This window comes from Candidatus Accumulibacter sp. ACC005 (assembly GCF_907163215.1).
GTDB classification, from domain to species: Bacteria; Pseudomonadota; Gammaproteobacteria; order Burkholderiales; family Rhodocyclaceae; genus Accumulibacter; species Accumulibacter regalis.
On record NZ_CAJQUB010000004.1, the window covers coordinates 397,979 to 454,891 of the forward strand.

General features: G+C 64.6%; 47 protein-coding genes and 2 pseudogenes (2 of these 49 only partly in view). 21 read left to right on the plus strand and 28 right to left on the minus strand.

What is annotated here, in order from left to right:
* The 7 genes from QZ613_RS04755 to QZ613_RS04785 all read right to left on the minus strand — a co-directional run.
* On the minus strand, positions 1 to 494 hold the start of the coding sequence (locus QZ613_RS04755; protein WP_043565465.1) for an NAD(P)-binding protein. It extends 1,129 nt beyond the left edge of the window; 494 of the gene's 1,623 nt are visible here — the first part of the coding sequence; it begins with the start codon at positions 492 to 494; the stop codon falls past the left edge of the window.
* Complete coding sequence (locus tag QZ613_RS04760) at positions 494 to 1,507, minus strand: thiamine pyrophosphate-dependent enzyme (RefSeq protein ID WP_043565467.1); 1,014 nt, start codon at positions 1,505 to 1,507, stop codon at positions 494 to 496. Before QZ613_RS04760 ends, QZ613_RS04755 begins: the two co-directional genes overlap by 1 nt.
* An 11-nt stretch (positions 1,508 to 1,518) precedes the next feature.
* Positions 1,519 to 2,772 (minus strand): pyruvate ferredoxin oxidoreductase, encoded by a 1,254-nt coding sequence (gene porA / locus QZ613_RS04765; protein ID WP_043565468.1) that lies wholly within the window; start codon positions 2,770 to 2,772, stop codon positions 1,519 to 1,521.
* Complete coding sequence (locus tag QZ613_RS04770) at positions 2,765 to 3,361, minus strand: 2-oxoacid:acceptor oxidoreductase family protein (protein ID WP_043565513.1); 597 nt, start codon at positions 3,359 to 3,361, stop codon at positions 2,765 to 2,767. Before QZ613_RS04770 ends, porA begins: the two co-directional genes overlap by 8 nt.
* A 287-nt stretch (positions 3,362 to 3,648) precedes the next feature.
* Positions 3,649 to 4,728, minus strand: a complete 1,080-nt coding sequence (locus tag QZ613_RS04775) for a MaoC family dehydratase (RefSeq protein WP_043565469.1) — start codon at positions 4,726 to 4,728, stop codon at positions 3,649 to 3,651.
* 33 nt (positions 4,729 to 4,761) lie between these two features.
* Positions 4,762 to 5,805: a CoA ester lyase gene (locus QZ613_RS04780; RefSeq protein WP_043565470.1), complete on the minus strand. Its 1,044-nt coding sequence runs from the start codon at positions 5,803 to 5,805 to the stop codon at positions 4,762 to 4,764.
* Positions 5,806 to 5,870: 65 nt separating this feature from the next.
* A complete protein-coding gene (locus QZ613_RS04785) occupies positions 5,871 to 7,091 on the minus strand; it encodes a 2-methylfumaryl-CoA isomerase (RefSeq protein ID WP_291864441.1) in 1,221 nt (406 codons plus the stop codon).
* Positions 7,092 to 7,432: 341 nt separating this feature from the next.
* Here QZ613_RS04785 and QZ613_RS04790 point away from each other — a divergent pair, with 341 nt between their 5' ends.
* The 10 genes and pseudogenes from QZ613_RS04790 (at position 7,433) to QZ613_RS04835 (ending at position 20,004) form a co-directional block, all read left to right on the plus strand.
* A complete protein-coding gene (locus tag QZ613_RS04790) occupies positions 7,433 to 8,287 on the plus strand; it encodes an acyl-CoA dehydrogenase (protein ID WP_043565474.1) in 855 nt (284 codons plus the stop codon).
* Between the two features lie 680 nt (positions 8,288 to 8,967).
* Positions 8,968 to 10,410, plus strand: coding sequence for a phosphoenolpyruvate kinase (locus QZ613_RS04795; protein WP_291864438.1), 1,443 nt, complete (start codon positions 8,968 to 8,970; stop codon positions 10,408 to 10,410).
* Positions 10,411 to 10,451: 41 nt separating this feature from the next.
* Entirely contained in the window at positions 10,452 to 12,125 is a 1,674-nt protein-coding gene (locus QZ613_RS04800; RefSeq protein WP_291981657.1) for an acyl-CoA dehydrogenase family protein, read from the plus strand.
* A gap of 51 nt (positions 12,126 to 12,176) precedes the next feature.
* Complete coding sequence (locus QZ613_RS04805; protein ID WP_043565514.1) at positions 12,177 to 13,355, plus strand: MaoC family dehydratase; 1,179 nt, start codon at positions 12,177 to 12,179, stop codon at positions 13,353 to 13,355.
* A 2-nt stretch (positions 13,356 to 13,357) separates the two neighbouring features.
* Positions 13,358 to 15,376, plus strand: a complete 2,019-nt coding sequence (locus QZ613_RS04810; RefSeq protein WP_291981660.1) for a protein meaA — start codon at positions 13,358 to 13,360, stop codon at positions 15,374 to 15,376.
* A gap of 7 nt (positions 15,377 to 15,383) precedes the next feature.
* Positions 15,384 to 16,382, plus strand: coding sequence for a methylmalonyl Co-A mutase-associated GTPase MeaB (locus QZ613_RS04815; RefSeq protein ID WP_291981662.1), 999 nt, complete (start codon positions 15,384 to 15,386; stop codon positions 16,380 to 16,382).
* 32 nt (positions 16,383 to 16,414) lie between these two features.
* A pseudogene (gene ccrA, locus QZ613_RS04820) lies at positions 16,415 to 17,647 on the plus strand (crotonyl-CoA carboxylase/reductase); the annotation flags it as partial.
* Positions 17,648 to 17,806: 159 nt separating this feature from the next.
* Positions 17,807 to 18,169 (plus strand): CBS domain-containing protein, encoded by a 363-nt coding sequence (locus QZ613_RS04825; protein WP_291864514.1) that lies wholly within the window; start codon positions 17,807 to 17,809, stop codon positions 18,167 to 18,169.
* Between the two features lie 166 nt (positions 18,170 to 18,335).
* Complete coding sequence (locus QZ613_RS04830) at positions 18,336 to 19,313, plus strand: NADPH:quinone oxidoreductase family protein (protein WP_291981664.1); 978 nt, start codon at positions 18,336 to 18,338, stop codon at positions 19,311 to 19,313.
* A gap of 241 nt (positions 19,314 to 19,554) precedes the next feature.
* Positions 19,555 to 20,004 carry a MaoC family dehydratase gene (locus tag QZ613_RS04835; protein WP_043565482.1) on the plus strand — a complete coding sequence of 150 codons (450 nt, stop codon included), beginning with the start codon at positions 19,555 to 19,557 and terminating at the stop codon, positions 20,002 to 20,004.
* A gap of 57 nt (positions 20,005 to 20,061) precedes the next feature.
* Here the strand turns inward: QZ613_RS04835 and QZ613_RS04840 are convergent, their stop codons facing one another.
* A complete protein-coding gene (locus tag QZ613_RS04840) occupies positions 20,062 to 20,874 on the minus strand; it encodes a ferredoxin--NADP reductase (protein WP_043565483.1) in 813 nt (270 codons plus the stop codon).
* Between the two features lie 288 nt (positions 20,875 to 21,162).
* Here QZ613_RS04840 and QZ613_RS04845 point away from each other — a divergent pair, with 288 nt between their 5' ends.
* A complete protein-coding gene (locus QZ613_RS04845; protein ID WP_291981667.1) occupies positions 21,163 to 22,764 on the plus strand; it encodes a hypothetical protein in 1,602 nt (533 codons plus the stop codon).
* Here QZ613_RS04845 and QZ613_RS04850 read toward each other — a convergent pair.
* The 6 genes from QZ613_RS04850 to QZ613_RS04875 form a co-directional block, all read right to left on the minus strand.
* Positions 22,736 to 22,993, minus strand: a complete 258-nt coding sequence (locus QZ613_RS04850) for a MoaD/ThiS family protein (RefSeq protein ID WP_043565487.1) — start codon at positions 22,991 to 22,993, stop codon at positions 22,736 to 22,738. The two genes, QZ613_RS04845 and QZ613_RS04850, sit on opposite strands and share 29 nt — an antisense overlap.
* A 12-nt stretch (positions 22,994 to 23,005) precedes the next feature.
* Entirely contained in the window at positions 23,006 to 24,205 is a 1,200-nt protein-coding gene (locus QZ613_RS04855; RefSeq protein ID WP_291864418.1) for a glycosyl hydrolase, read from the minus strand.
* Between the two features lie 47 nt (positions 24,206 to 24,252).
* Complete coding sequence (locus QZ613_RS04860) at positions 24,253 to 28,422, minus strand: hypothetical protein (protein ID WP_291981669.1); 4,170 nt, start codon at positions 28,420 to 28,422, stop codon at positions 24,253 to 24,255.
* 23 nt (positions 28,423 to 28,445) lie between these two features.
* A complete protein-coding gene (locus tag QZ613_RS04865) occupies positions 28,446 to 29,405 on the minus strand; it encodes a MoxR family ATPase (protein ID WP_291981671.1) in 960 nt (319 codons plus the stop codon).
* Between the two features lie 28 nt (positions 29,406 to 29,433).
* Complete coding sequence (locus QZ613_RS04870) at positions 29,434 to 30,696, minus strand: toll/interleukin-1 receptor domain-containing protein (protein ID WP_043564678.1); 1,263 nt, start codon at positions 30,694 to 30,696, stop codon at positions 29,434 to 29,436.
* Between the two features lie 400 nt (positions 30,697 to 31,096).
* Positions 31,097 to 31,849, minus strand: a complete 753-nt coding sequence (locus QZ613_RS04875; RefSeq protein ID WP_291981674.1) for a sulfite exporter TauE/SafE family protein — start codon at positions 31,847 to 31,849, stop codon at positions 31,097 to 31,099.
* A 262-nt stretch (positions 31,850 to 32,111) separates the two neighbouring features.
* Here QZ613_RS04875 and QZ613_RS04880 point away from each other — a divergent pair, with 262 nt between their 5' ends.
* Positions 32,112 to 33,827, plus strand: coding sequence for a TIGR00341 family protein (locus tag QZ613_RS04880; protein WP_291981676.1), 1,716 nt, complete (start codon positions 32,112 to 32,114; stop codon positions 33,825 to 33,827).
* Between the two features lie 2 nt (positions 33,828 to 33,829).
* Positions 33,830 to 34,765, plus strand: coding sequence for a mechanosensitive ion channel domain-containing protein (locus tag QZ613_RS04885; protein ID WP_043564674.1), 936 nt, complete (start codon positions 33,830 to 33,832; stop codon positions 34,763 to 34,765).
* A 91-nt stretch (positions 34,766 to 34,856) separates the two neighbouring features.
* Here QZ613_RS04885 and QZ613_RS04890 read toward each other — a convergent pair whose 3' ends face one another.
* From QZ613_RS04890 to QZ613_RS04900, 3 genes are all read right to left on the minus strand, one after another.
* Positions 34,857 to 36,878 carry an ATP-dependent helicase gene (locus QZ613_RS04890; protein ID WP_291864511.1) on the minus strand — a complete coding sequence of 674 codons (2,022 nt, stop codon included), beginning with the start codon at positions 36,876 to 36,878 and terminating at the stop codon, positions 34,857 to 34,859.
* A gap of 201 nt (positions 36,879 to 37,079) precedes the next feature.
* Positions 37,080 to 38,240: a HupE/UreJ family protein gene (locus QZ613_RS04895; RefSeq protein WP_291864402.1), complete on the minus strand. Its 1,161-nt coding sequence runs from the start codon at positions 38,238 to 38,240 to the stop codon at positions 37,080 to 37,082.
* Positions 38,237 to 39,469, minus strand: coding sequence for a hypothetical protein (locus tag QZ613_RS04900; protein ID WP_291981678.1), 1,233 nt, complete (start codon positions 39,467 to 39,469; stop codon positions 38,237 to 38,239). Before QZ613_RS04900 ends, QZ613_RS04895 begins: the two co-directional genes overlap by 4 nt.
* Positions 39,470 to 39,537: 68 nt before the next feature.
* On the opposite strand from QZ613_RS04900, the gene QZ613_RS04905 reads away from it, so the two are divergent.
* Complete coding sequence (locus tag QZ613_RS04905; RefSeq protein WP_043564670.1) at positions 39,538 to 39,753, plus strand: hypothetical protein; 216 nt, start codon at positions 39,538 to 39,540, stop codon at positions 39,751 to 39,753.
* A 90-nt stretch (positions 39,754 to 39,843) separates the two neighbouring features.
* Here the strand turns inward: QZ613_RS04905 and QZ613_RS04910 are convergent, their stop codons facing one another.
* The 9 genes from QZ613_RS04910 to QZ613_RS04950 form a co-directional block, all read right to left on the minus strand.
* Positions 39,844 to 40,644 carry a F0F1 ATP synthase subunit gamma gene (locus QZ613_RS04910; protein ID WP_291864397.1) on the minus strand — a complete coding sequence of 267 codons (801 nt, stop codon included), beginning with the start codon at positions 40,642 to 40,644 and terminating at the stop codon, positions 39,844 to 39,846.
* Entirely contained in the window at positions 40,641 to 42,101 is a 1,461-nt protein-coding gene (locus tag QZ613_RS04915) for a F0F1 ATP synthase subunit alpha (protein ID WP_043564665.1), read from the minus strand. The genes QZ613_RS04910 and QZ613_RS04915 overlap by 4 nt, the downstream gene beginning before the upstream one ends.
* Positions 42,088 to 42,837, minus strand: coding sequence for a F0F1 ATP synthase subunit delta (locus tag QZ613_RS04920; RefSeq protein WP_043564663.1), 750 nt, complete (start codon positions 42,835 to 42,837; stop codon positions 42,088 to 42,090). The genes QZ613_RS04915 and QZ613_RS04920 overlap by 14 nt, the downstream gene beginning before the upstream one ends.
* Before the next feature lie 9 nt (positions 42,838 to 42,846).
* Positions 42,847 to 43,113 carry an ATP synthase F0 subunit C gene (gene atpE, locus QZ613_RS04925; RefSeq protein ID WP_043564659.1) on the minus strand — a complete coding sequence of 89 codons (267 nt, stop codon included), beginning with the start codon at positions 43,111 to 43,113 and terminating at the stop codon, positions 42,847 to 42,849.
* Positions 43,110 to 43,844, minus strand: a complete 735-nt coding sequence (locus QZ613_RS04930) for a F0F1 ATP synthase subunit A (RefSeq protein ID WP_043564657.1) — start codon at positions 43,842 to 43,844, stop codon at positions 43,110 to 43,112. Before QZ613_RS04930 ends, atpE begins: the two co-directional genes overlap by 4 nt.
* On the minus strand, positions 43,841 to 44,116 hold the full coding sequence (locus tag QZ613_RS04935; RefSeq protein WP_291864388.1) for an AtpZ/AtpI family protein: 276 nt from the start codon (positions 44,114 to 44,116) through the stop codon (positions 43,841 to 43,843). The genes QZ613_RS04930 and QZ613_RS04935 overlap by 4 nt, the downstream gene beginning before the upstream one ends.
* The gene (locus QZ613_RS04940; protein ID WP_043564654.1) at positions 44,113 to 44,529 is read right to left on the minus strand and encodes a F0F1 ATP synthase subunit epsilon; all 417 of its coding nucleotides are present in this window, start codon (positions 44,527 to 44,529) and stop codon (positions 44,113 to 44,115) included. Before QZ613_RS04940 ends, QZ613_RS04935 begins: the two co-directional genes overlap by 4 nt.
* A complete protein-coding gene (gene atpD, locus QZ613_RS04945; RefSeq protein WP_291864384.1) occupies positions 44,526 to 45,890 on the minus strand; it encodes a F0F1 ATP synthase subunit beta in 1,365 nt (454 codons plus the stop codon). The genes QZ613_RS04940 and atpD overlap by 4 nt, the downstream gene beginning before the upstream one ends.
* A gap of 96 nt (positions 45,891 to 45,986) precedes the next feature.
* On the minus strand, positions 45,987 to 46,220 hold the full coding sequence (locus tag QZ613_RS04950; protein WP_043564699.1) for a thioredoxin family protein: 234 nt from the start codon (positions 46,218 to 46,220) through the stop codon (positions 45,987 to 45,989).
* A 735-nt stretch (positions 46,221 to 46,955) separates the two neighbouring features.
* Between QZ613_RS04950 and QZ613_RS04955 the strand changes: the two genes are divergently transcribed.
* The 5 genes and pseudogenes from QZ613_RS04955 (at position 46,956) to QZ613_RS04975 (ending at position 52,382) form a co-directional block, all read left to right on the plus strand.
* Complete coding sequence (locus QZ613_RS04955; RefSeq protein ID WP_291981680.1) at positions 46,956 to 50,084, plus strand: hypothetical protein; 3,129 nt, start codon at positions 46,956 to 46,958, stop codon at positions 50,082 to 50,084.
* Positions 50,080 to 50,280 (plus strand): annotated as a pseudogene (locus tag QZ613_RS04960) (type II toxin-antitoxin system PemK/MazF family toxin); the annotation flags it as partial. The gene QZ613_RS04955 and the pseudogene QZ613_RS04960, both read left to right, overlap by 5 nt.
* Positions 50,281 to 50,365: 85 nt before the next feature.
* A complete protein-coding gene (locus QZ613_RS04965; RefSeq protein WP_043564651.1) occupies positions 50,366 to 50,827 on the plus strand; it encodes a PaaI family thioesterase in 462 nt (153 codons plus the stop codon).
* On the plus strand, positions 50,824 to 51,258 hold the full coding sequence (locus QZ613_RS04970; protein ID WP_043564649.1) for a PaaI family thioesterase: 435 nt from the start codon (positions 50,824 to 50,826) through the stop codon (positions 51,256 to 51,258). Before QZ613_RS04965 ends, QZ613_RS04970 begins: the two co-directional genes overlap by 4 nt.
* Positions 51,259 to 51,305: 47 nt before the next feature.
* Positions 51,306 to 52,382: a tartrate dehydrogenase gene (locus tag QZ613_RS04975; protein WP_043564648.1), complete on the plus strand. Its 1,077-nt coding sequence runs from the start codon at positions 51,306 to 51,308 to the stop codon at positions 52,380 to 52,382.
* 110 nt (positions 52,383 to 52,492) lie between these two features.
* On the opposite strand, the gene QZ613_RS04980 is transcribed toward QZ613_RS04975, so the two are convergent.
* Positions 52,493 to 53,410, minus strand: a complete 918-nt coding sequence (locus QZ613_RS04980) for a LysR family transcriptional regulator ArgP (protein ID WP_043564645.1) — start codon at positions 53,408 to 53,410, stop codon at positions 52,493 to 52,495.
* 107 nt (positions 53,411 to 53,517) lie between these two features.
* Here QZ613_RS04980 and QZ613_RS04985 point away from each other — a divergent pair, with 107 nt between their 5' ends.
* Positions 53,518 to 54,117 (plus strand): LysE/ArgO family amino acid transporter, encoded by a 600-nt coding sequence (locus tag QZ613_RS04985; protein WP_291981683.1) that lies wholly within the window; start codon positions 53,518 to 53,520, stop codon positions 54,115 to 54,117.
* A 134-nt stretch (positions 54,118 to 54,251) separates the two neighbouring features.
* Here the strand turns inward: QZ613_RS04985 and QZ613_RS04990 are convergent, their stop codons facing one another.
* On the minus strand, positions 54,252 to 54,623 hold the full coding sequence (locus QZ613_RS04990; RefSeq protein ID WP_043564641.1) for a hypothetical protein: 372 nt from the start codon (positions 54,621 to 54,623) through the stop codon (positions 54,252 to 54,254).
* A gap of 650 nt (positions 54,624 to 55,273) precedes the next feature.
* On the opposite strand from QZ613_RS04990, the gene QZ613_RS04995 reads away from it, so the two are divergent.
* Positions 55,274 to 56,913 carry the 5' portion of a nitrite reductase gene (locus QZ613_RS04995; protein ID WP_291981685.1) on the plus strand. It continues 100 nt past the right edge of the window, so only the first 1,640 of its 1,740 coding nucleotides appear in the window; its start codon is at positions 55,274 to 55,276; the stop codon falls past the right edge of the window.

The following is a 56,913-nucleotide window of genomic DNA, read 5'->3' on the forward strand; positions in this document are numbered from 1 at the left end:
AAGCGCATCATGCCGCCGAGCAGCGGACCCGCCTCATACACCGTGACGCTGTGGCCGAGGCGGCGCAGGTGGTACGCCGCCGACATGCCGGACGGACCAGCGCCGACGACGAGCACGTTCTTGCCCGATTCGCTGGCCGGTGCGGTGAGCTTCCAGCCGAGCTTGAGCGCCTCGTCACCAAGGAAATGCTCGACCGAATTGATCCCCACCGCCTCGTCGATCTGGCCGCGGTTGCACGCCCCTTCGCAGGTGTGGTAGCAGACGCGGCCCATGATCGCCGGAAACGGGTTATCGCGGGTCAGGTGCCGCCAGGCGCTTTCGTAGTCGCCAGACTCGGCATGAAACAGCCAGCCCTGGATGTCTTCGCCGGCGGGGCATTGCTTGTTGCACGGCGGCAGGCGGTCAATATAGACCGGCCGCGAAGTACGCCACGAGCCGGTGTGGTTGGCCAGCGAGGAGCCGGGGTCTAGGGTAATGGCAAAGGGTTTGTCCATCAGTTCGCCTCCTGGTCGAGCAGTCCGTATTTGCGAATATTTTTGTCTGCCGCCGCTTGCAGGCGGGCGATCGTTTCCACTGCCGGCTTCTTGCCGAAGAGGTGCGCGTAGCGCTTCTGCCGTTTGAGGTAGGCCTCGACGGGCTGTTTCCGGCGAATCTTCAGCACGTCGGTGACTTCACCGTTCTCCGCCTCGAAAACCGGGAAAATGCCGGTTTCCTTGGCCAGGCGCGCAAGCAGGATGGTGTCTTCCGAAGCCGCACCCCAGCCCAGCGGACAGGGGACGAGAATGTGGATGTAGCGGGCGCCGCGCATGCCCATGGCCTTGGTCACCTTGTACTCCAGGTCGCGGAGGTCGGCGACCGTGGCCGTCGCGACGTAAGGAATCTCGTGTGCCATGGCGATTGCCGGGACGAACTTGCCCTGGCCGAACTGGTTGCCCGGTTCCGGGCCAACCGGCATGGTTGTCGCCGTGCGGGCTGCCGGTGGCGTTGCCGAACTGCGCTGCACGCCGGTGTTCATGTAGCCGCCGTTGTCATAACAAATATACAGAACGTCGTCATTGCGCTCGAACATCCCGGAGAGGCAGCCGAAACCGATGTCGGTGGTGCCACCGTCGCCCCCCTGGGCGACGACGCGGACGTCACCCATCTGGCCTTTTTGTCGTTTTACCTTGATCGCTGCGGCAATGCCGGTGGCGACCGCTGCGGTATTACCGAACAGTGAGTGTATCCAGGGGATTTGCCACGAGGTCTCAGGGTAGGGGGTTGAGAAAACCTCGAGGCAACCGGTCGCGTTGGCCGCAATCAAACGGCCGCGAGCAGCGTTCATGGCGGCGTCGATGGCGTAGCGTGCGCCGAGCGCTTCACCGCAACCCTGGCAGGCGCGGTGCCCGGAGTTCAGCGAGTTGGTACGTTGAATGTTGGCCTGGACACTGCGTTCCGATGGTTCCAGGAGGCGATTGCCGACGGTGAAGGTGCCGGTCTGGTAAAAATGGACGGGTTGAAAGCTCATCTTGGTTCTCCTCAGCCAATGCGCGCGGCAACGACGCCGACGTCGCGCAGCATGCTTTCCGCTGCCGGACCCGAACGTCGCGTCGTGCGCTCGCGTTCGAGTTGCTTGTTGATCACGTCCCAGTCGAGGTCGAGGAAGGTGAGGCGCTCAAGCTCGCCGCGGACGGCCTTGGCAAACAACGCGTGCAGTGACTTCATGGTGATCGCCCGCCCGCCGAGTCCGGCGACGACCGTGTGTCCTTCGAGCTGCAGCCCGGACATCGCCATGCGCACATCGGTGGACACGACGCCGCCAATGCCAACCGCCAGGCTCTTTTCGAGCACCACGACGCGCTTGGCGTTCTGCAGTGCGGCGCGAACGTTCTCGAGCGGGAAAGGACGGTAGGAAGTAATTCCCAGGACGCCGATCTTCTCGCCAGCCTGGCGCATCTCGTCGACGACGTCCTTGATCGTGCCCAGGATCGAACCCATCGCCACGACGATGGTTTCCGCATCGTCGGTGAGATAGGAATGCGTCAAACCACCGGAATCGCGACCGAATATCGCCTTGAACTCCTTGGTCAAGCGCGGGATCAGCTCGAGAGCCTGCATCTGCTTGGCGTGTGCCAGGTAGCGCACTTCGGAAAACGCTTCCGGGCCGACCATCGCCCCGATCGATACTGGATCGGTCGGGTCAAGGACCTGACGCGGTTCGTACGGCGGCAGGAAGCTGTCGACCTGTTCCTGCGTCGGCACGTCTACCCGCTCGTACGCGTGCGTGAGAATGAAGCCGTCCATGCATACCATCACTGGCAGGCTGACTTCCTCAGCCAGCTTGAACGCCAGAATGTGCAGGTCGAGTGCCTCCTGGTTGGTTTCGGCGAAAAGCTGGATCCAGCCGCTGTCTCTTTGCGAGAGCGCGTCCGTGTGGTCGTTCCAGATGTTGATTGGCGCTCCGATGGCCCGGTTGGCGACGGTCATCACGATCGGCAGGCCGAGGCCGGAAGCGTTATAGACCGCTTCGCACATGAACAGGATGCCCTGCGAAGCGGTGGCCGTATAGGTGCGCGCACCGGTCGCCGACGAGCCAATGGCGACGCTCATTGCGGCAAACTCGGATTCGACGTTGATGTACTCGCAGTTACTGATCTCGCCGCCTTTGACCATTTCGCCGAGACCTTCGACGATGTGTGTCTGGGGTGAAATCGGATAGGCGCAAATGACCTCGGGGCGGCAAAGACCGACCGCTTCGGCAACGGCGTGTGAACCTTCAGTCTGCTTAAGCATGTGCGGCCTCCTGGTGACTTGCGCCGGCAATCTCGTCAGCGACGAAGCGATAGGCTTCGCTCGCGGCAGCGATGTTGTTGCTGGCTATCTTCTCCGAAAACTTGGCATTGATGGCCTTGATCACCGACTCCAGGCGGATGATTCCCGAGGCTGCAGCGAATCCGGCAAGCAAGGGGACATTGGGCATTGGGCGGCCGACATGCTTTCGACTGAGATCGGTGGCGGGGACCGTGAGCAGCCGTTCTGCCGGCCAGTCGCGGACAAAATCGCCAAGGCCGAGTTCGTCGAAGCTGCGACTGGTGTTGATCAGGATGTAGCCGTCCTTCTTCAGGCCCGAAAAGACATCGACCTGGAAGAGCAGCGTCGGATCCTGAATGATCAGGGCGTCGGGCTCCATGATCGGCTCACGCAGCCGGATCTCCTGGTCGGCGATGCGGCAGAAGGCGACGACGGGGGCGCCGGTGCGCTCCGATCCGAAACTGGGGAAGGCCTGCGCGTGGCGTCCTTCCTCAAAGGCAGCAATCGACAACATTTCCGCAGCGGTAACCACGCCCTGGCCACCGCGACCATGTATTCGGACTTGGAACATGTTTTCTCCAGTGTTGAACTTTCGGTTGTACATCGGTGTCGTTTTTCAGCTTGCGCAGCATAGCTCAGTTCGAGTTCATTGAAAACAACGCCCCGGTCTCGATCACTGGCCTTCCGTGATCGTCCCGGAGGAGCGTGGAATCCACTGCTGACAGCCGGGATCACATTCTCTTTCGTCTGCCGCAGCGCGCTCTGGCGCCGGTGATCCAGCCATGCTGCATGCGTTTTTGGTGTTGCCGATGCTGGCGGCGATGGCACCGGCTTTCTGGAGCGAGTTCACCCCGCAGATTACTCCGGTGGTGGGCTCTTTCCCGGTCTTTTCGGCATCAGGACCGTATAGTCGAAGTCAAGGAGTACGCTCGGATCGTAGCTGCCGTCGGCCCCACGGTACGGGAAGTCAGCACAGTTGCGGTCCTTGGTGGCCACCGTCCGCAAACGGAGTGCGCCAAGGTCGTGGCGGCCAGGCAAGGACATCTGTTCGATGATTTCCGACCACGCGTACACCGTATCGCCTGCGAATGCCGGCGATACGTGCCTGCCGGCGTTGATCGCCACGACGCTGAAGGCATTGGCCAGACCGTTGAAGGACAGTGCGCGCGCCAAGCCGATAATGTAGCCGCCGTAGACGATTCGGCGTCCGAAGCGCCCACTCTTTTCCGCATGCTGGTTGAAGTGTACCCGCGCAGTATTCTGGTATAAGCGGGTGGCCATCATGTGCTCGCTTTCTTCGATGGTCATCCCGTCCACGTGATCGATTCTCTCGCCGACCCGGTAGTCGTCCCATAGATCGGTGCTGCCCGAGAGGGTGGTGTCATAGCCTTCCACTCTGATCCCAGCGGGAATGACCAGGTCGCTCGCGGCAACGGCCTCGTGCAGCGCGGGAACTACGGTTTCGGGCGCCGGCGACGCCGGATCGCGCTTGCGAACCATTACCCAGCGGCAGTAATCGAGCGCTATCTGCCCGCGCTGGTTGACACCGCACGAGCGCACGTAGACGATGCCCGTTTTTCCGTCGCTGTTTTCCTTGAGCCCGATCACCGTCGAATCCGCGGTGAGCGTGTCGCCCGGATAGACGCGGTGGCCAAAGCGCCCGGCGGCGTAGCCGAGGTTGGCGATGGCATTGAGCGAAATGTCAGGCACCGTCTTGCCGAAGACGATGTTGAAGGCCAGCAGGTTATCCACTGGTGCGCGCGGGAACGAGAGGCTGTGGGCGAAGGTATCCGCCGAGGTCAGCGCAAAGCGCGAGCCGGTCAGCGCGGTGTACAGCGCCACATCGCCCTCGGTGATCGTTCGCGGCGTCGCATGGGCGATCGTCTGGCCGACGCGAAAGTCCTCGAAAAAGTTACCCCATTTGGTTTTCTCGCTCATTGCCGCTTCTCCCCGCGGTTCTGGATCGCTGCGCTATAGTCCATAGGCTGCCGCCAGGTCCGGATCACGTCGGGCCACCAGTCTGGCCAGGTCGACAATCACCCGCGCCTGTTTCCAGGTCGCGTCGTCCTGCATCTTGCCGTCTATGGTCGCCACGCCACTGCCGTCGGGCATCGCTTCGAGGATGCGTTTGGCGAACAGGACTTCCTTGACATCGGGGCTGAAGACGCGTTTGGCAATGGCGATCTGGTTCGGTGCCAGCGACCAGGCCCCGGAGCAGCCCATCAGGAAAGCATTGCGGAACTGCGCCTCGCAGGCGGCTTCGTCCTTGAGGTCGCCGAAGGGACCATAGAAGGAGTGCAGGCCGTGCGCCACAGCCGCGTCAACCATGCGCGCAACCGTGTAATGCCACAGATCCTGCTGGAAGAAGGCACGCTGCGTCTGGCCTTCTTCGGGATCCGCGAGAACCCCGTAACCGGGGTGCCCGCCGCCGACGCGGGTGGTCTTCATGCCCCGCGAAGCCGCCAGATCGGCCGGGCCGAGGCTCAGGCCGTGCATGCGCGGACTGGCGCCGCAGATCGCCTCGACGTTGGTCACCCCCTGCGCGGTTTCGAGCAGCGCGTGCAGCAGAATCGGCTTGCCGATCGCGTACTTAGCCTCGAGCAGGGCAACGTACTGATCGACGAAGTGGATATCCCACGGTCCCTCCACTTTCGGAATCATGATCACGTCGAGCTTGTTGCCGACGTGCTTGATGATCTCGCTGAGGTCGTCAAGAACCCACGGACTGTTCAGGGCGTTGATGCGCACCCACATCCCGGTGTCACCAAAGTCGTTGTCTTGCAGCAGCTCGATGAAGCCGGCGCGGGCGGCGTCCTTTGACTCGATCGGAATGGCGTCCTCGAGGTTGCCGCACATCACGTCACACTTGCGCGCCGTCTCCGGTGCCTTGGCACGGATTTTTTCAATATGCGGGGGAAAGAAATGGATCATTCGCTCCGGCCGTACCGGCAATTCACGCAGAGGTTGTGGCGCACCAATGGCGAGCGGCTTGTAGAAATGGACGGGGAGCTTCATGGCATTTTTCCTGGTAATCATTTGTTTGGCATACAAGAGCCGTCAGCGTCTTGCTGGCGAAAGCTTCAGGCCGGTCCGGCGACCACGCCGGCGTCATGGAGGCGGCCAACTTCCGCTTCGCTCATGCCGAGAACTTCGAGCAGAATCTGGTCCGTATGCTGGCCCAGAACCGGCGCCGGCGCCGCCGGCAGGCGGGGCGAGGCAGTAAAGTCGAGCGGCGTTGTGGGCATCAGGTAGGTGCCGACGCCGGGCTGCTCGGTCATCGTAAACATAGGATTGTCGATCGAGCAATCGGGATCGTTGGCCAAGGCCTCGCGCACGCTGCGATAGGGGCCCCAGGTCACGCGGTGTGCATCGAGGATCGCCGCCGTTTCGGCCAGCGTGCGTGCCTGGCACCATGCTTCGATCAATGCAGCGATCTGCTGGCGGGCGCGAAAGCGATTGCCTTCGTCGGCGAGGTCGAGGCCGAGGCGGATGCCGAGCGCGTCGAGCGGTTCCTTCAGGCCGGTCGCTTTGACCAGGCAGCGCCACTGCCTGCCGGTCAGCCCGACGATCATCAGGCGCTTGCCGTCCAGGGTCTCGAAGTCGCGACCAAAAGCGCCGTACAGATAGTTGCCCTGTTTGGGTCGATCGGTGTCGTTGACCATCACCTCGGCGATCATTCCGATGTTGCCGACCATCGCCAGCGCGACGTCCTTCAGCGCCAGGCGTACCAACTGTCCCTCGCCGGTCAGGCGCCGGTGCCGTTCAGCGGCGAGCATGCCGATTGCAATCATCTGGCCGCTGATGAAATCCCACGCCGGAAAGACATGGTTGACCACCTCCGGGGAATTGGTCGGCCCGGTCATGAACGGCAGGCCGACCTGCGGGTTTACCGTGTAATCGACTTCGGAACTGCCGTCGCGCCGACCGGTCAGGTTGACCATGATCAGGTCCTGACGATGCGCTTTCAGCGCCGCGTAGCTCAGCCAGCCCTCGGCCGGGAAGTTGGTGCTGAACAGGCCGGCGTTGTCGCCGGGCGCGCAGATCAGCTGGGTCAGCAAGGCCTGTCCCCGGGGGTTGCGCAGATTTACCGCGATCGAACGCTTGCCCTTGTTCATGCCGGCCCAGAAAAGGCTCTGCTGCCCGTCACGGCTGAGTGGCCAGCGACCGTAATCGAGGCCCCCTCCGATGGGGTCGAAGCGAATGACGTCGGCGCCGAGTTGGGCCAGCGTCATGCCGCCTAGCGGCGCCGCGACGAAAGCGGATCCTTCGATGACCCGCAAGCCCTTGAGAATTCCGTCCATTCTGGTCAGCTATCCTGTTTGCGTCGCGTGCGACCGCAAACGAATGCGCCCGCTGCCCCACCGCTCGCCGACCGCAGTGCTTCCTTGATCGTCGACACGTCTCTCCCTACCATGCCCACTCCTCCCGACAGCAGAGCCAGAAAGCGACTCGATCCCTGCATCGCGGGTCATCCCCTTGTCAACGCAGAGCGCACAGTATATGGGAAAAGGGGCGTCCGGGCGCACAGATGCGACATTGTTGGCGGTGCCGTGCGAGCATCGTGCACCGGCTTGAGTTTGGCGGGGCGCTATGCTGTACTTGGCGGACGCCCGCGCGCGAAGCGCTCAACAGGATGAAATCAATGACGGATGCGGCAGCAGACTACTCGGCCTGGATCGGTCGCCGGGAAATAAGCGACGATGAACTGGCTCTGGCGCCGGCTTTGGCAGCGGCGGCGACGCTGGACGACACGCTGACGCATTTTGAGAAAGGCAGCCCGTTGCCGCCGCTGTGGCACTGGTTCTACTTCCTCCCGCGGGCGCCGCAGGCGCAGCTCGACGTCGATGGGCATCCGCAGCGTGGCGGCTTCATGCCGCCGATCCCCTATCCGCGCCGCATGTTCGCCGGTGCCCGGCTGCGTTTCCACCGGCCGCTGCTGATCGGTCAGCCGGCGCGGCGCGAGGCGCTGATTCGCGATATTCGACAGAAATCGGGACGTTCCGGATCGCTGGCCTTCGTTTCGCTGCTCTGCAGCTTCTATCAGGATGGCGTGTTGTGCATCGAGGAGGAGCAGGACATCGTTTATCGCGAGCCGGGCCCGGCGGTCGCTCGCCCGCGAGTGATCGACTGGCCGCCCGTGGACAACGCGACATGGTCGCGCATTGTGACGCCCGACCCGACGCTGCTGTTCCGCTTCTCGGCGCTGACTTTCAACGCCCATCGCATTCACTACGACCGGCCGTACGCGGTCGACGAGGAGGGCTATCCGGGGCTGGTGGTGCATGGCCCCCTGACTGCCGTCTTGCTGATGGAGCTGCTGCGCAAGAATGCACCACGACCGGTAGCCAGCTTCAGCTTCCGCGGCCTGGCGCCGCTGTTTGATCTGGCCCCCTTTCGCCTGCTGTGCTCCGGCAACGACGGCCGGATGTCTCTTGAGGCGCTGGCGCCCGACGGGGTGGCGGCAATGAGCGCCAGCGCGGATCTCATGCCGGCGTAGTTTCACCGTCATCTGCTCTGCACCCCAGGGAGCGGCAGCGGCCCATGAAGTTGCCGCCGTTCCGTTGCGTGGGCGGGTTACGGGCGCTTTCCGCTGATAATCAGAAGTCATCAAATTTGTTCGTATTATCGCGAACGGCCATGCCCGACAAAAAGCGATTAATAAGCAAATAACGACAGCGTGTCGCGTGCACAGCCGATGCCACGTCTGAAAGAAGTCATCGCGTCGTCGCAGGCCCGTGTTCGTAGGGGGCGGCGATCGGGAATCCACGGTTGCGACCTCGAGCAGTCGCGGTTTGTAGCGATTACTTCCGGGCGTCGTGGCTTGGAATAGGCGCTTGCACGTATTTATCGTAAGTACATTTTGTGCAAGGTGAGTAGTCGAGTGCGCTGCAGGGGCGGAATCACATGTGAATATCGTTGCAGCCGCAGAGAGCCGCCCACGCTCGGCCGGCACCGGGGTTGGCGCAGCGACAAGGCGTTGTGGTCGCCAATTGGCGCCGTTTCGGCTCTTTTGTCTTTAAACTTCTATAAGACTAAAGATATTGCTCTGCCGTCGTTCAGCGTGTTGCCTTGTGCCACAATCGCCGATAGAATCATTATCAGCAACGGGGAGTAATTGATCACTACAACCGCATAATGCTGTTGGATGTGTATTGTGCGCAATTAGGGAGGATAAGCATGAAACTCAGCCTCACCCATGACGAAATGGCTGCCTATTGTGGCGAGTTGCGCGCTTCAAATCAGGCGTTCGAGTCCCATTATCCGGCAGATTCCTTCGACCGGCAGCCGGTGCACACGGTTTATGGCGGGGCCAATTTGCTCAAGGCCGGGTTTGCCGCGAAGTTGGGTGAGGTGGCGCTCAAGACTCTGGAAACCTATGCGCCCAGCTACAGTGTTTTCGCTCGCGCGCTCGGTCTGCCGCGCGCCGATACCCTGCCAACGAACGCCATGGAACTGGCCAGTCTGACGCGGGCGCTGGAAGCGAATCCCGACCAGGTGCGCGAGACCAAGCAAGCGGCCTGGCTGGCTTTTACGGTTTACAAGCGGGTGGTGAAGAAGTTGCAGACTGAGCCGGTTGAGGACAACCGCATTGATTTCGAGGATGGCTACGGCAATCGCCCGGACGATGAAGAGGATGGCCATGCCGCCTCGGCGGCAGACGAGGTGGCGAAAGGGATGCGCGAGGGCCTGCTGCCACCGTTCATTGGTATTCGCGTGAAGACCTTTTCGGAAGAGTGCAAGCAACGCTCGATTCGCACCCTGGACATTTTCCTGACTCGCCTCGCCGAGCAGACGGGGGGCAAACTGCCGCCGAACTTCATCGTCACGCTGCCCAAGGTCACGACGCCCGGCCAGGTGTCGACCTGCGCGAGGATTCTCGAGAATCTCGAAGCCCGGCTGGGTTTTCCCAAAGAGTCGCTGAAGATGGAGATCATGATCGAAACGACGCAGGCGATCATCAATCACCAGGGCGAAAACACGGTGCCGCTACTGGTGGCCGCCGCAGGTAGCCGCTGCCGCTCGGCGATTTTCGGGACTTACGATTACACGGCGTCGTGCAACATCACCGCCGCACACCAGAACCACACCCATCCGGCCTGCGATTTTGCCCGCCATGTGATGCAGGTCAGCCTGGCCGGAACCGGCATCACGATCAGCGACGGCGCGACCACCAGTATGCCGATCGGGCCCCACAAGGCAGCCAAGGACGCGCTGCTGAGCGCCCAGCAGATGGACGAGAACCGCGTCGTCGTGCATGGCGCGTGGAAGCTTCATTACGACAACATCATGCATTCGCTGCGGCACGGCTACTATCAGGGATGGGACTTGAATCCCGGCCAGTTGCCGGTGCGCTACGCGGCGATGGACACCTTCTTCCTCAGCAGCCTGCAGGATGCCTCGGCGCGCCTGAACGCTTTTCTGAACAAGGCTGCACAGGCGACACTGGTGGGCAACACCTTTGACGATGCGGCGACGGGTCAGGGCCTGCTGAACTTTTTCCTGCGCGGAATGGCGTGCGGAGCGATCACCGAACAGGAAGTCCTGGCAACGGGAATTACGCTCGACGAGTTGCGCTCCCGGTCGTTTGTGCAGATTGTTAATAACCGGACCAGCAAGTAAGGGTTGCAAGATCCGATCGCGTACGAAGAAAGGGATGAGCCATGACTGATGTCAACAGCGGGACGCAGGAAGCCGTTCAGCATCTGCAGGCAGCTGATGCACTGATCGAGAAATCGCTGCGCTGGATGAAGCAGCAATGCGCCGGTGGAAAGGGGGTCTCGAACGAGAAACTCGATGCCCATCAGATGGCCAGCTTCGACCTTGCGTGGTGCGCCGCAGAATCGACCGCCGCGCGCTTTGCCGCGGAATATGCCGACAAGGTTGCCGCGGCGGCGACGGGCGACGGCCCCTGCGTGGAACAGCGCATGGCCCTGGCCTTTTGTGCCGAGGCCTTGCAGAATATCCACAATCGTTTCTGGGCACGACCGCAGAGTTTCGGGGTGAACGCGGCCGACCTGGCCGCTTTCGCGTCAACCGCACTCGCCGGGTTTTGCCAGACGCAGCTGGATGCCGACAATCTCGCTGCTTTGGGCAGGGAGGTCGTGGCCCTGGATGGCGATAGCGGCGCCTATATGCTCGGCGACGACGCCCTGATGATGCAGGACGCCTTTCGCAAGCTGGCCAGCAACGTGGTCATGCCCCTAGCCGAGGACATTCATCGCCACGACCGCATCATCCCGCAGGAAATCCTCGATCCGCTGACCGAAATGGGCTGCTTCGGGCTGTCGATCCCCGAGCGCTACGGTGGCATCCAGAGCGACGATCATGAAGACAACATGGGCATGATCGTGGTCACCGAGGAGCTTTCACGCGGCTCGCTCGGCGCAGCGGGCAGCCTGATCACCCGTCCGGAAATCCTCAGTCGCGCGCTGCAGAAGGGGGGGACGGAAGAGCAGCGGCAGAAATGGTTGCCCCGGGTGGCGATGGGCGACCCCTTGTGCGCCATCGCCGTCACCGAACCGGATACCGGTTCGGACGTCGCGGCGATGCGCCTCAAGGCAAGCAAGTGTGAGGGTGGCTGGCTGCTCGATGGCGTCAAGACCTGGTGCACCATGGCCGGGAAGGCGGGCGTCCTCCTGGTTCTGGCCCGCTCCAACCCCGATCGCTCGCTTGGTCACAAAGGCCTGAGCATGTTCCTGGTCGAAAAGGACTCGTATGACGGCCATGATTTCGAGTATCGCCAGGCACAGGGTGGCGTACTGACCGGCCGGGCCATTTCGACCATCGGCTATCGCGGCATGCATTCCTACGAGGTCTTCTTCGACAGTGTCTTCGTCCCGGACGAAAACCTGGTCGGCGGGCCGGCCGGTGAAGGGAAAGGCTTCTACTTCACGATGGCCGGATTTGCCGGCGGGCGCATTCAGACGGCCGCACGGGCCATCGGTGTGATGCAGGCCGCTTTCGAACGCGCTGTTTCCTATGCTGGCGAGCGCAAGGCATTCGGCAAACCTATCGGCGAGTATCAACTGACGCTGGTCAAGCTGGCGCGCATGGCGACTCTGCTGACCGTTTCCCGCCAATTCACCTACGCCGTCGGGCGTTTGATGGACCAGGGTTCGGGACAGATGGAAGCGAGCATGGTGAAGCTCTTTACCTGCCGGACTGCGGAATGGCTGACCCGCGAAGCGGTGCAGATTCACGGTGGCATGGGTTATGCCGAGGAGTCGCCGGTCAGCCGTTACTTCCTGGATGCCCGTGTGCTGTCGATTTTCGAGGGCGCCGAAGAAACGCTGGCGCTCAAGGTCATCGCCCGCTCGCTGATCGAAGCGGTGTAGTTCCGTCCACTTTCAGACTGCACGTAGTCACGCCAAAAGGAAGATCCCATGATGCAAGCGATTCGCTTTCGTGCGCAGGCAGAACTGGCTGGAAAAGTGAAAGTGAACCTGCAGCAAGTGCGCTATCCCCACTACGGCCGCTATCTGGAGGAGTTCGTACCGGGGCAGGTGTTTGTTCACCCGCGTGCCTTCACCTTCTTTCCTGCCCAGATGGAGGCCTTTGCCCGCACCTACATGCAGTGCAATCCCCTGTATCTCAACGACCAGTACGCCCGCTCCAGCGGCTTCGCCGGCCTGCTGGCTTCGCCGCAGATGGTGTTCAACGTCGTGCTCTCGCTAGGCGTGCAGAACGATTCGGAAAAGGCGATGGCCAATCTCGGCTATTACGATGCCCAGTACCTGCGGCCGGTCTATCCGATGGATACGATTCGCTCGCTGACCAAGGTCATCGAGCGCAAGGAGCGTGGCGCCGGCAAGCCGGGCATCGTTACCATCCGAACGCTGGGCATCAATCAGGACGACCAGGTCGTTCTGCAGTACGAGCGCAAGATCATGGTCGCCGGCCAGGGCGATCGTCCGCCGACGACGCCATTGCCGAAGGCGACGGCGATGGCGGCCTTCCCGTGGGTCGACGAGGCCGAGGTCGCCCTGCCGGATTTCCCGGAGTCGTTCGCTTCCGGCCTGACCGGCCCCAACTCCTACTTCGAGGACTTCGCCGTCGGCGAGATCATTGTCCATGCCAATGGCCGAACCATCACCGATGAACATCTATCGCTGACCTACGCGGTGGGCAATACGCATCCGCTGCACTTCGATCGCGTCTTCAGTTCCGGCCTCTCCGGAAAAATGAGCGGTGATCCGATCGTCTATGGCGGTCTGGTCTTCGCCTGGCTGGAAGGCCTGGCCAGTCGCGATGTCAGCGAGAACAGCGTTTGGGAGCTGGGTTTTACCGAGGGTTACCACACTCAGCCGTGCATCGGCGGTGATACCGTCGCCGCCCTGTCGCGCGTATTGGCTGCCGAAGATGCGCCGGGCGGGCTGGGCAGCAAGCTCGGTATCGTCACCTTTCAGTTGATCGGCGTCAAGAACCTCAGCGCCGCCAACGCCTTGGCCGAATACGGCGAGGACCTGTTCGGCAAGGAAAACGACAAGAAGGCGATGGACAAGGAGAAGATCGATGCGAAGATTTTTGAGATCGAGAGACGTCTCCTGATCAGGAAAAGGGGTTAGTCATGGATTCTCGCCAAACGAAACGCGATCGCCCCTGGTTGATGCGCACCTATAGTGGACACAGCTCGGCCAGGGCGTCGAACGCGCTCTATCGAACCAATCTGGCGAAAGGCCAGACCGGACTGTCGGTGGCCTTCGATCTGCCGACACAGACCGGCTACGACGCCGACAATCCGCTGGCGCGAGGCGAAGTCGGCAAGGTCGGGGTGCCGATCTCGCATATCGAGGACATGGATCAGCTGTTCGACCAGATCCCGCTCGATCAGATGAACACGGCGATGACCATCAATGCCACGGCGCCATGGCTGTTGTCGTTGTATATCGGCCTGGCGCAACGACGGGGGATCGATCCCGGGCAGCTGAGCGGCACGACCCAGAACGACATCATCAAGGAATATCTGTCGCGCGGCACCTACATCTATCCGCCGGGTCCGTCGATGCGGTTGATCGCCGACACCATCACCTACACCATCAAGCACGTGCCCAAGTGGAATCCGACCAATATCTGCAGTTACCACTTGCAGGAGGCGGGGGCAACACCGGTCCAGGAGCTGGCCTATGCGTTGTGCGCGGCGATGGCGGTTCTGGACCGGGTCCAGGCGTCGGGAGAAATCAAGACGGACGAGTTTTCGCAGGTCGTCGAGCGCATCTCGTTCTTTGTCAACGCCGGTATCCGCTTCGTCGAGGAGTGCTGCAAGCTGCGCGCATTCGGCGAGATGTGGGACGAATTGACGCTGGGTCGCTACAGGGTCGACGATCCGAAGCTGCGCCGATTCCGCTACGGCGTGCAGGTGAACTCGCTGGGGCTTACCGAGCCGCAGCCGGAAAACAATGTGCAGAGAATCGTTCTGGAAATGCTGGCGGTGGTTCTTTCCAAAGGCGCGCGGGCGCGCGCAATCCAGCTTCCCGCCTGGAACGAGGCGATGGGCCTGCCGCGCCCCTGGGATCAGCAATGGGCGCTGCGCATGCAACAGGTGATGGCTTTCGAAACCGACCTTCTCGAGTACGAGGATATTCTCGACGGCTCGCCGGTGATTGCCGCCAAGGTCAAGCAACTGGTTGAGGGCGCCAGAAAGGAGATCGCCAATGTCGAAGCGCAGGGCGGGATCATTGCCGCGATCGAATCGGGCTACGTCAAGCGCGAACTGGTCGCCAGCCATATGCAGCGCTTGCGCGCCATCGAGTCGGGCGAACTGAAAATCATCGGCGTCAACTGCTTCCAGGAAAGCGCCGAATCGCCGCTGACTCTGGGCAGCGACGGTGGCATCATGAAGACCGATCCGTCCGCCGAGCGCGAGCAGATCGAACGGCTGCAGGCGCATCGGAAAAATCGCAACGACGCCGACGTACAGGCCGCCTTGCAGGGGCTCAGCGACGCCGCCAAGAGCGGTGAAAATATCATGCCCAGTTCGATTCGCTGCGCCATGGCGGGGGTCAGTACCGGCGAATGGGGCGATTCGCTGCGTGCCGTGTTCGGCGAGTTCAGGCCGCCGACGGGTATCGATATTGCCATCGACAACCGCGCCGTACTCGGCAAGAAGGATGAGGTCACCGAGTTGCGCGCCAGAGTCGCCAGTACCGGTGCGGCCGTGGGCCGTCCCTTGAAGCTATTGGTCGGCAAACCCGGGCTCGACGGACACTCCAACGGCGCCGAACAGGTTGCCGTCAAGGCCAGGGACGTCGGCTTCGAGGTGGTCTACGACGGCATACGGCTGACGCCGCAGGAGATCGCTCAGGCGGCCGAGGAGGAGGGCGTACATATGGTCGGCCTGTCGATTCTTTCGGGAAGTCATATGGAACTGGTGACTTCGGTTCTCGAGGAGCTGCGCGCGCGCGACCTGGCGACCGTTCCGGTGATCGCCGGTGGGATCATCCCGCTGGAGGACGCCAAGAAACTCGCCGCGCAGGGCGTCAGCGCCGTCTATACGCCCAAGGATTTCAATCTCAATACGATCATGGCCGACATGGTCGACGTGATCCGCGAAGCCAACGGTCTGGCGCGGCTGGGTCCGCTGCCCTGACCAGCAGATGACCCCGGCAGCGCTTCCCGATCCCGAACAGTTGGCTTTACGCATCCTGCGCCGGGAGCGTGCGGCGGTGGCCCGAGGCTTGAATCTGCTCGACAACAAGTTGGCGGAAGCGCGCCAGTGCTCGGTACGCTTGCTGGCAGCGCTTTCCGGCGAGCATTCGCTGAATGGGGGCCATCTTATCGGTATCACCGGCCCGCCGGGCGCCGGCAAGTCGTCACTTGTCTCGGCGATGATTCGCGAATGGCGTCGCGCGGGCAGGACGGTCGGAGTGCTTGCCGTCGACCCGTCGAGTCGGCCCGAGTTGGGTGGCGGCGCCTTGCTTGGCGATCGAATTCGGATCAAGAACGCGGCGCACGACGAGGGCCTGTTCATTCGCTCGCTGGCCAATCGCAACCAGTTGGGTGGCGTGGCGACCGAGGTCTGGCCGATGAGCTGGTTGATGCTGGCCGCGTTCGATATCGTCGTCGTCGAGACGGTTGGCGTTGGGCAAACGGAAATCGATATTGCCGAGATCGGCGATACCGTCTGTTATGTGGCGCAGCCGGCCTCGGGGGATACGATCCAGTATCTGAAGTCGGGAATCATCGAGATTCCGGATATTTTCGCCGTCAATAAGTCCGACCTTGGCGCTGCGGCGTACAAGACGGCCGGCGAAATTGGCCGCAGCGCTTCCCGGCAGGATCGCCGGGACGATTGGGATTATCCCGTGTGCCTGGTGAGCGCGACGATGAATACGGGGATCACCGAGCTGCATGGGAATTTTGATAGACACCGAAGCTTTCTCGCGCATGCGGGCCTGCTGCAAAAGTTGCGCACCCGCCACCAGAGCGCCTGGGTAGTGCGTGTGTTGAAAGAGGAATTCGGGACTTTTGGCGTCGAGCTTATCGGTGGCTATGCTGAAATCGGCAAGCGCCTGGAGGCGCAGTATGGCAATCAATTCGAAGAATGCGAGCGAATGCGGCAGCAGATTATTTCCAGATTCAAGTCGTCAGATTGATCAAGTAGTTCAACCAACGAAGGAGCATCCTGATGAGCAAGAAACTCTATGAAATAGGTGATATGCCTCCCCTGGGCGAAGTTCCGGAACAAATGCACGCCTGGCTGATTCGCGCCGAGCGCTTTGGCCAGCCAACGGCGGCGTTTCAGAAGGAAGTGGTGACGACGCCGTCGATTGCCGACGATGAGGTTCTCGTTTACGTGATGGCGGCAGGAATCAACTACAACAACGTCTGGGCGGGAATGGGAGTTCCCGTCAATGTGATCGGCGCTCGCAACAAGGCTGGCGAAACGGAGGACTTCCACATTGGCGGCAGTGATGCATCCGGAATCGTCTACGCGGTGGGAAAGGACGTGACCAACGTCAAGGTGGGCGACGAGGTGGTCATGCATTGCGGCATCTATGACCGCAACTGCCCGTGGGTCAAGAAAGGCGGCGATCCGATGTACTCGCCTTCCTTCAAGATCTGGGGTTACGAGACCAATTGGGGCAGCTTTGCCCAATTCACGAAAGTGCAGGCGCAGCAGTGCATGCCCAAGCCAAAGCACATGAACTGGGAAGAGGCCGCTGCCTATACCCTGGTCGCGGCAACTGCCTGGCGGATGCTGCACGGCTGGGAAAGCAGTTCAGTCAAGAAGGGCGACGTGGCCTTGATCTGGGGTGGCGCGGGAGGCCTGGGCTCGATGGCCATTCAGATCGCCAAGGCGGTCGGCGCGACTTCGGTGGCCATCGTCTCGGGCGAGGACAAGTTCGACTACTGCACGAAGTTGGGCGCCAAAGGCTGCATCAACCGCAATGACTTCGATCACTGGGGCATGCTGCCGCACTGGAAGGACAGCGCCGGCTACGCCAAGTGGCTGAAGGGAGTGCGCGGCTTCGGCGCGAAGATCTGGGAAGTGCTGGGTGAGAAGAGGGCGCCGAACATCGTCTTCGAGCATCCCGGCGAAACGACCATTCCGACGTCGATTTTCGTTTGTGAAACCGGTGGCATGGTGGTGGTCTGCGCCGGTACCACTGGTTACAATGCGACGGTCGATTTGCGCTATCTGTGGATGCGGCAGAAGCGTTTGCAGGGTTCGCACTTCGCCAATACCGTGCAGTGCAACGAGATGAACGAGTTGGCACTGAGCGGGCAACTTGATCCCTGTATGTCGCGGGCGTTCACCTATGAAGAACTGCCGATTGCCCATCAGCTGATGGCCGACAACAAACACCCGCACGGCAACATGTCGGTGCTCGTCGGTGCCGCCGAGTTCGGTCTCGGGGCCAGCGGCAAGCCGGCAGTGGCGATGGTCCATCCGACGCTGCCCAAGGGCGACGTGCACACCTCGCCGGCGCCTTACCCGATGTCCACCCCGCTGCCTGGCATTGCCGAGGGCGAGCCGATCACCATTGCCGACGACGGCAGCAAGGTTCGCGACTTGATGCATCGTGGCATTATTTCCTGCGCGCCGGACGAGACTGTCGGAGCGGTGGCCAAGATCATGGTCGGCAACGAGATTCATGCGGTGGTGGTCATGGATGCGCAGGGCGCTGCCGTCGGCGTCGTGTCGCAGACGGATATGGTGCTCGCGCGGCAGGGCCGGACTCCGGACCAGGCACGCTCGCTGCGGGCCAGCGAAGTCATGACTCCGGGTTGCGCGACCTGCGATGCCGATATGCTCCTGAGCGACGCTGTCAGCCTGATGACCGGCCGGCGCATGCATCGTCTGGTGGTCACCGAGAAGGGTCAGCCGGTCGGGGTCATTTCGATGACCGACGTGGTGCGCAAGATCATCGGCGACTAGTGGATGGTCGGTCGTCAGTAGTCAGCAGCCACGGCTGGGCGCCAGCTCGATCCACCCCGGCGCCTGGCCTCGTCTCTCCCTGCCCAGGCAGGGAAATCGGCAAAGACCCTTCTCGTCCCTGGCGACGGGGAGGGGCTTTTCCCTGCAACGACGGAGGGGTTCCAACGTGCGAGCCATCGTCTGCCATGAACTGACCGGTCCTGCCTCCTTGCGCCTTGAGGAGCTTGCCGAACCTCGCCCCGGTCCTGGTCAGGTGCGCATCGGCGTGCGCGCCTGCGGCGTGAATTTTGCAGATAGCCTGATTACCCGCGGCCAGTATCAGAAGCAGCCACAACTTCCCTTCAGTCCGGGCTTTGAAGTATCCGGCGAGGTGCTGGAATTGGCCGCTGGTGTGGAAGGTGTCGCCCGTGGCGATCGGGTCCTGGCCATGACGCCGTGTGGCGGTTACGCCGAGGAGGTCGTCGCCGATGCGAACCGCTGCCTGCAGATCCCCGCGGAAATGTCCTGGGAGCATGCGGCGGCATTCCCGGTGGTGTTTGGCACGTCGCATATCGCCTTGTGGCATCGGGCACGCCTGCAGTCCGGCGAGACTCTGGTGGTGCATGGCGCTTCGGGCGGCGTTGGCTTGACCGCCGTCGCCATTGGCAAGCAATTGGGCGCGACGGTCATTGCCACCGCCAGCAGCCCGGAAAAACTCGCGCTGGCCGCTGCGCACGGCGCCGATCATCTGCTTGATTCCAGCTGCGAGGATGTTCGCGAGCGGATCAGGGAACTGACGGCCGGTCGCGGTGCAGACGTGGTCTACGATCCGGTCGGCGGAGAGCTATTTACCGCCTCGCTGCGCAGCATGGCCTTCGAAGGACGCATCCTGGTCATCGGCTTTGCCGGTGGCAGCGTGCCGCAGATTCCCGCAAATCACCTGCTCGTCAAGAATGTGGATGTGATGGGCGTCAACTGGCCGGCTTATGCCGAGCTCAATCCGCGGGTGATGACCGAGAGTCTTCAGACGCTTGTTCGCTGGTATGTCGAAGGCGCCATCAAGCCGCATGTCTCGGCAAGCTATCCGCTGGAAGAGGCGCTTGCGGCGCTCGATCAGGTGGTGACCAGAAAATCGACGGGCAAAGTCGTTATCACGACCGCGTGAGCTGCGCCGCCCTTCGCGGAAGTCACAATCCTCGAGAGATATGACGATGGAGGCTGCGGTTTGACCAAGGTTCGCGTATCAAGGATACTCGTTTTCGTGTCATCAATATTCCTCTTCCTCGCCGCATTCCCGTCCGAGCTGTCGGGAATGCGCGAAGAAACTCACTGGCGCGGGCGATAGCAAGCGCCATTTTCCCTGGGCACGGCGTCACCGTGCTGATAATCACCCTGAAAGGCCTGTCATGAATCCCCAGAACGGTTACGATATTGAAGACCTGTCCGTCGGCATGAGCGCAGAAATCGCCAAAACGATTACTGATGCCGACCTGGTCCTGTTTGCCGGCGTGTCCACCGACGTCAATGCCGTGCATATGGACGAAGATTTTGCGCGCACGACGATGTTTGGCGGCCGTATCGCGCACGGCATGTTGTCGGCCAGCCTGATCTCCGCGGTGCTTGGCAATCGCCTGCCCGGCCCCGGCTGTATTTACATGAGCCAGTCCCTGCGTTTCCGCGCGCCGGTGCGTCCCGGTGATACGGTGCACGCCAAGGTGACCGTCAAGGAAGTTTTCGCCGACAAGGGCCGGGTGGCGCTCGAGACTGTGTGCACGGTGGGCGACAAGGTGGTCATCGACGGCGATGCGATGTTGATGCCCACCTCACGCAGCAAGCGCGAAGCGGCCGGCAAGTAAGTCGTCTGGCGGCGCCGGATGCCTGGTATGGCGCGCTGGCGAACTGCCTGCGGGTCCTTACCAGTACTTCTCGAAAGCCATCTGCCCGGTCACTCCGCGACGACCGGTGGCAAAGCCGCGCTTGCTCAGCAATTGCCGCAGTGTAAGCGCCATAGCCGGGTTGCCGCAGATCATCAGGCGCGACGTTTCGACACGGAGCGGCGTGCCCGCGGCTTCCTCGAGGTGCCCGTCTGCGAAAAGCTCCGGGATGCGCGTGGAAAGAGTCGTCGCGCCCGCTTCACGCGTGACCACGGGAAGATAGGTCATTCTCGCCCTGCCGCGGGCGGAAGTGTCGTCGGCGGCCAGCGCGTCAAGTTCCTCGCGATACGCAAGTTCAGCCGATCGGCGCACGCTATGGACGACGATCAGCCGCTCGAAGGCGCGCCAGACGGCGGCATCGCGGACGATGGAAACGAATGGCCCAATTCCGGTTCCGGTGGCCAGCATCCAGAGCTGGCGACCGGCGGCCAGCTGCGCGGTGGTCAGAAAACCGAAGCTGGAGCGCTCGACATCGATCGCATCGCCCACGCGCAGCCGTTCGAGGGGGCCTGAAAAGGCGCCTCCAGGGACCAGTACGGCGAGGAACTCGAGGCTGTCGTCGGCAATTGCCGAGACCATCGAAAAGGGTCGCCAAACGATACCGCCGTCGGTGCTGAGGCCGAGCCGCGCGTATTGTCCCGGCGTGAACCGGAAGCCTTCGTCGCGAGAGGTGCGAAACGAGAGCAAGGTCGGCGTCCAGTAGCGCACTTCCAGTACCCGTTCTGTGGTCCATTTCTGCGTGTCGGCGGCCGCGGGACGGATCGGTGTTTGCGGGTCTAGGGACAGGTTCATGGCGTACCTCCGGGAGCTTCCACCTCAGGCGACAACGACTCTTGCGGCGACCGACGCCGCCGGTCGCCGCTTCGTCATCGCTCGGATCTCGATTCGGCGTGCCGCGTGACGCGGGCCTGACTGCGCGCTCACAGGCTATGGCATCGCTGAAGATACAGAGTTCATGCGACTTCGGTGGCGAACTTTCAAGCTCATCTTCCGGCCATATCGCTTACAGGTCGCCGCAGTCACTGCCGATCCTCGGGTCGAAGTCCCTTTCCAGCTGCGGTAATGGTCGAGGGTTGAGAAATGGCTAATCAGAGCGGTGCCATGCTTTTCGCAATGCTTCTCGGTGTGCTGCTTGCCGCAGCGGTGGCCTGGGGGGTGGCCGGTGCCTATCGGCGGCACATGCTTGCACTGATGCGCAAGGCCGCGCCCCCGGACGCAGCACATGCGATGTTCACCGAGCGGGGGACGTTGCCGGCGCGGCACCCGCCAGCACGGCTCGATCTCGCTGCCAATCGGCGTGCCGCACTGCGCTTCCTGCTGCTGCTTTCCACGCTCAGTCTGCTGATCGGCGTCAGCCAGTCGTGGCTGGCCCTGCTTTTCGTCTACGATCGCGGCGGCGCCTTCTCGCTGAATCGCTTGCTGGTGCTGGGCGCCGTCTATGCGTGGCCAATGGTCATGGGCTGGGGGCTGGTGCTGCGCTGGTCGTGGGCGAGGGTGGTCGCCGGCATTGCCGCGTACATGCTGGCTATGAGCGTGCTGGTGATGTTGACGTCGAACGCGGCGCAGACGATTGCCGGCGTCGGTGCCTGGCTTGCCGGGGTGGTCGCCATCCCCATGCTGGTGACCCTGGCCATTGCTGCCAGTGGACGGATTCGGGCCGTTGCTCCCTACCTGCTGCCGTTCTTTCTCCTGCTTTCCGGCGCGTCGGTTGCCGCCGTGCAGGCGCTGGCGATCGGCGTCGAATCCGCGCCCGCCTGGCTGACCGGCATGGTCGAAATTGTCGGGGCCTGGGGAACGCTGCTCACTTTCGTCCTCGCGCCGTGGCTACTGCTCGCCTGGCCGGTGTATGCCCTGGGCCGCTGGCTGGCGCGTGCCTACCGGGGAAAGCGCTTTTCAGATCTCGGCTACCTCTTCGCCGCCTATTGGTTCGTCATCCTGGCCGCCAGTGCTCTACCCGCCCTGCAGACTGTCGGCCTGGTCGGGCTGACGCAGCTGTTGCCCTGGCTATGGCTGCCGATCGCCTGGCGCGTGCTGCCGCGCTGGCTGGCGCAAGCGGCGCCACCCTCGCCACCGACGCTGCTGGTGCTGCGCGTCTTTCAGCGCGACGCGCAGGTCGAGCGCCTCTTCGACAGCATCGTCGAACGCTGGCGGCTGAGCGGCAACACGCTTCTCATCGCCGGCACCGACCTGATCAGCCGCACGCTGGATCCGGATGACCTCTTCGCCTTCCTCAATGGCCAGTTGGCCGGCCGCTTCATCGCCAGCGAAGCGGAGATTCCCGTGCGCCTGGCGGGCCTGGACCTGCAACCCGATCCCGATGGCCGTTACCGGGTCAACGAATGGTATTGCTTCGACAGTACCTGGCAGCCCGCGCTGCGCGCGCTGGTGCAGGCCAGCGACGTGGTGTTGATGGACCTGCGCGGCTTCACGCCGGAAAACCAGGGCTGCCGCTTCGAACTGCGCGTGCTCGCCGCGGCTTCCCACCTGCGCCGAGTGCTGCTCCTGCACGATGGCCAGACCGCCGGCGCGGCGGCGGCGGCCGAATTCGCCGCTGCGCCGGCCGATCGTTTCGTCTGGCTGGAGGCCGGCCGTTTGAACAGCCGCAAGACCGGCGAGGTGCTGGCGGCCCTATTCGGCGCCGCTCCGCCGCCACTCAGCCACCACTCAGCGCCTGCACGATGATCAATTCGCCGCTCGCGGGCAGCGGCTGCGCGAGGTCGCGTAGCTGCTCGCCGTTGAGGAAGAAGCGGATGTGCCGTCGTATTTCCTGCTGCTCGTCGATCATGCGGAAGCGAATCCCCGGGTAGCGGCGCTCGAGGTCGGCGAGCACGGCGGCCAGCGTCGCACCGCCGGCCTCGACCTCGCCGTGTCCGGTGTACGAGCGCAATGCGCTGGGGATCAAGACTTTCACGGGTGCTCGGCCCTACGCCAGGAGTGCGCTTTCGACGGCGTAGATTTCCGGCAGGTGGCGGGCGATGCATTGCCAGTGCAGTCCTTCGTCGCGGCTCATCCACAGCTCGCCGCTGGTGGTCCCGAAGTAGAGGCCCACCGGGTCGAGGCCGTCGGCGCTCATCGCCTGGCGCTTGACGGTCCACCACGCCTGGCTGCTCGGCAGGCCGGCATCGAGACGTCGCCAGCTCTGGCCACCGTCGCGTGTCGCATAGACCGCCGGCTTGCCGTCCGGACTGGTGCGCGGCCAGACCGAGGTGCCGTCCATCGGGAAGACCCAGGCGGTGTCGGCATCGCGCGGGTGTACGACGAGCGGAAAGCCGACGTCGCCGACCTCTGCCGGCAGGTTCCTGCCAATGTCCAGCCATTGCTCGGACGGTCGGTCGAGGCGGAAGACGCCGCAGTGGTTCTGCTGATAGAGGCGGTCCGGCTGGCTCGGGCAAAGGCGGACGCAATGCGGGTCGTGGAAGGTCGGGTCGGCGCGATCGAAGCCTTCGACGACCTTGAGCTGGTCGAGCAGCGGCTTGAAACTGAGGCCTCCGTCGACGCTCTCGTGCACGCCGCCACCCGACATCGCCAGGTAGAGGTGCGCGGCGTCGCGCGGGTCGACGATGATCGAGTGCAGCTTTGGCCCGTCGGGAGTGCCGTCCTGTACGCTACCCATCCACCGCCGGTATTGCGGGTCGTCGTTGATGCACGAAAACGGCGCCCAGCTGACGCCGCCGTCCCGTGAACGGAACAGTCCCTGCGGCGAGGTGCCGGCGTACCAGACCTCGGGCTGGTCAGGATTTCCCGGGGTCAGCCAGAAAGTGTGATCGACCGTGCGCCCGGGAAGCCCTTCACCATCCTTCGCTGCGGAAGCGAAAGCTGGCGGGTGCCTCGCTTCGCTCCAGCTGCGCCCGAGGTCGGTCGAGCGGAAGATCGTCGGACCGAGGTGGCCGGTCTTGGCCGCCGCGAGCAGCGTCCTCCCGTCGCGCGGGTCGAGCACCAGGTGGCTGATGATGTGGCCGAGGAAATGCGGGCCGTCGACTCGCCAGCGTTCGCGGGCGGCGTCGGAGTGATAGAGCCAGGCGCCCTTGCGCGTGGCGACGAGCAGGACCACCGCGCGCTCGCCGGGCGCAGAGGCGGCCGGCTCGTCGGCGGGAGTTGAGAGGGCGGTGTTGTCATGGGTCATTGGCGATCACTCCTGGTTGGCTGTTGCGGCCGGCGGCCGCCATTCGTTCAGCGCGAGAACGCCGTCTGCGAGGTGGACTCACGGCTCGAAAACCCCGCTGGCAGCGGCTCTGCCGAGAGCAGCGCGGCGACGATTGCCTGGCGACTGCGCGCGTTCTGGAAGTACGAAAAATGGTCAACTTCCTGGCCACGGTCGACAAACTCCGCGCCGCTCGCCGCGCGCCGCACGCCGCCGCGCGCCGACTCGAGGCTGACGATGCGGTCGTTGTCGGCATGGCCGAAAGCCACCGCCGTCGTCGCCGCGCCGACCAGGCGAGAGAGCAGTCCGCCGGCCTCGGTGACGCCGCCGATGACCGTCAGCGGCGCCGCGCTGACCACGTCCGGGCGGTTGAGCATCTGGACCAGTGGAGAACCCGGGTCCTGGACCGCGAAACCGGGGGTCACTTCCGGATCCTGCAGGGCCTGGAACACCGACGACAGGGCGCTGCCGGCCAGGCCGGCCAGCGGACTGAGCAGGCTCATCGCCCCGCGCATGGCCGCCAAGGCCTGCGCCGGCGTTTCGCTGAAAATGCGCGTGCCGCGAGCCGGACAGGCGACGCGCACGAAACGCTCGACGCGGAAGCGTTTGTCGGCGAATACGCTCGACAACTGCTCGAGCATGGCGCGCTCGGCGGCGCCGACGGTCCCTCCCTGGAACAGCGCGAGGTCGCGCTCGTCGAACGCCGGCTGGCCGTCGACGCGCAGCCCGCGCGCAAACAACTCGCCAATCAGGCCGCCGGCGCTGTGGGTCAGGAAATGCAGGGTGGCGCCTGCAGGGAGCGCCAGCGCGAGTTGCAGCGCGTTGTGGATCGGGCTGTGGCTGACGGCGTGGTGCTCGAAGGCATACACGCGTTCGCCGTAGGACCGCAACAGCGCCCGGCGTTGCACGTCCGCGGGCGGTTGCCACAAGGCGCCAAAGGTCGCCTCGCTATTCGTCGCCAGGCTGTGCACCAGGATCAGCAAGGGTGCCGACCCGCGTGGCGTGAGGAAAGCTCGCAGCGCGAAATCGCCGTGCAGCGATACCTCGAACAGCCCGGGTCGGGGTACGTTCTTTTCCAGCTGCCGGCACAAGCGCGTACGGAAACCGGTGGCCAGCGAATCGAGCACCCCGGCGTCGCCGGCGCGCGCCGCCGCAGACCCTGGCGTTTCGCCGGCATCGACCGCTCCCGGCAGGCGAAAGGCGGCGATGTGCTCGACGATGCGGCGCAGGCTGTGGTCGTCGAGCGCCTCCGGGCCGGGCAGGGTGACCACCTCATCAGGCTGCATGCCCGCCACGTCATCCCGAACGCCTGTGTCGGCGGGCACGACGAGCAGCAGCGCCCTGCCGAGGCGGCGCGCGAGCGCGAGTTGGGCGTTCAGCGCTTCCAACTTGCTGCGGCGCCAGACTCCGACCACGATCAACAGTTCACAGCGGCCGATGGCCTCGCGCAGCCCATCCATTGCATCCACCGCATACTCCGCGAGCACGGCAGACGATGCCCGTGGCCGACCCTCGGTCGTGTCCTCGACCTGCGGCAGGACCCGCCACGGTCCGAGCTGCTTCACCAGATGCGCGTGGAGCTCTGCAGCGACCGCGGGCAGGCGCGCGTCGGCGACGATCACGCAGGCTCGCCAACGCCCGGCGGCGAGTGATGCGGCGGCGGCGAGCGCAGCAGCGACGGGTACCGCCAGAAGCTCGCCGTCCAGGCGCGGCAATGCTTTCTTGCTCATCGCAGGTGCGCGGCTCGCCGGGAAGAGCAGTGCCCAGTGGTCGACCGCGCCCGCCGGCATCACCAGTCCGCCCTGGATGCGCAAGCGCGATTCGACGGAATCCCGAGAACGCTGGTCGACCTCCTCCGAGTAAAATTTTCCGTGCACCGCGCGCAGCGCGCTGTACTCGAAGCGGCCCGGATGCGGCCAGCTGATGGCGGGCTGCAAGTCCGGGGCCTTGCCCGGCAGCGATGGATCGAGCAGGCGCGCGCTGGCGTCGAGGGCGACCCAGGGCAGCTTGTCGACGCCCAGGCTGTAGCGGTCCAGGCGCAAAACCGTAGCGCCGACACGCACGTCTTTCTCGCTGAAGTCGATGCGCCCGACGCGCAGCGCGCGAGTGCTGCGGCCTTGGCCATCAAGCAGGTCAAGCGCTTCGCCGTCAGGCCCGTCGTCGGGCCAGGCGATCGCCAGGTCGTGCGCGACGAGAGCCACGTTGGGCACCGGGCGCGCCTCGCCGCTGGACTTTTCTGCGCGCGCGGAGAGCGCCAGCACGCTGCGGGAAAGTGCCTGCTCGACGGAACCGGCGACGCGCAAGGCGTACTCGTCACCGGCCAGCGTGCGCAGCACAACGCCGTTGCTGCTCTGCAGCGCGGCGGCGTCGAGGGGTACGGACGGGGCACCAGCGGCGGCAGCGAAGGCCACAGCACGAACCGTGCCCGATGGGTCGACCAGCTGCAGCCATAGTGGCGTGGTGTCCGGCAGGCGCAGGCGATGGCGGGCGTTGCTGGCCACCGTCGCTTCATGAAAGGCGAGCTCGAAGCTGCCGTCGTCGCCGTGCTTCAGCTCGATGGCCAGTTCGCGTGCCGGGCGCTTGCGGGCGCGCAGCAACCAGCCGATATCGATCGGAAAGGCGGGCGCGCTGGTCTCGCCCGGCGGCAGCATCCAGCTCGCGCCTTGCAGACGCGCGGCGCTGGCGAAGGCCAGCTGCCGTGCAGCGTCGGTGCCACGCAGCGCCGACGAGAAACGTCCCCAGGCGTGTGCCGCCCAGATCGCGACATCGTCGGCTGCCGCGTCGCTGCCGGCGAGTGCCTTCAGCGCCGGGCGCAAGGCAAGCTCTACCGCGTGTTCAGCGAGCGGCTGCCCCGGCGCCTGTTCGAGCTCGATACGCAGCAGTTGCTCCTCGAGACGCAGGGTCGCCGGGTAGTGCGCGTGCGCAGCCTCGACCAGCGCGACTGCCGCGCCGAGCACGGCCGGCCCCTGCTCGCGCAGACCGGCGCGCAGCTCGGGCAGCAACGCGCTCTCGAGAACGATGCCGTCGGCGCCGCGTGACGCCACCAGCGGACCGAACCACAGCGCCGCCTCCAGCTCGGCGCCGTAGCGCGGCAGGAAGCGGCGCCGCGCGGCGCGCAACAACCACGGGTCAATGCGCACCGCCGGGCTGAGTACGCGGGCAAGGGCGAGCAGCGCCTGGTCGTCGAGCGGCAGCTCCGGCGAGCGGTCAGCCGGCGCGCCACTGCGCAGGCGGGCGGCGTCGCGCACGGTGGTCCGTTCGTTCCACGGCAGGGAGGCCAGTTCGCGAATGGCAGTGGCCACTCGCGCCGTCGGCGGCAGCGGCAGCAGGGCGACGGCGACGCGTTGCTGGCGTGCAAACTGGCGCGCCTGGCGCCGCCAGTCGGCCGCCGCCGGCGGCGGCACACCGAGCGGACGGTAGCCGGCGCCGAAATCGGTCAGCAGCAGCGCCGCTGCTCGCGAGTCTGGCCGCTCGCCGCCGGGTGCGCTGCTGCCGCGGCGGCGGGGGCGGATCTCCTGCGGCGAACCCTTGCAGCGGCGCAGCACGACGCGATCGGATGGAAACAGCGTGCGCAGATAGGTGACCAATGCCTGCTGGTCGGCGTGGAAAGGCTCGAGCCAGGGCGCCCGATCAAGCCAGACTTCCACGCCGTAGCGCAGCGTACGGCGCGGCCGGCGCGGGAGGCCGCGCAGCGGCAGGCCATGGCTCAAGGTGTGCACGACGCGATCGAGGTCGAGCCCGCCGTCGGCGACGTCCACGCCGAGCGCGGTGGCGAGGATGGCGCGACGCTGCAGCGTCGGCAGCAGTGGATCGGGCGCGCGTGGCGGCGGACTGGCTTCGCTGCGCAAGGCCTCGGTCGACCCGAGCCAGGCGGGACCCCCGGTGTCGCTCTCGGTTGTTTCCCGGGCGGCGTCGGCGATCGGCTCGAATTCGCTGAAGACGGGCCACAGCGTCGCTTTGTCCTCGGCCGCCGTCGGTGGCGCGGGTGGCGGCTGATCGGCGTCGGCTGGGGCAGCGTCGGCGCCAATGTCGATGTCCGCCACCGGTGTGGCCATCGAGCGGCGGCCGGCGAGCGCGGTCGGCAGGCGAGCGTCGACGTCGAGCTGGGCGCAGATCTCGCGCAGGGCCTCGTCGTCGGGGGCGAGATCCGCGCTCGCCCGCAGCAGGTCGGCCAGCCAGATGGCGCTTGAACGTGCCATGCGCGCGTCGTCGTTGCGCTGCGTCAGCGGCCGCCCGGCGCCGAGTCGAGGGCCATCGCCTTGTCGAAGACGCAGTGCTCGACCTCCCGCCACTCCGCGCTGTCGACGGTCAGGCCGAGGTCGGCGAAGGCGTGCAGCGCGTCGAGGTATTCGGCGGTGCCCGGCATTCGCTGTCCCGCCGCTCGCGCGCGATCGCGCGCCGCGATCAGGCGCTCGGCGACGTCGTGGTGGTGCTGCGGGTTGCCTTCCGGCAGCCAGCGCGTGGCCACCTCCTCGAACCAGGCGGCATCGGCCTCGGGGAAGCGGTAGGTGACGCAGCGGCGGAGAAACGCGCCGGGTAGTTCGCGCTCGCCGTTGGTGGTCAGGACGACGAGCGTCTTCTCGCGCGTCGCCCTGATCGGCACGTTCTTGACGCTGAAGCTGCGCGTGTCGAGTATCTCGAGCAAATCATTGGGAACGTCGGGTTCGGCCTTGTCGATTTCGTCGAGCAGGATCAGCGCATGATTGTGCTCGCCCGCTTCGCCGGGGTCGCCAAGCCGGTGCTTGAGCGGCATCCGCGCCCAGCCGCGCAGCGCCGCGGTGTCCGGCGCCAGCGCCCACCACAGCGGGCCGGGTTCCACGTAACAGTGATCAGGCAGTACATTGCGGTTGCGCACGTAGGCGTCGTTGAGTCGGCGCAGGGCGTCGTACTCCCAGAGCAGGTCGGAGGCCTGGGTGCGTGAACTGACCGTCTGCTGGTAGTACCACCAGCCGAGGACCTTGGCCACATTGCGCGCCAGCGAGGTCTTGCCGCAGCCCGGCTCGCCGGCAAGCAGCAGCGGTCGCTTTGCCGCCAGCGCCACGTTGATGGCCAGGGTCAGGCGCGGGTCGTAGACGTAGAGCGAGAGCCGACCGCGCGCATCGGCGAAGCGGCAGGAAACACGGTCGCCGGCGAGGGGTTCCCCCTTGCTGGCCGGATCGAAATGCTTGCGTGTGAATTGCATCGGGGTCTCCAGTGAGCCAGGGTCGGGGTCAGGCGATCAGCCTTGTCGCCCGGGTGAGTTCAGCGCTGCGCCGCAGTTCGTCGCTGTGCTCGAGGGCGGGCTCGACGCAGCGAGCGACGCTCCATTCGCTCGCCAGGACATTCGCGTCGGCGACGCTGACGACGAAGACCAGCATCGGGAAAGCCTTTGCCAGTTCCAGCGCCAGTGCGGGAACGACCAGGCCAGGCAGGAGCACGAAGATGCGTGGCGGCAGCGCTGCGTCGCTTGCTTGCGCGCTGCGTTCGGCCTCGTCCTCTTCGAGCAGCGCAAAGAGATCTTCGTCGCTCAGGTCTCCCTCATCGTAGCCGAGAACGTCCTTGAGCTTGCGTACCAGCTGCGCCTCGAGTTCGACCCGGTTTTCGTTGCCACCGCACAGTGGAACGATTTCGGGAACGATGGCGTAGGGACGGTAGACCCGTTCCAGGTGGCGCAGGGGCAGGAAGTCGGGCTTGCTCGCCCGCATGGCGATCAAGCGCGGTGGGGCGGCTGCGCAGGCGGTGGGAAAGAAGGCCGCGGCAGCGGGCACCACCCAATACGAGGACAACATCGTCAACAGGCGCTGCAGGAGGTCCTTGTCGCCGACTGACTGCAGCGCAGCGAGCAAATCGCGAAGTTCGCCATAACCGCCCAGGTCGCCCCGACAGAGTCGTCGCGCGATCAGGTCCACCAGCGTGTCGTTGCCGCCGACGATCGCCGTCCATTCGGCGTCGCGGATCGCCAGATGGTCGGAAACGTCGGCCAGCGTGTGGGGTTTGTCGACCAGGTCGCGCAGAATGTCACCGAGTACGCCGCTCAGCCGGTCGAACAGCGTCTGGCGACGGGCGTCGATCATCGCCTGCAGGGCCGGACGGATCTTTGCCGCGATCGTCGCCGCGTCGTCGGAGCGCACGCCCTGGATCTCGTCGAGCGCCAGCGGCTCGAATAGTTTCCAGCGCGCGGGGTAAGCCGCCTTGACCGCAGGTGGCACGACGACGAAGACGCGAAATCCGGGCTCGAGCGCCTGGCGTGCGCGCAGGACGGTCGCCTCCTGAAGCACCCAGTTGGACTGTACGGCTTCGTCGGTGAGCAGGATCAAGGCCGCGTGACAGCGCGCCATCCACTGGAAGAGCTGCGGTCGCCAGGCGTCGCCCTGTTCGAGATGGAGCAGGTCGAGTACCGACTTGAACTCGCCGCCGACGTCAACCAAATGCGCGACGTCCTCGGCGAGCTGGCTGTCTCGCGACGAGTGGCTGACGAAGAGGACCAGACTCACGTGCGCGCGCCGAGGTGGCTTGCGTGCGCTTCCTGGCGCGCGGGGATGTGGCGAGTGCCGCCGTGGCGAGGGCGCGGCCGGCGGCGTTCGCGGCCGGTCGCCGGAGGTCGGGGGAAGTGGTCGATCGCGTCGAACAAAGCGAACCAAGCGAACATAGGGGGCCGTCTTTCGCCCAAGCTGCGGCAGGTCGTGGGTATTCTGGACGCGTGTGGCGCTTTATTTCAAGCCTGCCGCCGACCTGACTTAAGCGGTCGGCAGGAATTTCAGCGCTGCCGTCGCGAGTATAGGAGTGCCCGGCAAATGCCGTCAATCGCCTGCCGGCGCCTGCCAGCCTTCTTGCCCTCTGCATGCGATGTGCGGTGATTGGCCCGCGCGTCCTGCTCCGCCCAGTGCTCGGTCTTCAGCTGCGCAGCAGCGCTCTGGCGAGCATGTAGACGCCGAGGGCGGACAGGCCGACAAAGAACCAGCGGCGAAACGCCTCGGGTTCGAGCCGATCCCTGACGCGTTGGCCGATGACCATGCCGAGCAGCGCCGGCCCAATGGCCAGCAGCGAGGTGCCGGCAGTGACCCACTGGTATTTGCCCGATAGCGCAAGCGCCGCAGCCAGCGCCAGGGTGGAGACGGAGAAGAATAGCCCGAGCGCCTGCACCAGCTCGTCCTTGGCGAGTCCCAGCGCACTGAGATACGGCACGGCAGGGATGGCGAACAGACCCGTGGCCCCGGCGATCAGACCGGTCATCAGGCCGACGAGTGGAGACAGCCAGCGTTCGGCATTCGCCGGCACGGAAAAGCGGCGCGCGGCGAGAGCAAAGACACCGTATAACGCGAGAAGCGCACCGAGCGCGCCACTGGCCAGTGAAGCCGAACTCCCGGTCAGCACGTCGATGCTCAGCAAGGTGCCGATGACGGCCGTGAGCAGCATGCTGGCCAGACGGCGGACGAGCGTCGTGAACTTGGCACCGGCAAAGCTCTGCCAGACGTTGGTGACCAGCGAGGGAGCGATCAACAGCGCGGCGGCGGAAGCTGGCGCCATGACCAGGCTGAGCAAGCCAATGGCGACCGTCGGCAGCCCCATGCCGACAACGCCCTTGACGAATCCGGCGGCGACGAAAGTGAGGGCGATGAGGGCGGTGATGGCAAGCGGGTCGCTCATGGTCTCCTGGCAGCGGCTTGTCGGGGCGCCACTGTACCCCAGCAAGCCCTCGCCAGATAGCCGCCGCTGCCGTCGCTGCACCATGCGCCGCGGCCCCGCCCGCCGCCATCCATTGGTAGAATTGCGGCCGGCAGCGCTGCGCGATGAAATCCGTGAACAGGCGCATCTGCACGGCCTGGGCCGCCGCGCCTCCGGCCGTGCTGCCGTCCCGCCGTCACCACGCCACTGCGCCAGACTTCCTGGTCGCCAACAAGGCCAGAATATGCCCACGCCAGCACCGCCACCCGCAGCCATTCCAGCAAGCACTCCCGCAGGCACCGCTAGCGAGACAACCGCCGTAGCTGCCGGGGCTGCCGAGGCTGCCAGCGTCGGCGAGGACCTGCTCAGCACGGGCAGCTTCTTCCGCGCCCTGTGGCTGGGTCCGCGCGCATGGGGGCGGTGGTGGCGGACGCTGGTGCGCGAGATCGACCACCGGGGGATTCTCGAGCAGGTCGAGCAGGACGCCAATTTCTCGTTCAATTTCTGCTTCATGATTGTCGTTGCCGGCGGCATTGCGACCATCGGCCTGCTGCTCAACTCGCCGGCGGTGATCATCGGCGCGATGCTCATCTCGCCGCTGATGGGCCCGATCGTCGGCAGCGGCATGGCCATCGCCACTCTCGACTTCGAACTGGCGCGAAAAAGCCTGCGTACCCTGGCCCTGGGTACTGCAGCAGCGGTCGCTTTCACTTCGCTGATCGTGCTGCTGTCGCCAGTCAAGGAACTGACGCCGGAGTTGCTGGCGCGTACCCGCCCGAATCTTTTCGACCTGGTGGTGGCCATCCTCTCGGGCGCCGCGGGCGGCTACGCCCTGATCCGCGGTCGCGGTGGCGCTATCGTCGGGGTGGCCATTGCCACCGCCTTGATGCCACCGCTGGCGACCATCGGCTACGGCCTGGTCACCGAACGCTGGCCGGTGGCGCGCGGCGCGCTGCTGCTCTTCTTCACCAACATGGCGGCGATCAGCCTTTCGGTGGCCGCGGTTGCGGAGTGGTATGGCTTCGGCCGCGGTGGCTTGCGCAAGCGCTTCGCCCGCCAGGCGGCAATTTCGCTGCTCGTGCTGGTTCCCCTTGGCGTGCCGCTGTTCATTTCCCTGAAAGCGATTGCTTTCGAGAGCTTTGCGCAGATTCGCATTCGCAACATTCTTGAGGCCGGCGCGGCGTCGCTGCGGGCCGGCCAGCTTGGCGCGGTGGAGGTGCTGTTCATGGACGGTAAGCCACCGCGGGTGCGGGCCATGGTCTTGAGCGCAGAACCGGACAGAGAGCTTTCGGCGCGGCTCGACGAGGAGATCGAACGGCAACTTCGCCAGCCCGTCGACCTGCAGCTGACGCAGCTGCGCACTTCTGAAAAGGTATCGCCGCAGGTGCTTGCCCTCGCTCTTCCCGAGCGCCCGCTCAGCGTCGGCAGCAGCGTCGCCGACAGCTTGCGCAGTGCCTTTCCCTTGCCGCTGGTCGCTTTCGAAGCTGATCCCGCGCTGCGCAGCGCGACACTCGTCCCGGAGGCGCAAGCGGGAATCGATCTCGCCGCCTGGCGGGCAATGGAAAGTGATCTTGGCAAGCGTCATCCGGAGTGGAGCATTCGCCTGCTGCCGCCGCCGCAGGCACTGCCGCCGATCTATTTCGAACCCGGCAGCAAGGACCTCGATGGCGCCGCTCGGGCGCGCGTCGAGACCATCGTCTGGGCGGCGCAACGCTGGAACATCGATCGCGTCGAAGTCGTCGGGCACGCCAGCAGCGATCGTGGCGGGCCGCCGCGCCTCGCCGGCGTGCGCGCCGAACGCGTTGCCGAGGCATTGCGCGCCGGCGGGCTCACGGTCGGGTCGGTGGCTCGTTTTCCGTTACCAAATCAGTTGGCCGCCGAACGAGAACTGGGTGAAGCCGCGTTTCGAGCGGTCTCGGTGCTGCTGCCGGTCTCCACCAACCAAGCACGCAAGGAGTAATCATGGACGCTAGTTTTCTTGGCCAGCTACTTGACTGGAGCACTCGCCCCTGGTTTCGCCTGGGCAATACCGACATCACTCTGCTACGCGTCGTCGGTCTGGTGGTCATCCTGTTTTTTTTCTGGTGGTTTGCCTCGCTGCTCGAACGTGCGCTGCGGCAGATGGCGCGTGTCGGCAAGCTGGTCAAGCTCTCCGAGTCGGCGGTTTACGCGCTGACGCGCATCGTTCGCTATCTGGTATGGATTCTGGGCAGTATCGTCGGTCTGGCCTACCTCGGCTTCGATATGGCCAGTCTGGCGATCGTTGGCGGCGCGATGGGCGTCGGTATCGGTTTCGGCTTGCAGAACATCTTCAGCAACCTGGTTTCGGGGATCCTGATCCTGGTCGAGAAGACGCTCAAGCTCGGCGACTTTGTCGACCTGCAGTCAGGCGTCGTCGGCAAGGTGACCGAGATCGGTCTGCGCTACACGCGCGTGACGACCAACGATAATGTCGACGTGATCGTCCCCAACTCGGAGTTCATCAACGGGCGGGTGACCAACTGGACGCTCGACGACCACCTGCGCCGCATCCATGTGCCTTTCGGCGTTGCTTACGGCTCGGACAAGGAGCAGGTGCGCGCGGCGGTGATCGCTGCCGCGCGCGAGGTGGTCGGGACCATCGATTTACCGGGGCGTGGGCCGGACGTGTGGCTGGTGAACTTCGGCGACAGCAGTCTGGACTTTGAACTGGTGGTCTGGGTCAGCCATGACCTGGCGATGTCACCGGGTCGCACGCATGCGCGCTACCTGTGGGAGATCGAAACCGCGCTTGGCAGGGCCGGCATCGAGATTCCTTTCCCGCAACGCGACCTGCATGTGCGCTCGGGGCGGTTGACGGTCGATCTGGCCGGCAGCACGCCGGCGGCGTCGCAGCTTGGCGCGGCCGACCGGGAATAGCGGGAACAGCGGGAACAGGCGCGACGGGACGCGCCCGGCGTCGCACTGCGTGCTCAAGCCTGGCGGACGAGCGCGCCGCTGTGCCGCCGGCTTACTTCCACATCGCCCGCATCCGCGCCGCCAGGTCCAGCGCCTGCTGCTTCGCCGCCGGGTTGGCGACTGGCGTTTCTGCCGGCGGCGGCCACGAGCGCTGCTCGAAGTAAGGCAGCAGGGCGTTGCTGATGAAGCGCGTGCGGCTGGCGTAGAGGTGGCGGTCACCGAAACCTGCTTGATGGGTGACGTAGAAGCGCTGCGGAACGATGATTTCCAGCTGCTCCCTGGCGCGGGTCATGGCCACGTAGAGCAGGCGTCGCTCCTCCTCGATTTCGGCCGCCGAGCCGGTGGCCATGTCCGACGGAATGCAGCCATCGACGGCGTTGAGAACACTGACCGCGGTCCATTCCTGCCCCTTCGCCGAGTGAATCGTCGACAGGATCAGGTAGTCCTCATCGAGCAGCGGCGGGCCGGCCTGGTCGCTGGTGGCGTCCGGCGGGTCGAGCGTCAGTTCGGTGAGAAAGCTTTCGGCGCTGGCGTAGGTGCTGGCGATGCGGCCGAGCTGGTCGACGTCGGCCTGGCGCATCTGCGCGTCGCCGTGCAGGCGGTCGATCTGCGTCTCGTACCAGCGGCAGATGCGGTCGAAGGCGGCTGGCCAGACCGCGCCCGCGGCTCCACAGTCTTCGATCAGCGCGGCAAATTCAAGCCACGTCGCGCGGGCGCCTTCGGGAACCGGCTGTTCGCCGAGCAGGGCGCGGGCCGGAGCGGCTGCAAAGATATTGCGCAGCACCCGGCTGGCGGTCTTCTGGCCGATACCGGAGACCAGTTGCAGGGCCCGGAAACCGGCGATCCGGTCGCGCGGGTTCTGCGCCCAGCGCAGCACCGCCAGGACGTCCTTGACGTGTGCCGCTTCAAGAAACTTGAGGCCGCCGAACTTGACGAAAGGGATGTTGCGCCGGGTCAGTTCGAGCTCCAGGCGAACGCTGTGCTGCGCGGTTCGGAAGAGGACCGCCTGGGCCTTCAGTTTGACGCCCGCCTCGCGCCGGGCGAGCACCTGTTCGACGACATAGTTGGCCTGATCGGCGTCGTCGCGCAGCGACACCAGCGTCGGCTTCTGCGCTGACGGGCGCTCGCTCCACAGGTCCTTGCTGAAGCGCTCGGCGGCGAGCGCGATGACCTGGTTGGCGGCGGCGAGGATCGGCTGCGTCGAGCGGTAGTTGCGCTCGAGCGTCACCCGCTGCGCCGGCGGGTCGAAGTGCGCCGGGAAATCGAGGATGTTGCGCACCGTCGCGCCGCGAAACGCGTAGATCGACTGCGCGTCGTCGCCGACGACGGTGAGGCCGCGGCCATCGGGTTTCATGGCCAGCAGAATCGCCGCCTGCAGGCGGTTGGTGTCCTGATACTCGTCGACCAGCACGTGCCCGAAGCGCTCGCCGAGCTCGCCGCCGAGGGCCGGGTCGCTGACCATCTGTGCCCAGTAGAGGAGCAGGTCGTCGTAGTCGAGCACCTGCTGCGCCTGCTTGGCTTCGACGTAGGCAAGAAAGAGTCGCTTCAGGTCGCTCTCCCATTCGGCACACCAGGGAAAGCTCGTCTGCAGCACCTCGCGCAGCGGCGACTGGGTATTGACCGTCGCCGAGTAGATGGCCAGGCAGGTTGCCTTGAGGGGAAAGCGCTTGCTCTTCACCGAGAAACCGAGCTCGTGGCGCACCAGGTTGATCAGGTCGCCCGAGTCCTGGCGGTCGTGGATGGTGAAGGTCGGGTCGAGGCCGATGCGTCCTGCATACTCGCGCAGCAGGCGTGCGCCGACGCCGTGAAAGGTGCCCGACCAGCTCAGTGACGGCGCTGCGTTGCGCGCGCCGGCCGCCGCGCGGCGCGTCAGAAGGCGCTCGACGCGGCGGCTCATTTCGCTCGCCGCTCGCCGCGAGAACGTCAGCAGCAGGATTCGCCCGGGGTCGGCGCCGTGTGCGACGAGCTGTGCGACGCGCTGCGCCAGCGTTGCCGTCTTGCCCGATCCCGCACCGGCGATGACCAGCAGCGGCCGATGCGCAGCAACGCCGGCGGCAGCGCGCAAGCCGCCGATGCCAAAGGTCGCTGCCTGGCGCTGCGCGTCGTTGAGCTGTGCCAGCGGGTCGGCAGCGCGCGCAGCTTCCGCCTTCGGTGCGGCTGCTCTATCGGGCTGAGCGGGTTCAACGGCTTGCGGCGCACGCACCGGCAGCTCCTTGCTTACTGTGATTATCGACAGTATATCCGAGTCGCCTGCTTCGCCACGTCACGGCAGCGATCAGCCGCCGAGCAGTTTCAGATCGAAAGCGCGCTCGATCAGCCAGATCAGGGCGATGGCCAGCGTCGCCAGCGAACCGCCAATGAACACGCCGCGGCGATAAAAGCGGGTGTCGCGCAGCGCGAAGGCCAGCGGCAGGAAGACGGCGACGATGGCCAGCTGGCCCACCTCGACGCCGAGGTTGAAGCCGAGCAGGGAGAGCACCAGCGCCTGTTGCGGCAGGCCCAGCTCGGCGAGCACGCTGGCGAAACCGAAGCCGTGGATCAGGCCGAAAGCGAAGGCGACCAGCCAGCGCCGGCCCTCGACCAGCGGTTTGAGATTGTTGGCCGCGGCGAGCACCACCGAGGCGGCGATTGCCGATTCGACCAGCCGCGACGGCAGCTCGATCAGGCCGAGCGCCGCCAGCGAGAGGGTGATCGAGTGGGCGGCGGTGAACGCCGTGACTACCCACAGGACCTCGTGCAGCGCGTCACGGAAACGCGCCACGCCGTGCCAGCCTCCCTTCTCGTGCACCAGCACGGCGGGGAGCAGGAGGGCGAGCAGGAAGAGGATGTGATCGAAGCCGATCCAGATGTGCCAGATGCCTTCGACCAGATACTGGCCGAACTGCGCCAGGCGCGAGCTCTGGCCGGCGACAAAGTGCTGTTCGGCGCGCTCCGGGGCGAGGACGGCGGAATGCGACGTGCCGTCGAGTGTCAAGTGCAGCAGGCCACGGTGCAGGGCGTCGAGCTCGAAGAGCAGGCGGTAGCTGACGCTCAGCTCCGCGTCGGCGCGCGGGCACGCGCCAGTCAGCTGCAGCACCGCGTAGGCGCCGTCGGTGTGCGTGTCGACGAGATGGTCGGCGACCCGTATCCGGCAGGCGCCACCGCGCTGCAGACCAAGGCGGCCGAGCGCCCAGGCGTCGATGTCGGCGTGGCGCGCGCGCAGCTCGCCCCAGGTGATCTCGCCGTTGCCGTCGACATCGAGTCCGAGTGCGAAGTCGATGTCGCGCAGGGCGATGTCCCATTGTCCGCTGACTTCGCTGCCGTTGACCTCGAGGATCAGGTAGCTGTCGCTGGCCTTGTGCGCGAGCGCCGGCGGCGCGAGGCAGAGCAGCGAGGAGAGCAGGCACAGCATGGCGAAAAGACCACGGCGGCAAGTGATCGAAGGCGGCAATCTCATCGCTGCGCCGACGCCGGTGGCTTGCCTTGTACGCTTGCCAGCGCGGACCTCTGGCCCAGATCGCGCAGCCGCCGATCCTCGAAGCCGCTGTTGTGCAACCAGTCGCGCGCCGGCTGTGCAGCGATCGGGTCGCCGGCAGCAATCGCCGCTTCGAGCAGGACGCGCGCGTCGCGCGGTTCGCGCTGGACGGCGTAGTTTTCTGCAGCCAGGCGCAGGGCGCGTGCGGGATCATGGCGCAGATGCAGGGCGAAGCGCGCCTCTTCGGCGCGGTGTGTCGTATCGCCGCGCTGCCGGGCAGCCGCGAAGCGATCGTCGAGCGTTTGCGCCAGCCTTGCGGCCTCGGGCGCGTTTGCCAGCGCTGCGGCTTCGGCGAGGCGCAACAGCAGGGTGTCCGACGATTCCCAAGCGGCCAGTTCGCGGAGTACGTCGGCCGGCCGGCCGCTGTCGAGCAGGAAATCGCTCCACGCGGCGAGCAGGTAGCCGTCGTCGCGGCCGATACGCAAGGCTTCGCGATAGTGCCGTTCGGCAACGTCCGGCTGGCCGCGCCAGGCGGCGACTTCGCCCATGCGCGTAAGCAGCCAGAGGCGATTGTCGGGGTCATGGCTGCTCGTCAGCGCCTGCTGCAAGGCGTGGTAGCCGGCTGCGAGCTGTCCGCCGTAGGCCTGGGCGAGGCCGCTACAACTTCCGTAGAGAACGCCTTTGCCCAGCGCCAGCAGGGCCCTGCATTCCTGTTGCGCGGCGGGGTAGTTCGCCTGGACGAGAAAGATCGCCGCCCGCCAGGCGTGCGCCTGCGCGAGTTGCGGATCGAGCGCCAGGGCCGCTGCGAAATCGTCCAGCGCGGCCTGGAAGTCGTGCCGATACTGGCGCAGCATCCCGCGTATGGAAAGCAGCTCTGCCGGCAGCGGTTCCGGGAAGCGGGCAAGCACGGCTTCGGCATAGCCGACGTAGCGCGGATCGCCGCGGGCCATGGCCAAGTCGAAATAGTGCTGGGCGAGCCGTCCGGCAGGCCGTGGGTCGTTCTCGGCGGCAGCCATGGCCGCGCGCAAGGCGAGCAGTTCGCGGGCACCGGCGTCGCCGGCACGCGTCGGCAGGCGTTCGAGCACTTCGGAATCGTCACTCGGCTTGCGCGGCGCGGCGTTCGCGGACAGCGTCAGACCGGTCGCCAGCGCCACCAGCAACAGGCTCAGGATTCGCAAGTGCGTGAAGCAGGTCAACTTGAACACAGCCATTCGCGTTAGTATTTCCGTGCGTGCCAGATCGGCCGTCACATTTTCCAACAAATCGCGAGGAGTTTCCTATGAGCAAACTACTTTCCCTACTGATTGCAGCGACCTTCGCCACGGTTTCGGCTGGCGCCTTCGCCATGTCGCATGGCGGCGCTCCCAAAGACGAGAAGAAGATGGAAGAGAAGAAAGCCGACACCAAGGACATGAAGGCGGACGAGAAGAAGATGGACGAGAAGAAGATGGACGAGAAGAAAGACATGAAGGGCGAGAAGAAGACGACGTACTGATCGCAGGGCCTCACCAAAAAAGCGGGCGTCGGCCCGCTTTTTTGTTTCCCTTGCCGGGAGGGAGGATTCCCCGCGCCTCGTTTGAGCTCCTTAACGCATGCCGCCGCGCATGCCGGTGATCACTTCGATTTCCTCGACGATCTCTTCCTGCCGTAGCCGGTTGCGCCGCCGGGCGAGTTCGTCGCTGCCTTGTTCCAGGTGGTGCAGGGCGTTTTCCATCTGCATCAGGCGCTGCCGGTTCTCGACACGAATCGAGCGCAGCACCAGGGCGAGCAGTTGGTGGAAAAGGAAATGCTCGCTCACGCCCGCGGCGACGACGAGCGGCTGCTCGTACATCAGCGGCGGTGCGCCGGCGGGAGCCGTCTTGACCGGCAGCGGCAGCAAGCGCTGCCAGCGCACGCCATCCTCGTCGCGCAGGCAGGCGAGCAGGCCGCAGGTCTGCCCGACGTTACGCCGGGCCGCGTCGAAAGCCGCGAGAATGCGGTCGATGGCCGCGGCGGCATCGAGTCCGCCGTCGGCGCCGGCTACCGGGAACAGGCTCGCCTGTTCCGGCATCGTCGCTGCCAGCCTTTCGCCGACGACGATCAGCGGCTGCCGTTGGCCGCCCTTCGCTCGCCACGCGCGCACGACATCTTCGTTGAAACTGCCGCAAAAACCGCGTACCGAACCGAGCAAGAGCCAGACGTCGACAAGCGCTGGTTCCGGCGGCGGCTGGAAGGGAGCGACGTCCTGCAGCGCCTGCGCGAGCACGCGTACGACCTCTTGCTGCGCCTCCTCCCGGCGGCTGATGCGGTGCAGCTCGGCGAGCGCAAAGCTGCGCATGGCGCCGAGAATCCCGGAAAGATCGTCGTAGAGCGCGAGTTGGGCCTCGATCTCGCGTCGCTGACTCATGTCTGCCTAGCCAGGCTCGTTGCGAGGGTCGCCAGCCAGTGTTCCTTGGCGTCGTCGAGCGTCAGGCCAGCGGCGGCAACCGCGGCGCAGAGCTTCGGCAGGAGGGCTGCGGCAGCCTGCGGCGGGTACGCGTCGAGAAGTCCTTCGCCGTAGGCCAGCAACCAGGCGTGATGAGCCTGCTCGGGCAGCGGCGCCAAGCGGTCCTGTTTGAGGAGCGCACGCAGAAGACGACCGCGACGTAGCTTGTCCTCGACGGCTGCATCAAGCCGGGTGCCAAAGCGGGCGAAGAGTTCGAGATCGAGGAACTGCAGATAGTCGAGGCGAATGCGCGCGGCCGCGGTCTTGATCGCCGGGTGCTGGGCCTTGCCGCCGATGCGGGATACCGAACGGCCGATGTCGATAGCGGGCAGCGTGCCGGCGGCGAAGAGCTTGGCGTCGAAATAGATCTGGCCGTCGGTGATCGATATCAGGTTGGTCGGGATGTAGGCGGCCAGCTCGCCCTGGCGGGTTTCGATGATCGGCAGTGCGGTCATGCTGCCGCCGCCGAATTTTGGCCGCAGCACGGTCGACCGCTCGAGTAGCCGAGAATGCAGATAGAAGATATCGCCGGGATAGGCCTCGCGCCCCGGCGGGCGCCGAAGCAGCAGCGAGAGCTCGCGGTACGACTGCGCATGCCGCGTGAGGTCGTCGTAGACCACCAGCACGTCACGTCCGCAACGCATCCAGTGTTCGGCGAGCGCGCAACCGGCGAAGGGCGCGAGGTAGCGAAAACCGGGCAGGGCGTTGGCCTCGGCGACGACGACCACCGTGTAGTCGAGTGCACCGGCATTGCGCAGGGCGTCGACCGTTGCGGCGACTGCCGAGCGCGGTTGACCGATCAGCACCATCACGCATATCAGCTTCCGACCCGCCTGGTTGATCACCGCATCGAGCGCCAGCGAAGACTTGCCCAGGCCATCGTCGCCGATGATCAGTTGGCGCTGCCCCTTGCCGATCGGGATCAGCGCGTCGACGATCTTGCAGCCGGTATACAGCGGTTCGCTGACGAAGTCGCGCTCGATGAGCGGTGGCGCAGGCGCCTCGAGATTGCGAACTTCACGGGCCGTGTGCGGGGGCAGGCCGTCGAGCGGGTTGGCGAGCGGATCGACCACCCGCCCGAGGAGGGCGTCGCCGGCAGCGATCGCCAGCTTGCGACCGACGTGGGTGACCGCCATGCCCGCCGTGATGCCGTGCTTTTCGGTGAGCAGAATGGCGCCAAGCAGGTCGCGGCCGAGTTGGAAGACGAGGCCGGTGCTGCCGTCGGCAAAGCCGATCAGCTCGTCGAGCTGCACCGATGGCAGCCCGCGTATCCAGGCGATGCCGTCGCCAATGCCGACTACCTCGCCGCGTTCGGAAACGCGCAGGGCAAATCGGTAGTCGTCTTTGGGCGAGCGCATACGGTTCTCAGCTCTGTTCATCCCGTCGCCTGAAGAATGCCAGTTCGTCAAGCAGATTGGCGTGCAGCAGGCATTCGCCAACGGCGATGCGTACGCCGGCGATCAGCGCCGGGTCGGGCCTGATCGCGAGTGCTAGCCTGCGCCCGGCAGCGGCTGCCAGGCCGCGTGCGATCTCCTGCTGAGCAGCATCGTCCAGCGGGTGTGCCGAGGCGATGTCGACCGCTTCGGTGGCGATTTTCTTGGCGGCAGTGCGCAGCGCCTGCTGCTGTTCATCCGGCAACGCCGCCAGATCTTCGACCAGCAGTCGCACGATCCCTGCTGTCAGCGTCGGCGACGCCAGGCGCCTGAGCATCGCCGCGACGTTTTCGTAGGCCTCATCGGCCGCTTGCCGGATCAGCTCGGCTTCGTGGCTGGCTGTCGTGGCGGCGTTGCGCACGCGCGCCTTGGCCTCTTCGTCGGTCAGCGACTGGCGAATCTTCTCCATGCCGCTGGCCCGCTGCTGCGCGAGGTCCTGCTGCAGTTGTTGACGCAGTTGCTCGCGTTCCTGCGTCCAGTGCGCCAAGCGTTCCTGGTACTGCTGTCCAAGCGCTGCCGCCTCGTTCTGCAACTTCTCTGCCTGTGCCATCTCGGCCTTTACACGCGCCTGGCGCGCGTCGAGGACATCGAGCACCGGCTGGTAGAGGAAGCGTTTGAGAATCCACAGCAGCACCAGGAAATTGAGGACTTCGAGAACAAAGGTCGTCCAGTCGAATTGCATGGCAGTTACCTATTTCAGGAAGTATTCCAGCAATGGGTTGCGGAACAGCACGATGAGCGCGATTACCAGGCAATAGATGGCGAGCGACTCGATCATCGCCAGGCCGATGAACAGCGTTCGGGTGATGGTCTTTTCGGCTTCCGGTTGGCGCGACAAGGCTTCCAGCGCGCTGGCGATGGCGCGACCCATGGCGATCGCCGGCAGCATCGTGCCGAGGGCGATCACCACGCCGGCGACGATCGTCGACAGCGTGCTGAACTGCTGCAGTTCGTTCATGATTCCTCCTTGTTTTTCGACTTCGCAAGAGTGGGCGTCGGCGGTGCTGCGGGCGATTCGTCCGTGGCTATCGGTTCGATCGCGCCGGCGATGTAGATCAGGGCGAGGATGCCGAAGATGTAGGCCTGCACCACCGCTTCAATGACATGCAGCATCAGTAGCGGCACCGGCACCAGGAAGCCGGCGATGAGCAGCACCAGCAGCGCCGCCATTTCCAGGCTCATGATGTTGCCGAAGAGGCGGATGGCGAGCGCCAGGGTGCGCGTCAGCTCGCTGATGATGTGGAAGGGCAGGAGCAGCGGGCTGGGTTCAGCATAGTGCCGGAGATAGGCGCGCAGACCCTTGCTGCGGATACCGTACCAGTGGGTCGAGGCGAAGACCAGCGCCGCCAGTGCCGCGGTAGCAGAGAGATCGCGGGTCGGCGCGTGCAGGCCGGGGATCAATCCGGCGAGATTGGCGGTTAGGACGAAGAGCCACAGGGTGGCAATGAAGGGCAGCACGTGGCGCACCGCGTCGGCCGGCACGACTTCCCCGATGGCGCGCTCGATCACCACGACAATGCCCTCGGCAATCGTCTGCCGGCGCGTCGGCAGTGGCGCCAGCCGGTAGCGAAGCAACAGGGCCACGCCTGCCAGGCAGAGCATGACGCCCCAGGTAGTGACCACCGTATCGGTGATCGCCAATGGCCCGAGATGGAACAGGACGCCGCCGCCCAATTCGCCAGCGTTCATGAGCGACCCTTCATGAAGCGATAGGCGTTGTACGCGCCGAGCGCGATGCCAAGAACGATCAGGCTCACCGTCCAGCGTACCGAGTAGCCGGATGCCAGGGAATCCAGCCAGCGGCCGAGGTAGGCGCCGCCGACGATGGGCACGACGAACAGCAGTCCGACGGTGCCACCGTAGAAGGCGATACCGGCCCAGGTCGCTGGCGCCCGCTCGCGTTCCTTCAGTCGCCGTACATCCGTGGCGGTGTCGTCGAGCAGCTTTTGCCGATTGCTCATGCGCCCGCCTCCTTCTGCATACGGCCGGACAGGTCGCCGAGACGGCGTACCAATGCGTGTTCGATCTCGGTCAAGGTGGCGCGTGAGGTATGCACGTCGGAATCGACGCGCGCCAGTTCATCCGCCAGTTGCTGGCAGATGGCGGCTCGTTCGTCGCCGAGGAAGTAATGAACCGTCGCCAGCGTCAGCCGGTTTTCGGCAAAGGCCAGCACGCCACCCGGCAGCGCGATAAAACGCCAGTGGCCGGCACTATCGACGAAGCGCGCCAGCCCATAGCGCAGCACGGCAAGCATGCGCGCATGCCCGGCCAGGACGCCGAAGCTGCCGCTGCCGTCGGCGGCAATGAACTGCACGACATCGTCGAAGCGGTCAGCGCCATGGCTGTCGTGCAGGTGCAGGGCGAAGCTGTTCATGTTGGCATCGCGCCGCGCATATAGCAATCATTCTCGGCGAGGCTGTCGTAGCGGCCGTCAATGATCGCCTGGCAATCGGCGATCGTCTGTTGCAGGGGGACGCGCGCGCCGGGAATTCCAGTGTGCTCGGCAACGACGCTGAAGGGTTGTGTCAGATAGCGCTGCAGTCGGCGCGCCCGCTCGACGATGCGGCGGTTCTCCTGTGAGAGTTCTTCGATACCGAGCATGGCGATGATGTCCTCCAGTTCGTGGTAACGCGCCAGATGCTCGCGTACTGCGCGAGCCGTCTGGTAGTGGCGCTCGCCAAGAACGCGGTGGTCCATCATCCGACTGCCCGAGCGCAAGGGGTCGACTGCCGGGTAGATGCCCTTGGCGGCCTGCTGCCGCGACAGGATGACGGTGCTGTCGAGGTGGCCAAGCACAGTGGCCACTGCCGGATCGGACATGTCGTCGGCCGGCACATAGACCGCCTGCACCGCCGTGATCGATCCCTTGCGGGTCGACACGATGCGTTCCTGCAGCGATGCCACCTCGGTCAACAGCGTTGGCTGGTAGCCCACCGTCGCCGGCATTCGCCCGAGCAGGCCGGAGATTTCGCTGCCCGCCTGGACGAAGCGGAAAATATTGTCCATCAGGAACAGCACCTCGTTGGCCAGGGTGTCGCGCAGGTATTCGGCGTAGGTCAGGGCCGTGTAGCCAACGTGGAAACGCACGCCCGGGGATTCGTCCATTTGCCCGTAGACCAGCAGCGCCCGCTGCAGCACTCCGGCATCCTGCATTTCATGCCACATCTCGTGCCCTTCACGCATACGCTCGCCAACGCCGGCAAAGACGGAGACGCCGTGCATCGCGGTACTGACGGCGTGCATGAACTCCATCATCAGCACGGTCTTGCCGACCCCGGCACCGCCGAAGAGGCCGGTCTTGCCACCGCGCACGAACGGGCACAGCAGGTCGATGACCTTGATGCCGGTTTCGAGGATCTGCGTCGGCGGCAGGGTGTCGGCCAGGGCCGGCGGTGCCGCGAGCACGTTGCGGAAGTCATGCTCGGGCAGCGCAGCACCGCCATCGAGTGCTTCGCCAAAGACGTTGAGAACGCGACCGAGGCAGCCGGGATCGACCGGCACATGCAGCGGCGCGCCGCGGTCGAGGACCGGCATGCCGCGGTACAGGCCGGCGACGGCATGCAGGGCGATGGCGCGTATCAGCGTCGGTTCCAGGTGCTGGTAGACGACGAGCACATAGCGCCCGCCGCCATTGCTCACGTCAAGGGCCTGACCGATCGGTGGCAGGTACTTGCAGCGAACGTCGATGACCGGTCCTTGCGCGGCCTCGATGCGGCCGACGGGAGCTGTATCCATAGACATTTCTTGAAGCGCTTCCTGGCGGCTTGTTTCTTCTCGCTTACCCGAGTCAGTGTAGGCGCTGGCCATCCCCGGCGCATGGCAAATTGCCCTTTACGTCTGCAGGATCTTTTCCACTTCGGCGGCGGACAGTACCTTGCCGACGGAGACGACCTTGTCGCCTATCGCCAGCGCCGGCGTCGACATCACGCCATGCGCAGCGATCTGCGCGAAGTCGGTCACTTTCACCACCTCCGCCGACAGGCCGAGCTTGGCGAGTGCCGTCTGTGTGTTTTCCGTCAGGGCGCTGCACTTCCTGCAGCCTGATCCAAGAATCTTGATGATCATCTTGCGCTCCATGGTCAGATAAGGAGATAGGCATAGGCGTTGAACAGGTAGCCAACGAGGATGATGCCCAGCGAAAACCGATAGGTCGAGGCGTTGTTTCTTTGCGGAACCGTGACGCCGTTCAAGTGCCGTAGACAGGATTGCGGCAAAGCCTGAAGCAGTGGTGCGCGGATGCACCTGAGCGAAGTCGTCTGCCGGGCGGGTTTCGCGCGGCCCTTGGAGCGCGTTCTTACTGAGCAGAGGATGGAGCAGGCGATGGTTCGCGGTAACCCAGAATTACGAAACTGGCTGATTAAGGCGTTCGCCTTCGTCGCGGTGCTCGAAATTGCCTATCTGTTAGCGGGGAACCTGCTGCTCAATGGCCGTTTCCTGCCGCAGATGCTTAGCCGCGACCCCGATCGCCTGAGCATTGAATGGGTATCCGCATGGACCCTCGTGCCGGGTCATCTACGGGTCACGGGGTTGACGCTGCGCGGTCAGACAGCGCAGCAGCAATGGTGGCTCTCCATGGATTACGGTGAGGCCCGCCTGGCGCTGGGCAGTCTCTTCGCCAGGACATTTCGGCTGCAAGGCGTCCAAGTTGACAATATGACGGCGGGGGTGCGCGATCGGCTTGCCCCTGCGCCAGCTACGGACCCTGCTTCAACGCCTGCAACTGCCGGTGAGCTGCCGAGTGCCTCTGTGGCGGCGCAAGCGGATGCCACGCCGCCGCTCCCGACACGACCAGCAAGCACGATGTCGCAGCCGGACGCGGCGGCGCAGACGCTGACCCCGCCAGCAGCCGAAGCGGCCAGTGAATGGTCTGGCTGGAGCATTGCGGTGAGCAATGCGGAGATGGCACAAATCCAGGAACTCGAAGTCAATGGCTACCACTTCAGCGGCCAGGCAAGGCTGCGGATCGATGATTTCACTTACCGCCTCGATGGGCCCCTGGCCATGGCGCGTGGGCGGGTTCAGCTGGAGTCCGGCAAACTTCTGCGCGCTTCCGAGTTGCTCGCATCCGATCTGCAGGGCGATGTCGACATTGGCGTTGATGGGTTTGTCCCCGGGGACAACCCGGGAGCCGGAGCGGCCAGGTTCGTTTCGGGGCGCATCGGCGTGACCGGCGATCTGACATCGTTTGGCTTCATCGACGCCTATCTCAGCAGCAGCCAATGGCTACAGCTGGATGGCAGCGGTCGCCTTCAGGCAAGCCTGCGCATCGAACACGGCACCTTGATGGAGCGCAGCGAACTGTCCATCGAATCACCGGATTTGACGCTCGTTCTGGATGAGCGCCTCGCGTCCGGTGCCGGCGAGCGCCACCTTGTCCAGGGGGCGGGCAGGGTGCACGGAGATGTCCGGGTTGAGCAAGGTACCGGGCAGACGCGGCTGCAGGTGGACTTGCGCGATGTAGCGATGCGCAGGCTTCCGCAAAAGCAGCTTTTTCTGCACGCCGAGGGCTTTCACCTCGGCTTGACCGCGGCTCCCGTGAATCTGAGCGAGAGGCCGGGCGAAGCGTCGGTGTCCATGCAGTGGCGGGAAGCCGTGATGCCCGATATCGCGCTCTTGAACAGCTATCTTCCCGGCGGACTCCCTTTCCGGCTGACGTCGGGGAAGGCGCGGCTGAACGGACAGCTCACCTATGCCCAGCAGCAGGTTTCCGGCAGCTTCGAGCTGGCCGGGGAGAAAATCTCAGGAATCGTCTTCGATAAGTCAGTAGTCGGTACGCTGGCTGTCGATCTGACGATCAAACAGGCCGATTTCAAGAACCGGCTCCTGGATCTTTCCGGTACCCGGATCAGGATGCAGGCATCCGAGCAAGGCACTGCCGGCGCGGCGGGCCCGGCCGCTTTGCAGACCGAGCTCAAGCTCGTGCGCGCGCAACTGGTATCGGCCTTGTCGCTCGACGAGCTCAGGCAATATTCCGGACAGCCGCCGCTCAGCGGCGAAGTCAAGCTGGAGGGAACGGTGGCGAATATCGATTTCCTCAACGCTTTCCTCGCCCAGCGTCACGCCCTCGAGTTCGGTGGTGGCGGCCGCCTGCAAGCGGACCTTCTCCTGAACGACGGGCAGCTGGCGTCCCCCAGCAGCGTGACGGTCGAGTCGGATCGGCTTGTCAGCCGGTTTTCCGGCTTCGAGGCAAGCGGTGCCGGTGGCGTATCGGCCGGGATTCGGACGCGGGCCGGTGCGGAGGAGATGCGCATCGATATGGCGTTGCGGGAGATGCAGATACGGCAGCTGAAAGGGGGCGCGGTTTTCTTGCGAGGAAAGGGTCTGCAGCTGACCGCGACAAGCCCGCCACCGGATGGTCGCACAAGGCGCATCGAGCCGACCGCCGTGCTCACCTGGCAGGACGCGCTGATGCCCGATGTCGCGCTGCTGAACAGCTACTTTCCGGGCCAACCGCCATTCAGTCTGGGGTCGGGTACGGCCCGTTCGAGTGGCCGCCTCGACTACGCCGGTCGGAAACTGTCGGGACGTGTCAATCTGGCCGGCGAGAACATTGCCGGCGTGCTGTTCATGGAGCCGGTCGTCGGACAGCTGGCCGTCGATCTGGTGATCAGGAAGGCTGATCCGGCGGGCGGTCTCCTGGACCTCTCGGGGAGCAGCGTGCAGATGCAGGCAGCGACGGCAGAGGCGGCAGCGGGCGGGGGCGCGCCGCTACAGACCCGCATCACCGTCACCGAGGCACGCTTCAAATCAAGCCCGCTATCGGCCAAGATGGCCCGCTTGGCCCCGCTCAGCGGGGTGGTGAAACTCGAAGGGTCGGTGGCAAATATCGCTTTTCTCAACAGCTTTCTTCACGGCGACCAGGGGCTGGCATTTTCTGGCGATGCGCGCATGACCGCCGAACTGCGGCTCAGCGAAGGAAAGGTCGCCCCGGGCAGCAATCTCAACGCCGAGTCGGACCATCTGGTCAGCCGCTTTCTCGATTTCGAGGCCAGTGGCAGCGGCGTGTTGAAGGCCGCAATACAGGGTGATCGGGGAGCGCCCGAGGCCAGGATGGAGGGATTTCTGAAGCGCTTCGGGCTGCGCAGGATCGACGACCAGGTGCCGTACGTGAAGGGGCGTGATTTTCGCATCACGACCGTCGGCAAACGCTTCGATTCAGTACACGGGCTGCGTGATCTGGAGACGGTGATAACGCTCGGGTCTGCGGAAATACCCGACATTTCGATCTACAACGCTTATCTGCCGAAAGAGGGCGGTGTCTCGATTGGTGCCGGAAAAGCGACGCTGGCCGCAGACTTCAGGCTGAGCGGCGTCACCGGTAGCGCCAAGCTGGAGATGCAGGCCAGTGGCGTCGAGGTGCACGTCAAGGAGCAGACGATCAAGGGCGACCTGCGCATCAGTACGCGTCTCAGTGAAGGGAATCTGGAGAAGATGAGCTTCGATGCGGCGGGCACACAGCTGCGCATCGATAACGGCTCGCTGGAGAGCGAAGGGAGCGCGCACGACAACTTGTGGTGGGGACAGATCGACATCGACCGCGGCCGCATGACCTGGAAGCGGCCACTGAAACTGGACGCGCAGATCAGCCTGCGCCTGCGGGACAGCGGTCTGCTGGTGCATCTCTTCGTCAAGCAAACGAAGGAGCAGCAGTGGCTGAATGAATTGCTGACCATCCGCGACGTCAGCGGGCACAGTGAAGTTCACCTCAACGACAAGGCCATTGTGCTCAGCAATGCCCGGATCAGCGGCGAGAAGCTGCTCGTGCTCGCCAATCTGCGCCTGCGAGAAGAGAAGATGCGCGGCGGCCTCTATGCGAGCTATGGAATACTCGGTGTGGGCATCGAACTCAAGGGCGATGAGCGAAGCTGGAAAGTCCTGAATCCACGTCAATGGTATGACCGCTACTCCGCAGCGTTCTCGGCAGAGTAGCCTTGCTGCACCGCTGCTGCGGATCACGGTTCAGCCAAGCGAAGGCAACGGTTTGCAAAAGCCTTCTCAGGTGATGGGGGACAAGTTCATGACGGTGAGGCGAGACAAGCTGGGAGAGGCATTCGGGCGAATCGACGCCGATGCGATGCTGGCGACCGAGCGTTGCCTGGCCGTGTTCCTGGGCATCGTAAAATGATGCCACCGCTACCCTCGGCGCCGGTAACACTGTCCGTGCCGGGCTCTGCCGCAAGTTTTCCCTTCTTTCCGAGGGTCCCACCCTGATGGACGCGACAAGCGATCAAACCCTTGAGCAGTGGCAGAAGAAACTCAGCTTCCTTCCCTATAACCGGGAGCTCGACCTGCGCTTCGGCGAACTGACCGAGCGCGGCTGCATCCTGCGCCTTCCTTACCGGCCCGAGCTGATTGGCGATCCGGAAAGCGGTGCCCTGCACGTCGGCGCGATCGCCGCGCTGGTCGACACCACTTTCGGCTACGCGGTCCATCGCCGGCTCAGCGAGCGACGCGGCTTCGCCACCCTCGATCTGCGTATCGAGCATCTGCAGCGCTCCACTGCCGGGCAGGACATTCTTTGCGTCGGCGATTGTCACAAGCTCACCGCCAATGTCGCCTTCGTCAGGGGCAGCGTGTATCACGATGACCCTGGCGCGGCGATAGCCACTGGCGTCGGCATCTACATGTTCACCGGCGGCGCGACACCCATGGCGGCAAGGGAAACGGAATGAAACTGTCCGATGCAGTTCGCGCTGCGCGCGAAAATGACGACTGGGATCGCCTGATCCAGGCTATCCCCTTCGCCGTTTTCCTGCGCGTGCGCATGGAAGTCAAAGGCGAGCGCCTGACCTGTGTTCTCCCGGGCGACGATCGGCTGGTGGGAAACCCCTGGCTGCCCGCCTTGCACGGTGGTGCGACCGCCGGTTTCATGGAATGTGCGGCGATCCTGTTCCTGCTCTGGCACCGGGATTCGGAGGCCATTCCCAAGACGGTCGATTTCACCATCGACTACCTGCGCAGCGGCAAGCTGCAGGACACCCGGGCGACAATGCAGATGGTCAAGCTGGGCAGCCGCGTGGCCAATATCCGCGTCACCGCCTATCAGGCGGATCCCGACAAGCCGATCGCCGTCGGCTATGGTAATTTCCTGCTCCCGTCCTGAACGGTGGGAGTGCTCGCGAGCAAGGGCCAACAAACACGGAGGGCAGCATGAGCACCCACAGAATCGCCGTCATCGCCGGCGACGGCATCGGCAGGGAAGTCATGCCCGAAGGCCTGCGCGTGCTCGCCGCGGCCGCCGACAGGTTCGACCTCGACCTGCAGTTCACGACGATCGACTGGGCGAACTGCGACTACTACCTGCAGCACGGCGAGATGATGCCGGCCGACTGGTTCGAGCAACTCAAGGGCTTCGACGCCCTCTACTTCGGCGCCGCCGGCTGGCCCGACAAGGTGCCCGACCACATCTCGCTGTGGGGCTCGCTGCTCAAGTTCAGGCGCGGTTTCGACCAGTACGTGAATTTGCGCCCGGTCCGGCTGATGCCCGGCGTTCCCTGTCCCCTGGCCAACCGCAAGGTCGGCGACATCGACTTTTACGTCGTTCGTGAAAACACCGAAGGCGAGTACTCGGCGGTCGGCGGGCGGATGTTCGAAGGTACGGAACGGGAAACCGTCGTGCAGGAATCGATCTTTACCCGCAAGGGAGTGGACCGCATCCTCAAGTATGCCTTCGATCTCGCGCAGCGGCGCCCGAAGAAGCACCTGACTTCCGCCACCAAGTCGAACGGCATGGCGATCAGCATGCCGTACTGGGACGAACGGGTCGAGGCGATGGCGGCGAGCTACCCGGAGGTGCGCTGCGACAAGTACCACATCGACATCCTCTGCGCGCGTTTTGTGCTCAGCCCGGAGCGTTTTGACGTGGTCGTGGCGTCCAACCTTTTCGGTGACATTCTCTCCGATCTCGGCCCCGCCTGCGCCGGCACCATCGGCATCGCGCCGTCGGCGAACCTCAATCCCGAGCGCGACTTCCCCTCGCTGTTCGAACCCGTGCACGGTTCGGCGCCGGACATCTACGGACGCAACATCGCCAACCCGATTGGCATGATCTGGTCCGGGGCGATGATGCTCGACTTCCTGGGGCAGGGCGACGCCGCCCATGGCGCCGCGCACGATGCCATTCTCCGCGCCATCGAGAGAGTACTCGTCGACGGCCCACTTACGCCGGACATGGGGGGCGCCGCGAGTACCAGTGACGTTGGCCTGGCCATCGTCGACGCGCTCTGATGCTTGCCTGGCGTCGCCTTCATGACCATGCTCAGGGTGCGCCATTTAAGTAGTTTGAAACGGTCGTCGTGCCTGGAATTCATGGCTTCCACACGGCGTGCAACCCTGGCTTAGACGACTGTCTGAGCGCGCAGGGCCTTTCCTGCCGCCCCATGCACCAGTTGGCTGAGAGAGTCGAGCGCTGACGAGGCTATCCGCCAGCGATGCCAGAAAAGTGGAACGTCCAGGCAATGCTGCGGCGCGAGCTCAATGAGCTGGCCCGCCTTGAGCTGCGTCTCGGCCAGTTGTTCGGGGATCATTCCCCAGGTCATTCCGCGCCGTACTGCCTCAGCAAACGATCGCGTGGTGGGCAGGTAGTGAGTCGGCGGCTTGATCACGGCGTCACCGATCAGGCGGGCCAGAAAAAGCTGCTGCAGGCCATCCTTCTTGTTGAACATCAGCATCGGGGCCGCATTCAGCGTTTCGGCGTCGACCCCGGCGGCGAAGTAGCGCTCGACATAGGGCGGCGACGCCAGGGCCAGATAGCGCATCACGCCGAGCGGTTCGACCCGGCAGCCCTGAACCGCTTTCGGGCTGGCACTGACCCCGGCCATAACGGCGCCTTTGCGCAGCAGGAGCAGCGAGTGATCCTGATCCTCGACGCGCAGGTCGAGCGTAATGGCCGCACTGGCGGCGAGATCATCGAAGACGTCGAGGAACCAGCTATCCAGGGAATCGGCGTTGATCACCATCGGAATACGCACGCCGGACGCAGCGCCGCCTTCGGCATCGAGCACCCCCAGTGCGGTGAGAGCCTCGGCTTCGAGCAGGGCGAGTTCTTCCGCGTAGCGTAGCAGAGGGCGTCCGGCAGCAGTCGCCTGGCAGGGCGTGGAGCGCTGGATGAGTACCTGCCCGATGCGCTCTTCCAGCAACTTGACGCGCTGGCTGATCGCCGACGGCGTCACGTTCAACTTCCGCGCGGCGAGGTCGAAACTGCCTTCGCGGATGGCTTCGGCGAAGGCAGCCAACTGGGCGTTGTCGATCTTCATGGATTAGCAATTCTAATGAATGATAATGAACTTTAACTGGTTTCGTGTTGTGGCGCAGCCTAAGCTGACCGCCTTGCCCACTTCACCGACCCATTCACCGACCCATCATGCCCGCTGATCTGATCGCCGGATTCCTTTCCGGCGCGGTGCTCATCGTCGCCATAGGGGCGCAGAACTCCTATGTGCTTCGCCAGGGCGTCCGTCGCGAACACGTCCTGCCGCTGGTGCTCGTCTGCGCCAGTGCCGACGCGCTGCTGATCGCCGCCGGCGTTGCCGGGTTGGGGGCGTTGATCCAGGCCCAGCCCACCTTTCTCAGCCTTGCTCGCTACGGCGGAGCGGCGTTCCTGTTCGTTTACGCACTGGCATCGGCCCGGCGCGCGCTAAAACCGGAACAGCTCATCGTCGACGCCGGGAGCGCAGCACCGCTCGGCGTTGCCCTGGCGAGCTGTCTCGGCTTTACCTTCCTGAACCCGCACGTCTATCTGGATACCGTGATCCTTCTCGGCTCTCTCGCCAGTCAAAGGGAAGAAGGAAGGTGGCTGTTTGGTACGGGAGCGGCTGGGGCGAGCTTCGTCTGGTTCTTTGCCCTCGGTTACGGAGCGCGTTTTCTGGCCCCGCTGTTCGCGAAACCCGTCTCGTGGCGCATTCTCGACTCGCTGGTCGGCATGACGATGTTTGCGCTCGGGGGCATGTTGATTCTCGAGTAGCCGCGATGGGTGGCGCATCGACGCTCGCCGTGACGGGTGGTGAGAAAGCCCGGCGCGAAGGGCACTGCAAGCGCAGCTTGCAGGCCTTCAGTGTCGACCGCTGCTTCCGGCAGCGATCAGGCATGGATTTCCCGCTATTCGACGGTCAGTTCGGCGTAGGTCCCCTGCAAGTCATTGGCGTCAACCATCTTGAAGTTCTCACCCGCGGCCAATATCGCAACACATCGATCCTGGGATCGGCCTCGCCACTTCACACACAACTGGCCTTGGTCGTTCACTAACCAGGTGCCACTGTCGCTGTTGTTCTTGCTCAGGTTGTTGCCATAGAACGCGCCGCCACTGCGGATGTCCCAGACGACCTTGTCTTGATCCATCACGCGGATGTGAATCCATTTCTTGTCGGTGGCAAGCGCTTCGACTTCGGGTTTCGGCAAGAACTGCCGGTCTTGAGCCAATACAGGCGTCAAGACGGATAGGGCCAATACCGCTGCAAGCATCTTTTTCATTTGCCGAGCCTCCTTGTGGTGTGGAAGAGCTAATTTACAGTGGCCCAAGATTGAAGCTGATCCATCCGCACTGGCCAGGCGCGGCAAGTCGGGAATGAAACGACGGCGTGTGGAACGTCACTGCGTGTGCGTCAAACGCCGCCATGGCAGGGCTCGTGAGATCTGCCATCGGTTTCGTCGGCCGAGTTTAACCCGTTTATCGGAAAACCCCCTGCTCCATATGAATCGACCGCCGGATTCGTGACCTGGTGTCATGCGACATCGTCGAAGCACTCCCGGAGCAGGCTTTTCGCGCGAGGTTGGCGGATTCTATACAGCATCAAGGAAGCGTGTAAATGCGCGTCTTGCAAACGACGCGGATGGGCGACAGCCAGGTCACTTCAATGACTGCGCTGGGCCGATAGCTTCGCTCTCCGTTCCTGGGCATCAAGGTTTCCGGCGAGTGCAGACACTGTCTGCGCCGCTCCGGCCGCCGGCGCCGAGCTTGGCGCCGGCGAAGGTCCCCAGGTTCGAGCTTCTGGCGGTCGTGACGCGCGGCAGAATTGCGAATAGTTGACTAGAGTCAACCACTATTCGGCAGGCCGGGCGTAAAACGTCTCCGCGGCTTGGCGTTTTGTCGGCTGCACGGCTCAAAAGGAGGATCTTAAGAAATGACCAACTATCGTGGATTGCGTACGGCCGCAGTGTTGATTGCGGCGACGTTGCCCCTGGCGGTGGGTAGCGCGTTTGCCCAGGAGACCGCCAAGAAGAACGTGTCACAGGAGGAACAGAAGTACCAGGCGTCCGGCTCTTCGCCAGTCGGTCAGGCAGAAATGCACCAGAACATCAACCCGAAAGCGCCTCCAATGACCAAGGAGGAGTTTGACAAAGCCAAGAACATTTACTTCCAGCGTTGCGCCGGTTGCCACGGCGTGTTGCGCAAGGGGGCCACCGGAAAGCCGCTGACTACCGACACGACGCTGGACAAGGGAACGGAATACCTCAAGGTTTTCATCACCTACGGTTCGCCCGGCGGGATGCCGAACTGGGGCACTTCCGGGGAACTGACCGAGGCCGAAGTCGACATGATGGCCCGCTACGTCCAGCAGGAGCCGCCGGTGCCGCCGGAATGGGGAATGAAGGAGATGATGGCGTCGCTGAAGGTCAACGTCCCGCCCGAGCAGCGCCCGACGAAGAAGATGAACAAGCTGGACCTGGACAACCTCTTCTCGGTGACGCTGCGTGACGCCGGGAAGATCGCCCTGATCGACGGCAAGACCAAGAAGATCGTCAAGATTCTGCCGACCGGCTACGCCGTACACATTTCGCGGATGTCGAAGTCGGGGCGCTACCTGTACGTGATCGGTCGCGATGCGCGCATCAACCTGATCGACCTGTGGATGCCCGAGCCGACCAACGTCGCCGAGATCAAGGTCGGTCTCGAGGCGCGCTCGGTCGAGACGTCGAAGTACAAGGGTTACGAGGACAAGTACGCGATCGCCGGCACCTACTGGCCGCCGCAGTTCGTGATCATGGACGGTGACACGCTGAACCCGCTGAAGATCGTATCGACACGCGGTTCGACGGTCGATACGCAGGAATACCATCCCGAGCCGCGCGTGGCGTCGATCGTCGGTTCGCACTACAAGCCCGAGTTCATTGTCAATGCCAAGGAAACCGGCAAGATCATGGCCGTCAACTACTCGGACCTCAAGAATCTGAAGATGACGATCATCGACGCCGCACGTTTCCTGCATGACGGGGGCTTCGATTCGACGGGCCGCTATTTCATGGTCGCTGCCAACGCCTCGAACAAGATCGCCGTGGTCGACACCAAGGAAGACAAGCTGGCGGCGCTGGTCGACGTCGGCAAGATCCCGCACCCTGGACGCGGCGCCAATTTCGTCCATCCGAAGTTTGGTCCGGTATGGGCGACCAGCGATCTCGGCGACGAGTCTATCACCCTGATCGGCACCGATCCGGTCAAGCACAAGGCGCAGGCGTGGAAGGTCGTACAAACGCTGACGGGTCAGGGGAGCGGTTCATTGTTCATCAAGACGCATCCAAAATCGAACAACCTGTGGGTCGATACACCGCTCAATCCGGAAGCCAAGATCAGCCAGTCGGTTGCCGTCTTCGACATCAAGAACCTGGACAAGGGCTTTGAAATCCTGCCGATCGGTGACTGGGCCGACCTTGGCGACGATGGCGCCAGGCGCATCGTTCAACCCGAGTACAACGTGGCCGGCGACGAGGTCTGGTTCTCGGTCTGGAGTGCCAAGGACAAGAAGTCGGCACTGGTCGTCGTCGA

Excerpts from the sequence above, each read along its gene's own strand:
- QZ613_RS04760 (WP_043565467.1), bottom strand. The coding sequence starts at position 1,507 with ATGAGCTTTCAACCCGTCCATTTTTACCAGACCGGCACCTTCACCGTC.
- porA (WP_043565468.1), bottom strand. The coding sequence starts at position 2,772 with ATGCTTAAGCAGACTGAAGGTTCACACGCCGTTGCCGAAGCGGTCGGT.
- QZ613_RS04770 (WP_043565513.1), bottom strand. The coding sequence starts at position 3,361 with ATGTTCCAAGTCCGAATACATGGTCGCGGTGGCCAGGGCGTGGTTACC.
- QZ613_RS04775 (WP_043565469.1), bottom strand. The coding sequence starts at position 4,728 with ATGAGCGAGAAAACCAAATGGGGTAACTTTTTCGAGGACTTTCGCGTC.
- QZ613_RS04780 (WP_043565470.1), bottom strand. The coding sequence starts at position 5,805 with ATGAAGCTCCCCGTCCATTTCTACAAGCCGCTCGCCATTGGTGCGCCA.
- QZ613_RS04785 (WP_291864441.1), bottom strand. The coding sequence starts at position 7,091 with ATGGACGGAATTCTCAAGGGCTTGCGGGTCATCGAAGGATCCGCTTTC.
- QZ613_RS04790 (WP_043565474.1), top strand. The coding sequence starts at position 7,433 with ATGACGGATGCGGCAGCAGACTACTCGGCCTGGATCGGTCGCCGGGAA.
- QZ613_RS04795 (WP_291864438.1), top strand. The coding sequence starts at position 8,968 with ATGAAACTCAGCCTCACCCATGACGAAATGGCTGCCTATTGTGGCGAG.
- QZ613_RS04800 (WP_291981657.1), top strand. The coding sequence starts at position 10,452 with ATGACTGATGTCAACAGCGGGACGCAGGAAGCCGTTCAGCATCTGCAG.
- QZ613_RS04805 (WP_043565514.1), top strand. The coding sequence starts at position 12,177 with ATGCAAGCGATTCGCTTTCGTGCGCAGGCAGAACTGGCTGGAAAAGTG.
- QZ613_RS04810 (WP_291981660.1), top strand. The coding sequence starts at position 13,358 with ATGGATTCTCGCCAAACGAAACGCGATCGCCCCTGGTTGATGCGCACC.
- QZ613_RS04815 (WP_291981662.1), top strand. The coding sequence starts at position 15,384 with ATGACCCCGGCAGCGCTTCCCGATCCCGAACAGTTGGCTTTACGCATC.
- QZ613_RS04825 (WP_291864514.1), top strand. The coding sequence starts at position 17,807 with ATGCATCGTGGCATTATTTCCTGCGCGCCGGACGAGACTGTCGGAGCG.
- QZ613_RS04835 (WP_043565482.1), top strand. The coding sequence starts at position 19,555 with ATGAATCCCCAGAACGGTTACGATATTGAAGACCTGTCCGTCGGCATG.
- QZ613_RS04840 (WP_043565483.1), bottom strand. The coding sequence starts at position 20,874 with ATGAACCTGTCCCTAGACCCGCAAACACCGATCCGTCCCGCGGCCGCC.
- QZ613_RS04845 (WP_291981667.1), top strand. The coding sequence starts at position 21,163 with ATGGCTAATCAGAGCGGTGCCATGCTTTTCGCAATGCTTCTCGGTGTG.
- QZ613_RS04855 (WP_291864418.1), bottom strand. The coding sequence starts at position 24,205 with ATGACCCATGACAACACCGCCCTCTCAACTCCCGCCGACGAGCCGGCC.
- QZ613_RS04860 (WP_291981669.1), bottom strand. The coding sequence starts at position 28,422 with ATGGCACGTTCAAGCGCCATCTGGCTGGCCGACCTGCTGCGGGCGAGC.
- QZ613_RS04865 (WP_291981671.1), bottom strand. The coding sequence starts at position 29,405 with ATGCAATTCACACGCAAGCATTTCGATCCGGCCAGCAAGGGGGAACCC.
- QZ613_RS04875 (WP_291981674.1), bottom strand. The coding sequence starts at position 31,849 with ATGAGCGACCCGCTTGCCATCACCGCCCTCATCGCCCTCACTTTCGTC.
- QZ613_RS04880 (WP_291981676.1), top strand. The coding sequence starts at position 32,112 with ATGCCCACGCCAGCACCGCCACCCGCAGCCATTCCAGCAAGCACTCCC.
- QZ613_RS04885 (WP_043564674.1), top strand. The coding sequence starts at position 33,830 with ATGGACGCTAGTTTTCTTGGCCAGCTACTTGACTGGAGCACTCGCCCC.
- QZ613_RS04895 (WP_291864402.1), bottom strand. The coding sequence starts at position 38,240 with ATGAGATTGCCGCCTTCGATCACTTGCCGCCGTGGTCTTTTCGCCATG.
- QZ613_RS04900 (WP_291981678.1), bottom strand. The coding sequence starts at position 39,469 with ATGGCTGTGTTCAAGTTGACCTGCTTCACGCACTTGCGAATCCTGAGC.
- QZ613_RS04905 (WP_043564670.1), top strand. The coding sequence starts at position 39,538 with ATGAGCAAACTACTTTCCCTACTGATTGCAGCGACCTTCGCCACGGTT.
- QZ613_RS04910 (WP_291864397.1), bottom strand. The coding sequence starts at position 40,644 with ATGAGTCAGCGACGCGAGATCGAGGCCCAACTCGCGCTCTACGACGAT.
- QZ613_RS04915 (WP_043564665.1), bottom strand. The coding sequence starts at position 42,101 with ATGAACAGAGCTGAGAACCGTATGCGCTCGCCCAAAGACGACTACCGA.
- QZ613_RS04920 (WP_043564663.1), bottom strand. The coding sequence starts at position 42,837 with ATGCAATTCGACTGGACGACCTTTGTTCTCGAAGTCCTCAATTTCCTG.
- atpE (WP_043564659.1), bottom strand. The coding sequence starts at position 43,113 with ATGAACGAACTGCAGCAGTTCAGCACGCTGTCGACGATCGTCGCCGGC.
- QZ613_RS04930 (WP_043564657.1), bottom strand. The coding sequence starts at position 43,844 with ATGAACGCTGGCGAATTGGGCGGCGGCGTCCTGTTCCATCTCGGGCCA.
- QZ613_RS04935 (WP_291864388.1), bottom strand. The coding sequence starts at position 44,116 with ATGAGCAATCGGCAAAAGCTGCTCGACGACACCGCCACGGATGTACGG.
- QZ613_RS04940 (WP_043564654.1), bottom strand. The coding sequence starts at position 44,529 with ATGAACAGCTTCGCCCTGCACCTGCACGACAGCCATGGCGCTGACCGC.
- atpD (WP_291864384.1), bottom strand. The coding sequence starts at position 45,890 with ATGGATACAGCTCCCGTCGGCCGCATCGAGGCCGCGCAAGGACCGGTC.
- QZ613_RS04950 (WP_043564699.1), bottom strand. The coding sequence starts at position 46,220 with ATGATCATCAAGATTCTTGGATCAGGCTGCAGGAAGTGCAGCGCCCTG.
- QZ613_RS04955 (WP_291981680.1), top strand. The coding sequence starts at position 46,956 with ATGTCGCAGCCGGACGCGGCGGCGCAGACGCTGACCCCGCCAGCAGCC.
- QZ613_RS04965 (WP_043564651.1), top strand. The coding sequence starts at position 50,366 with ATGGACGCGACAAGCGATCAAACCCTTGAGCAGTGGCAGAAGAAACTC.
- QZ613_RS04970 (WP_043564649.1), top strand. The coding sequence starts at position 50,824 with ATGAAACTGTCCGATGCAGTTCGCGCTGCGCGCGAAAATGACGACTGG.
- QZ613_RS04975 (WP_043564648.1), top strand. The coding sequence starts at position 51,306 with ATGAGCACCCACAGAATCGCCGTCATCGCCGGCGACGGCATCGGCAGG.
- QZ613_RS04980 (WP_043564645.1), bottom strand. The coding sequence starts at position 53,410 with ATGAAGATCGACAACGCCCAGTTGGCTGCCTTCGCCGAAGCCATCCGC.
- QZ613_RS04985 (WP_291981683.1), top strand. The coding sequence starts at position 53,518 with ATGCCCGCTGATCTGATCGCCGGATTCCTTTCCGGCGCGGTGCTCATC.
- QZ613_RS04990 (WP_043564641.1), bottom strand. The coding sequence starts at position 54,623 with ATGAAAAAGATGCTTGCAGCGGTATTGGCCCTATCCGTCTTGACGCCT.